The organism is Flagellimonas baculiformis (genome assembly GCF_033441575.1).
GTDB lineage: Bacteria > Bacteroidota > Bacteroidia > Flavobacteriales > Flavobacteriaceae > Flagellimonas > Flagellimonas baculiformis.
Genome location: NZ_JAUZVW010000008.1, coordinates 57,672 through 115,342 on the forward strand (window position 1 = coordinate 57,672; position 57,671 = coordinate 115,342).

Sequence of the window (57,671 nt, forward strand, 5' to 3'; positions counted from 1 at the left end):
AGAAAAACCTCTTTGGTCTATGGAAAGGATTGGCCTATTCGGATGGAGCCAAATTGAGTCTGTACAAGGTTTGGAACAAGTCAGTGACCATACGAGACCTTAAATTGAATGAGGACGACTTTACCGATATGGCGATGACTCTGGCACTTTTTGAGCATGAGGATGCCGATAGGATATTGGATAGGGCAAGGGCGCAACTATCCAACCCCGACAAGTTGAAACGCTTTGATTTTTTAAGACCAGCACTCTCCGCTGACGAATCGCAACGGGATGCTTTCTTTGTGTCCTTGAGTGATGCAAAGAATCGTGAAAAGGAATCGTGGGTACTTACGGCCTGTGGTTATATCCATCACCCATTGCGACAGGGTTCTGCCATCAAGCATGTGCCTCTGGCCTTGGATTTGCTCGAGGAAATCCAGAAAACAGGAGATATTTTTTTCCCCAAGGGATGGCTCGGCAATACGGTGGGTCAATACGAATCCCCGGAAGCATATTCGATGGTGGAACGTTATTTGGAAGAAAACCCGGACCTGAATGCTTCATTGAAAGGAAAATTGCTGCAGGCCACGGATGACCTTTACCGCTTTGTGAAAATGGAAACCAAGGATTAAGGAGCCATACTTTTGGTTACCAATCCTTGATTTACCATTGCATCCGTTGTAGGCGCACGGCATTCAATACGGCCAGAAGGGCCACACCCACATCCGCAAACACGGCCTGCCACATGGTGGCCAAACCTCCAGCTCCCAAAATGAGCACGAATGCCTTCACCCCGAATGCCAATCCGATGTTTTGCCAGACAACATGGCGGGTGGAACGGGCAATATTGATGGCTTTTGCAATCTTACTGGGTTGGTCGTTTTGGATAATCACATCAGCGGTCTCAATGGCAACATCGGACCCCAACCCTCCCATGGCAATGCCCACGTCGCTGGTGGCCAACACCGGCGCATCATTGATACCATCTCCTACAAAGGCTACGGTAATATTGGGTTTCTTTTTCAACTGTTCCACTTCATTCAGCTTTTCTTCGGGCAATAAACTTCCTTTTGCCCAATCCAGTGCCAGTGTTTTTCCTATCTGTTGGGTAATCGCATCTTTGTCGCCCGAAAGCATGCCGATTTGCTCTATTCCAGCTTTTCGCATCTGTTCCACTGCTATTTGTGCATCTTCCTTCAACTCATCGGCAATGGTGACATATCCTGTAAATTCATTGTCGATTGACAGTATCATCAAGGAATCAACCAAAGCATCAATATTTTTGGGCGTGCTGATCCCATGGGAAAACATCAATGCTTTGTTCCCCACCAATATTTCTTTCCCGTTGATGGACCCTTTCAATCCTTTTCCTGCTACTTCCCTCACATTAGTGGCTTTGAATTGCTCGGCATCGCCTTTGTAATCTTTTATGGCAATGGCAATGGGATGGGTGGATTGTGCTTCCATTGCCATCAAATGGCCCATGAACTCCTTTTTGCCTACTACGGTCGGCTCAATTTCCTTGATCTTAAAGACACCTTTGGTCATGGTTCCCGTTTTGTCCATGACCACCGTATTGACCTTGGTCATGGTGTCCAAAAAAGAAGCCCCTTTAAAAAGAATGCCGTTTCGGGAGGCTGCACCCAATCCCCCAAAATATCCAAGAGGAATGGAAATCACCAAGGCGCAAGGACAGGATACCACCAAGAAGATGAGTGCACGGTACAGCCAATCTCGAAACACATAATCCTCAAGAAAGAGATAGGGCAGCAAAGTAAGTGCGATGGCAAGGAACACTACGATTGGGGTATAGACCCGGGCAAATTTTCTGATGAACAGCTCTGTTTTGGATTTTCTGGCAGTGGCATTTTGGACCATGTCCAGTATCCGTGAAATGGAACTGTCCTTGAATTCCTTGGTAGTCTCCACCTCAATAACGTTATCCAAATTGATGCTCCCGGCATATACATTTTCGTCCTTGCGGATGGTTTCGGGCCTGCTTTCCCCTGTAATGGCCGAGGAATTGATGGAGGCCCTATCGGACAATAATTTACCATCCAGCGGAATTTTTTCACCGGCCCTGATCTGTATGCGCTCCCCAATTGCTACGGACTCGGGATTTAGGGACACAAAAGTGCCATCACGAAAAACCAATGCCTTTTTGGGGCGGGCATCCAGTAGCGCTTTGATGTTGCCCCTTGCCCGTTCCACTGCCGCATGCTGAAAAAGCTCGCCCACGGTATAGAAAAGCATGACAGCCACTCCTTCCGGATATTCCCCGATGGCAAAAGCACCGAGTGTGGCTATGGACATCAGGAAGAATTCCGAGAAAACATCGCCATTTTTCGCATTTTCCCAGCCCTTTTTCAGAATGGGAAAACCAATGGGGAGGTAGGCAACGCCATACCATGTCACGCGCAGCCACTCTGGTATTCCAAAAAAAATGAACTGGTCATGGACAATCCCAATAATGAGCAACACAAAACTGAACAGGGGCCATTTGTACGGGTTCCATTTTCTTTCACTTGGGGTATTGTCACAACAGCTTCCATGTTGGTCATGGGGCTTCTGTTGTAAATCATTAGAAGAGTGATTTTCTTTTTCCATGCATGCAATTTGTAAAAAATGGACATGCAACGGAAGTGCATTTACACCAAAGTACATTTATCGCACACCCCCTTCAACACGAGATTGGCGTCTTCGGCAACAAAACCCTCGGGAAGATTTATGTGAGGTATCTTGTGCTCGGTAAGGCATACGGTCTCATTGCATTGGTTGCAATGAAAATGCAGGTGCAGGTCCTGCTCAAGTTCACAATTGCAACCAGGTTCGCACAGCGCATACTTTTGGGTCCCGGTTCCATCATCAATTTGGTGGGCAATGCCTTTGTCCTCAAAGGTTTTTAATGTTCTGTACAATGTGGTTCGTTCCACTTTTGAAAAGGCCGATTCAATATCGGTCAATGATATGGCCACTTCTTTCTGTGCCAGGTGCTTATAGATGAGGATGCGCATTGCCGTGGGCCGTATTCCCTTACTTTCCAGTATTTTTTCGATCTCTTTCATTTTTGTCCTGTTTTGCTTCTTGGATCGGTCGGTTATACCTTATGCGCATGAAAAGAGCAAATAGTGGGCTGTTAACAACTTTTATTGAAGGATGATGTCACTATCTATGTTCAATTTTTGGTGCAGTGCCTTGGCGACATTAAGGGTAATTTCTCGCTTTCCATTGAGGTAATCACTGATTCTAGAGGCACTGGTGTTTAACAGTGTAGCCAGGTCTTTTCTTTTCAGGCCCATTTCGAACATACGAAGCTCAATCATTTCCTGTAAAGTGGGCAATCCCATTGGAAAATGGATTTCTTCATATTGTTCGATGATATCGCTGACCTCGATAAGTTCTTTTGACAAAGGAGAACCTTCAGGAGTATTATCATTGACCTTCTTTAGCAATTCTTCCAAGCGAAGATTGGCATCTATATATTGTTTGTGTGATATGGTACTCATGTTATTATAATTTATCGATATCCTTTAATCTACTATAATCTTTGTGATTGCCGACCCATCTTATATAGACCCTTTTTATATTGAAAAGAACAATGGCAACTATCCTATAATGGTTTCCTTTAATGTTGAAAACATACCTGTTGTTTCCAACATTATCTACTGAATTGAACATGTTCTTCACATCGGCAAAACTTTCCCATTCGGCCCTTTTGGTTCTTTTATACCAATCCTGCAAGGCTACTTTGGCATTTGTTTCTTTGGAGAAATAGTCTCTTAACTTTTTGAACGAAATGATATGCACTTAATGAATGTGTGATTATAGTAATCCAAAGATACATTAAAATTCCATAAATTGTAATTTTTTTACATATAGTGTGAAATATGAAGTTGATTGCAAAAGGCTCAATGACCCCTATCCATATTTAGGCGTAGTTGTCAGTCACGACTAGAGAATCCAGCCTTCTTGATGAAGTTTTAGAAGGATAAGCAGTTCCTTTCAAGTTTCAAGTGAAGTCAAAAGTTGGAAAAGGAAAAGATAAAATCAAATGGAGAAGGTGTTCGCAATAAACTGATAATCATAAATATATAAAATGTTGGAAGAACTGATTTACTTACCGATACAGAAATTGGAAAAGATATTGCCCAAAAGATCATCGGTGGTCACACTTCCTGTAATCTCACCCAGATGATAGAGTGCCTGTCGGATATCAATGGCCATCAAATCACTGGAAAGGTCCATGTCCAGGCCCTCCTTCACTTTTTGGATCTCTTCCAAAGCCTTGAGCAGGGCATCATAGTGCCTGCTATTGGAAACTATGGTGGTATCGCCACTCAATGCCCCCGAGTCCACTAACGATAAAAGCTGGTTTTCCAGTTCGGAAATGCCTTGTTTGTGCTTGGCGGAGAGAAAAAGCACATTGGGAACCATTTGCTTTATTTTTTCGATACCATCGGGACTTAATAAATCCATTTTATTGCAGATGGGCAACAATTTTTTGTTGGGGTACCGATTCCTGATCTGTTCCAGTTCGGAAGGGTCAAAATCCATCCCATCAAAAAGGTAAATGATGAGGCGGGCCTTTTCGATTTTATCGAAAGTACGTTCGATGCCAATTTTTTCGACCACGTCTTGGGTTTCCCTGATTCCTGCGGTATCGATGAACCTGAAATTGATGCCCTTGAGGCTGATATGGTCCTCAACGGTATCTCGGGTGGTTCCGGCAATTTCACTGACGATGGCCCTTTCTTCATTGAGCAATACGTTGAGCAATGTGGATTTTCCCACATTGGGTTGCCCGACGATGGCCACGGGGATGCCATGTTTGATCACATTGCCCAAAGCAAAGGAATCAATCAGTTTTTTAAGGACTTCGCTGATTTTGGTCAACAATTCATTGAACTGTGTCCTATCGGCGAACTCTACATCCTCTTGGGAAAAGTCGAGTTCCAATTCAATCAACGAAGCAAAGTTCAACAGTTCTTGTCGCAGCTGATGGATCTCATTGCTGAAACCTCCCCTCATTTGCTGCATGGCGATGTCATGGGCCGCTTCACTGTCACTGGCAATAAGGTCTGCCACAGCTTCGGCCTGGCTCAGATCCATCTTGCCATTCAGAAATGCACGCAGTGTAAACTCCCCAGCGGAAGCGGTGCGGCAACCATTTCGCAGCAAGAGTTGGATGATCTGTTGTTGGATAAAGGGAGACCCGTGGCAGGAAATTTCCACCACGTTTTCACCCGTATAGGAATGGGGTCCCTTAAAAATGGACACCAGTGCTTCGTCCAAAACCTTTTTTCCATCCACTATATGCCCCAAATGGATGGTATGGGTCTTCTGGTTTTTGAGTTTTTTTCCTTTGATGGATTGGAAAATGTTGTCCACCAAAGCCATGGCATCGGGTCCCGAGACCCGGATCACGGCAATGGCCCCAGTGCCCGAAGGAGTTGCCAAGGCCACTATGTTATCTGCGTATGACATGGGTACAAAAGTACGAATAAGTGGAAAGCTGTAACATTTTTGGGAATTTACATACTGATAAGTTGAATCATCAAAACAATCAAAAAATGGAAGTCATCAATCACACCACCGTTAGAAAGGACACCACTTTGTTGTCCGTTGCACATCTTACCCAGCTTTTGCACTACGTGACCGGCTTTGGAGGATTCATTGTTCCGCTCATCATTTGGCTGGCATCCAGAAAAAGTGTCGAGGGCATGGATGAACATGGAAAAGCGATCATCAACCTCCAATTGAGTTTGTTGCTTTACATCATATTGAGCATTCCGGCCATATTGTTGTTGGGACTGGGCATATTGGGACTTATTGCCGTAGGTATTATGGGATTTGTATTGCCGATAGTAAATGCTGTCAAAGCGGCCAATGGGGAATCACCTTCGTATTTTATGACGATAAAGTTTCTTTAAAAGAAAAAGCTGGGGAATTGTTCTCCAGCTTTTGTTTTTCATATTATAGAGGATACGCTGTTTATTTTGATGGAAATTCGTCAATTCGAGTGTTTTTTTGAATGTAAAAGCAAAAAAATATATCGAGAATCAGAATTTCATTGTCAAAAACTTTGTTCTCGATACTTTTCCCTTTGGGAAAAACTCGAACTGACATCCCCTCTTTTAATAAGAGTTTAATGATACTGTAAATCAACTATTGAGCATCACGGGCATTACAAGCATGGTCACATGCTCACCTTCATCCAATCCATCGATGGGGGTAAGGATGCCAGCTCGATTGGGCAAACTCATTTCCAAGGAAACATCATCCGAGGACAGGTTGTTGAGCATTTCCAACAAAAACCTGGAATTGAAGCCTATCTGCATATCATCGCCTTGGTAGGAACATGAGAGTCTTTCCTCGGCCTTGTTGCTGTAATCCACATCCTCAGCAGAAATATTGAGCTCTGCTCCGGCAATCTTTAAACGGATTTGGTGCGTGGTCTTGTTGGAGAAAATGGAAACCCTGCGCACCGAACTCAAGAACTGGTTTCTGGAAATGGTGAGCTTATTGGGGTTTTCCTTTGGAATTACTGCTTCGTAATTGGGGTATTTCCCATCGATCAACCTACAGATGAGTACCGTGTTGTCAAAAATGAATTTGGCATTGCTGTCGTTGTACTCTATGGTCACTTCGGATTCCGAACCGGCCAATATGCCCTTCAAAAGGTTCAATGGCTTCTTGGGCATGATGAACTCGGCCACTTGGGAAGCACTTACATCCTGACGTTGGTATTTCACCAATTTGTGCGCATCTGTGGCCACAAAGGTGAGATTCTCAGGGGAGAACTGGAAAAATACACCACTCATCACAGGACGAAGGTCATCGTTACCAGCGGCAAAAATGGTCTTGTTGATGGCCGTCGCCAAAATATCGCCCATCAGCGTAGTGGAGCTCGGATTGCCTACTTCCACTGCTTTTGGGAACTCGGCACCATCGGCATAGGCCAAGGCATATTTACCATGGTTGGAGCTGATTTCCACCGTATTGTTGTCCTCCACCACAAAGGTGAGGGGCTGCTCGGGAAAGGTTTTCAAGGTCTCCAGCAACAGGCGCGCAGGCACGGCAATGGCACCTTCGGCATCGGAATCCACTTCCAGCACAGAGCTTATGGTGGTTTCAAGGTCCGATGCGGATACGGTCAATTGGTTTTTCTTCAGGTCGAACAAAAAATTGTCGAGGATGGGCAGGGTATTGCTATTGTTGATAACTCCTCCCAAAACCTGCAATTGTTTCAATAAATATGTACTGGATACGATAAACTTCATCAAAGAAATTCTTTAGTATTGTTGGCCATCCGGTCGATATTTCCCTGAACAGGCCTTATAAAATAGATAAAAGCAAATATATCCCAAAAGGGATTAGTAAAGAAACAAAATTATTAACATTAAGCGCTGAATTTCCGCTTTCGGTAAAAGCTGAAGAACGTGCCAAAAATCAAGGTCAAAACCACTGGAACTCCAATGTTTATCAACTGCCATTTTGTTTTTTGGGACACAATTTTTTCAACATCCAACAAGGGAATGGACACTTTTCGGTTCCTAATGTTTATAAGTCCGGTGTCGTCCAAAAGATAGTTGGTGCTGTTCACCAAGAATTCCTTGTTGCCATAAAAGCTATTGGTCCATTTGTCATAACCCAGCTCCAAGGGTCTGCCGTTCCGCAATTGGTTTTTGATAAGATCACCGTCGGAAATCACCAGCATTTGGTTGGCCGGGCCATCATCCAAAGTGTTCTGGAGGTCCAAAGGCTTCACCCTGTTCTTGTACATGGAAGAAAAATTACCTTCGACCAAAACGGCCAAGGGAAGATTGCCATTGTTGTACAGCTCTTTATTGGGCGGACTGTTGAGGATGTCCAAACTGACCTGTCTGGGCACACCATCTGTTTTTGAAAGGGGAGAACTTCGTAACAGCACCGTTTTGCTGTAATCATTCTCCAATAGCTCGATGGTATTGGCAAACTGGAACCGAACCGCCTCAATATTGGTGTTGATGGGATGATCGTTCCTGGAAAAGACCATGGGATAATAATACCAGGGCAATGGGTTATACTGGGAATCATTGCCTTCGCCTGTCGCCAAAACAATCTGGGTGAAATAGAGGTCGTTGACCAGCACGGGATCTATCCTGATACCATAGGAAAAGAAAAGGTCCTTCAGGTTCAGCTCTCGGGGAAGTGCAAAAGCACTGCCTCCTCCTGCATAGATGCTGTCCATTTCCATGGCCACTTGATCCATCAACCAAATGGATTTACCGCCCTGCACCATAAATTGGTCCATCACAAATTTTTCTTCATCCGTAAATGCTTGGGTAGGCTTGGCGATAACCGCCAAATCAAAACCTTTAAGCTGGTCCAAAACCTTCTGCGGATTGCTGGCCACGGAATCCAAAGTAATGGCCCCAATATTGTAATAATCCCGAATCGTGGTCAGATAATCGGCCACTTCCACGTCCCTGAGTTCCCCGTTGCCCTTGATGACGGCAATACTTTTTTTCTCGGTGATGCTCAATTTGGTGAACGCATCGGCAAAGGCATATTCTAACTGCTGCACCGAATTGTTGATGCGATCCTCAGAAGTCGAACCCAATTTGTTCTTCAACAATGGCACTTTCACGGTCTGATCATTATAATTGACCATGGCCCAAGGAAAGACCAGTTCGTTGGAGACCTTTCCATTTTCTTCCACGGTAACATTGGCAGGTTGCAGGCCAAGCCCTTGAAGCTCTGCAATGGTCTGTTGTGCGCGTTCCTCATCTTCCAGTGGGTCCACCAAGTTGTATTTGATGTTCGCATTCTTTGAAGCGAAGGATTCCAGCAATTGGATGGTCTCTGTTTTCAGACGGGAAAATTCCGGTGGGATATTGCCGTCCAAAAGTATATCGATGATCACAGGCGAATCGAATTTTTGGGCCACATCCACTGCGGGTTGCGAAAGCGTGTAGCGTTTGTCCTCCGTAAGATCGAAACGGGCGTAGGCATAACGGGCCAAAATGTTCAGGACGACCACCGCAACAAGGGCCACAAGCGCTGAAATGAGCAATTTTTTCATCGGGGCAATTGTTTTAGACGTTGGAAGGTGAGATACAGGAACAAAGCGGTCAGTGATATAAAATAGACAAGGTCCCGGGTATCCATCACGCCCCGGGCAATACTGTCAAAATGGGATCTGGCGCCAAATCCCTGAACCATTTGTTGGGTCTCTCCATTGGCGAACAAAGAGGAAACGGCATCAAATCCATTGAAGATCAAAAAGCAGAGCAGGATGCCCACAATGAACGCAATGATCTGGTTATCGGACAGTGTGGAGGCAAAAATGCCGATGGAGGTATAGGCCGCAATCAAAAAAAGCAAGCCAAAATAGGATCCCAGCACTACTCCCAAGTCATAATTTCCTTCGATCACCCCAAGGTCGGAAATGGCAAAAACGTAAACCACCGTTGGAACGATGGCGATGATACAGAGGAGAAAAGCGCCCAAGAACTTGCCCGACACCAATTTTCCAATAGAAATGGGTTTGATGAGCAAGAGTTCCAAAGTGCCCATCTTGCGTTCTTCGGAAAAACTCTTCATGGTGATGGCAGGCACTAAAAAGACAAAGATCCATGGGGCCAGCAGGAAAAAATTGCCCAGATCGGCAAAGCCGTAATCAAAAATATTGTAATCGCCCTTGAACACCCATAGGAAAAGCCCATTGAGCAGAAGAAACGAACCCACGATCAAATAACCGATGGGCGATGTAAAAAAGGACCTGACCTCTCTCTTAAAAATTGCGAACATCAAGATGGGTTTGTTGATTGGACTTTGTTGACACTCCAGGCCTCGGCCCTGTCCGAGAACAGTTTTTTGGTATGCGCCCAGACTTCCTTGAAAAAATCGGAATTTCGATAGTTTTCCAGATCCCCTTCCTTTTCCCACAGGCTATAGGTGAAAAAAATGTTGGGGTTATCGATGTCCCGATACAAATCGACGCTGTTGCAGCCCTCAAATGCCAAGATCCTGTTTTTGGATTCATCAAAGATTTGCTCAAAACTAGGAATATTTTCGGGTTTAAAGGTGAGTTTGACGATGCGTATCAACATTTAAAGGAAATTTACGGTTACGGTGTCCCTGTAATTCAACCCAAGTAGGGAAGAGGCCCCACCCACCGAGTTCAGGTCGCTTTTAAAAATGGCCAGTTCCATATATCCCGCCGTATTGAAAAGTGCGAGGGCATCGCCCGGACCCTTGCGTTGACTTCTGTCCAGATCGTAGTTGATGATGCCGTTGTAGCTATGGTGTACCTCTTTTATTTTGGTGGTGCGTGCATTGATCTCAAAGCTCCGCCCGTTCCGATAGGCTTCAAAAAGACTCTTCTGGATGTTGGTGACCACGTTCCCATAATTGTCGATGTAGATGACATTTCCGGAAATGGTCCTTCCCTCATTCAGGATCCTTGGCTCAAATTCGCGCAGTTCCCGAAGCTCATCGAACGGTTTACCAACAACCTCCAGTTTTCCCCCACGGGCAATATGGCAGGCCACTTGGACAAAGACATTCAGCACGGGAAACGAACCGGGATTGGCATTGGGGAGGCGGATCTCCACTATTTTTTCAGGGGATATCTCCGAAGTGATCAATGACATGACCCCGTTGTTGGAACTCACAAAATAATGTCCGTCCACTTGCACTACAAGATGCTGGTTTTCAGGTGAAAGTTCAGAATCCACCCCAACAATATGCACGGTTCCCTTCGGGAAAGACGTATAGGCGTTCTTGAGGATATAGGCACATTCCTGGATATTGAAAGGGCTTATGTCATGCGAAATATCAACAATATGTACATCGGGAAGATTTGTCAATATGGTCCCTTTTACAGCACCGACAAAGTGATCCTTATGGCCGAAATCTGTAGTTAAGGTTATGATTGCCATGCCATACTGTTGATATGTTTTTCCGTCCTCAAATTGATTTTTGGTTAAGTTTGTGTGTAAAATTAATTAAAAAAGAACGAATACGATTCTTCAAAAACAACCGTAACACCTCACTTTTTTTGAACGAACTTATAATAGAACTTACGGATATCAGCCCACAGGATTTTTTTGGGCAGCAGAACGAGAACATAGAGCTCCTCAAAAAATATTTCCCCAAACTCAAGATCGTTGCCAGGGGCAACAAGATCAAGGTGTATGGCGATGAGGAACTCTTGGAGGAGTTCGATAAGCGATTCGATATGCTCACCAGCCAGTTTGCCAAGTACAACAAGTTGGACGAGAACATGATCGAGCGCGTACTCACCAGCAACGGGCAGGAAGAATATACATCATCCAGCAGCAGTGGCGATGTTTTGGTACATGGCGTCAGCGGCAGATTGATCAAGGCACAGACCGCCAACCAGCGAAGATTGGTGGATGCCTGCAAAAAGGATGACATGGTCTTTGCCATAGGCCCGGCAGGAACAGGAAAAACCTATACCGGTGTTGCCTTGGCGGTGAAAGCCCTGAAGGAAAAACAGGTCAGGCGTATCATCCTCACACGTCCAGCAGTGGAGGCAGGGGAGAACCTAGGGTTTCTTCCGGGGGATCTCAAGGAAAAACTGGATCCTTACATGCAGCCATTGTACGATGCGCTCAGGGACATGATCCCAACCGAAAAACTGGCCAAGTACATCGAGGACGGTACCATCCAGATCGCACCCATGGCCTTCATGCGCGGGCGAACCTTGGACAATGCCTTCGTGATCTTGGACGAGGCACAGAACACAACCCACGCCCAAATGAAGATGTTCCTGACCCGTATGGGCAAGAACGCCAAGTTTTTATTGACAGGTGACCCAGGACAGATAGACCTACCCAGAAGGGTGATTTCGGGACTGAAAGAGGCCCTCTTGATCCTGAAGAACATCGACGGCATCAGCATCATCTATTTGGACGAAAAAGACGTTATTCGGCATAAATTGGTCAAAAAGGTCATAGATGCCTACAAAAACATAGAGCACCAAAACCAATTTTGACATGGGGCAGAACACATTGATGTCCACGGATTTTAACTTTCCGGGACAAAAATCCGTATATAAAGGTAAGGTAAGGGAAGTCTACACACTGCAGAACGACCTGCTGGTCATGGTGGCCACCGATCGCCTATCGGCATTTGACGTGGTCATGCCCAAGGGAATCCCCTACAAAGGACAGATCTTGAACCAGATTGCCACCAAGATGATGAAGGACACGGAAGATATCGTGCCCAATTGGTTGTTGGCCACCCCAGATCCCAATGTGGCTGTGGGCAAGGCCTGCGAACCTTTTAAAGTGGAAATGGTAATCAGGGGATATCTTTCCGGACATGCGGCCAGGGAATACAAAGCAGGCAAAAGAATGCTCTGTGGCGTTCCCATGCCCGAAGGGATGAAGGAAAACGACAAGTTTCCGGAACCCATCATCACCCCGGCCACAAAGGCTGAAAAAGGCGATCATGACGAGGACATTTCCCGGGAAGACATTCTAAAACGTGGCATTGTTTCCCAAGCGGATTATGAGGTATTGGAAAAATATACCCGCGCCCTTTTCCAACGCGGAATCGAAATTGCCGCAAAGCGGGGATTGATCCTTGTGGACACCAAATATGAATTCGGAAAGACCAAGGAAGGGGAGATCGTGCTCATTGATGAGATCCACACTCCGGATTCCTCAAGGTATTTCTACACCGAAGGATATGAGCAGCGGCAGGCCAATGGCGAACCCCAAAAGCAACTTTCCAAGGAGTTTGTGCGGCAATGGCTCATCGCAAATAATTTTCAAGGATTGGAGGGGCAGACCGTTCCGGAGATGGATGACGCCTATATCGATTCTGTATCCGAAAGGTATATTGAATTGTATGAGAGCATCACAGGGGATACCTTTGTGAAAGCGGATGTTTCGAATATCTATGAACGCATTGGACAGAACATTTTCAATTATTTGAACAATTTTCGGTAAATACTTTGTATTCTTCTATTTTTTTGATGTCTTTTGTGTGGATGTTATATATTTCTCGCATCAACCTTGACAAATGGATAGCCAGCATCGAAAAAAATATTGGAAGGAAAACCTGAAATACCTTACCATTTTACTCTTCATATGGTTCGTGGTCTCCTACGGCTTCGGAATCCTTTTCGTGGATGAACTCAATACCATCCGCATGGGAGGTTTCAAGCTTGGTTTTTGGTTTGCCCAGCAGGGTTCCATCTACGTTTTCGTCATCCTCATCTTTGTCTATGTCCGCTTGATGAACAAATTGGACAAAAAATATAAGCTCGACGAATAATGGACATACAGACTTGGACGTTTCTCATCGTCGGCCTCACTTTCGCATTATATATAGGTATCGCCATTTGGACCCGGGCCAAATCCACCAAGGATTTTTACGTGGCCGGGGGAGGGGTTTCCCCATTGGCCAACGGATTGGCCACAGGTGCCGATTGGATGTCCGCAGCCTCCTTTTTGGGCATGGCCGGCATCATTGCCTTTTCGGGCTATGATGGTTCGGTGTACCTGATGGGCTGGACGGGTGGATATGTGCTTTTAGCCCTCTTATTGGCCCCCTATCTCCGCAAGTTCGGTAAGTTCACCGTTCCGGATTTTATCGGGGACCGTTACTACAGCAATGTGGCCCGAACGGTGGCCGTGATCGCTGCACTTTTTGTTTCCTTCACCTATGTTGCCGGACAGATGCGTGGCGTTGGGGTGGTTTTTTCCCGTTTTTTGGATGTGGAAGTGGACACCGGGGTCTATATTGGGATGGCCGTGGTGCTTTTCTATGCCTTTTTGGGCGGTATGAAAGGAATCACCTATACCCAAGTGGCACAATATTGCGTGCTCATCTTCGCCTTTATGGTCCCTGCAATTTTTATTTCGCTCATGGCGACAGGAAACCCGATTCCGCAGATTGGTTTTGGTTCCGCAGGAGAAGATGGGGTCTATCTTTTGGATAAATTGGATGGATTGATGACCGATTTGGGCTTTACGGCATATACCGACGGGACCAAATCCACCATGGATGTCTTCTTTATCACGGCTGCCCTGATGATGGGTACTGCGGGTTTGCCCCATGTAATCATACGCTTCTTTACTGTGCCCAAAGTTCGAGATGCCCGAAAATCGGCAGGTTACGCCCTGTTGTTCATAGCCATTTTATACACCACTGCCCCTGCCATAGCAGTCTTCGCCCGTACCAACCTAATGGAAACAGTACAGGATAAGCCCTATGAGGAAATCCCGCCCTGGTTCACCAAATGGGAGAGTACAGGCCTTATTGCATGGACCGACAAAAACGGGGATGGAAAGATCCAGTACCGACCCGGTTCCGCCATCGATGGTGGTCAGCCCCAGTTTGTGGAAAGTAGGGGCAGCTCGGGCCAACGCATGATCTCCAATGCAAGCACATCGCCCAATGAACTTTACGTGGACAGGGACATCACTGTTCTGGCCAATCCAGAAATTGCCAATCTGCCCAATTGGGTCATAGCCCTCGTGGCGGCAGGCGGTCTGGCAGCGGCTTTGTCCACGGCCGCAGGTCTTTTGTTGGTGATTTCCACTTCAATTTCCCACGATTTGATCAAAAAGCAGATAGCTCCCGATATTTCAGACAAGAAAGAATTATGGATAGCCCGTTTTTCGGCCATGCTGGCCGTGATCGTGGCTGGATATTTCGGCATCCATCCTCCCGGATTTGTGGCCTCCGTGGTGGCCCTTGCGTTTGGGCTGGCCGCTTCTTCCTTTTTTCCGGCCATTGTGATGGGTATTTTCAGCAAACGGATGAATCGGGAAGGAGCCATTTCAGGAATGGTGGCAGGACTCGCCATCACCTGTTACTACATTGCCCGTTTTAAGCTGGGTTGGATAGGAAATCCAGAAACGGCCACTGAAGCCAATTGGTGGTGGGGCATTTCCCCGGAAGGCTTTGGCACAGTGGGCATGTTGGTCAATTTCTTGATAGCCATACTAGTATCGAGGTTTACCCCGGCCCCTCCGGAAGACGTCCAGGAAATTGTGGAGAACATCCGCATTCCCAGTGGGGCGGGAGAGGCAATCGAACATTAGAACTGGACAAGGATTGCCCTCTTTTTTCGTATTTTTAAGCACATAAAATTTAATAAGCAGCATGAGTAATTACCACATCAAACATTTGGAAGAATATTTTCAGGTCTATCGCAAATCCGTCAGAAATCCTGAAAGTTTTTGGGAAGAAGTAGCCGAGGAACATTTCCATTGGAGAAAGCGGTGGAACTCAGTTTTGGAGTGGGATTTTACAAAGCCAGAGATCAAATGGTTTGATGGGGCCGAGCTCAACATTACCGAAAATTGCATCGATCGCCATTTACGCATTCGGGGAGACAAGACCGCCATCATTTTTGAACCCAATGACCCCAAGGAGGCCGCCGAACATATCACCTATACCCAACTGCACGAGCGTGTGTGCAAGTTTGCGAACGTGCTGAAGGACCAAGGCGTGAAGAAAGGGGATAGGGTTGTGGTCTATTTGCCCATGATCCCCGAACTGGCCATATCCATATTGGCCTGTGCGCGTATCGGAGCGGTCCATTCCGTGGTTTTTGCCGGATTTTCATCAACGGCTTTGGCCACACGGATCAATGATTGTGGGGCCAAGATTGTGTTGACCTCGGATGGTTCCTACAGAGGGAACAAGACCATCGACCTAAAGGGCATTGTGGACGACGCCTTGGAGCAATGCCCGGACGTGGCTACGGTATTGGTGAAAAAGCGCACCGGGGAAAAAGTGAAAATGAAAGAAGGTCGTGACCAGTGGATAGAGCCGTTGTTGGACAGGGCCTATTCCGACTGTGTTCCTGAAATTGTGGACGCTGAGCATCCTTTGTTCATATTGTACACTTCTGGTTCAACGGGTCGCCCCAAAGGGATGGTCCATACTACTGGTGGATATATGGTGTACACGGCCTATACCTTCAAAAATGTGTTCCAGTATCGAGAAGAGGATGTGTATTGGTGTACGGCCGATATTGGTTGGATAACCGGGCACTCCTATATTGTGTATGGCCCATTGGCCAATGGTGCTACCACGGTCATGTTCGAAGGTGTTCCTTCCTATCCGGATCACGGAAGGTTCTGGGAAGTTGTTGAAAAGCATAAGGTGACCCAATTTTACACCGCCCCCACAGCAATCAGGGCCTTGGCCAAAAAAGACCTGGACTTTGTCACCAAATATGAGCTTTCCAGCCTTAAGGTGCTGGGAACTGTGGGAGAACCCATCAATGAGGAGGCATGGCACTGGTACAACGACCATGTGGGGAACAAGAAATGTCCCATTGTGGACACCTGGTGGCAAACGGAAACGGGAGGCATCCTGATTTCCCCCATTCCCTTTTCGACCCCCACAAAACCCACCTATGCCACTTTGCCCATGCCAGGGGTGCAACCTGCACTGATGGACGAAAACGGTAAGGAGATCAAAGGGAACCAAGTGGACGGCCGATTGTGCATTAAATTCCCTTGGCCTTCCATAGCACGTACCATTTGGGGAGACCATAAAAGATATAGGGACACGTACTTTGCTGCTTTCGAGGGCATGTATTTTACAGGTGATGGCGCTTTGAGGGATGAAGTGGGCTATTACCGTATCACCGGAAGGGTAGATGATGTGATCATCGTTTCCGGGCACAATTTGGGCACGGCACCGATTGAAGATGCCATCAACGAACACCCAGCGGTCGCGGAATCGGCCATTGTCGGTTTCCCGCATGACATCAAGGGCAATGCTTTGTATGGCTTCGTAATCTTGAAGGAGATCGGTGAAGGACGGAACCGGGAAAACCTTGAAAAGGAGATCAATCAACTCATCACGGAACATATTGGTCCAATCGCCAAATTGGACAAGATCCAATTCGTGGCCGGTCTGCCCAAGACCCGTAGCGGAAAGATCATGAGGCGTATCCTACGGAAAATAGCATCCAAGGACACTGATAACATGGGAGATACTTCAACTTTGTTGAACCCCGAAGTGGTTGATGATATTATAAAGGAAAGTAAATAGCTTAAAGACCCAATCTTGGAGGATCTTGTTTTTTAATGAGATCCTTTACGTTTCTTGGGGCCAACTTTTCCACGATGCGTACAAACGCGATTGCGGTAATAAGTGCGTCGCCAAGGGCAGTATGCCTGTCTTTTTTGGAAATGCTGAACTTTTCGGCCAGCTCGTCCAAAGCGTATTTTTCTTTCTTTTGGAGCACATTGGAGGTGAGCAGGGTCCGTTTATAGAGCAGCCCTGTGTCCAAGGTTTTGTTTTTCAGTTTGGGAAGTCCGTTTCTTTTCAATGCCGCATTGACCATGTTCACGTCGAACATCACATGGTGGCCGACCAGCACATGGTTTTTTATGTAGCCAAGAAACAGTTTTAAGGCTTCCAACTCGGAAATGCGCTCTCGTTTGCCCTTTCTAAGGATACCATGGATTTCCGCGCTTTCGGCATCGTAGTGTTCTTGCTGGATATAGACTTCAAAACTGTCCTTCACAGCTATGCTGCCGCATATCAATTTCACCGCACCGATGCACAACATCCTGTCCCTGTCCAAACGGAACCCCGTGGTCTCAGTGTCCCATACAATAAAGGTGTTATCCTGTACCTTCTCGGGGAGTTTTTGTCGAAAACCATCCTCATATTCCCACCAAAAAGGAGGAAGTTCCAGTTGTTTTTTTGAGGAGAAGGGCCACATCAGCGCAACAGGTTTTTGACTTGGAACCGTATTTCTATCAACGATTGGATCTCTTTGATGGTCTTGAATGTCCTTTTCAGTTTGATCTTTTCCTCTTTGTTCAGTTTGTCCAATGCGATGAACCTGCCCGAATCGTTGTGCAGCAAACCATGTTTGGTCCTGAACTTCAAAAGTGCTTTGCTGGCATAGGAGCAGGCGAGGTAAACTTCCTTGTTCTGCGGTTCCAGTTCTGCCAGTTTCTCATAACGCTCGGCGGTGTTGTTGATGGACTTTACGGAATGTGACAGGATAAGCACCCGAGCGGCATCCACCAAGGGCATCAATGCTCGTAGTTTTAGGTCGAAGAAATCCTTGTGGGCCCCATCCTGTTCCACCAAAAAATCCCTAAAAAAGCCTGACGGGGAAGGATTCTGTAGTGCACCACTGGCCAAATGGGTGAGGAACTGGGGGAATTTCTTTACGTTGTCAAAAATGTGCAACGAAAGCTGATCGGCCAATGCCTTTTCACCATAGGTGACATTGAAATCAAAAAAGATGGAGGACAACAGCACTTCTTCTGGGCCAGGGTTGCCCATCCAATGGGTGGTCACTTCTTTCCATTCGTCCAGACTATGGCACCACAATGGGTTGGAGGCCATCATCTCTGCTGGACAATATTCAAACCCGATGGTGTTCAGTTCCATGGATATGATGCTTCCGAGCTTTAGAAAATAGTCACGGGTGGCCTGAGACTCACTTTTAGGCACATTTTCATAGAGAATGGCATTGTCCTGATCGGTGTTAAGCAATTGCTCGCCCCTGCCTTGGCTGCCCAGGGTGAGCCAAGCAAACTTGACGGGAGGTTCCAATTCCATTTTTTTAATGGAGATGTCGATGACCTGCTTGATGGTGGCATCATTGAGCTCCGAGATGATCTTGGAGACCAGCCCAATCGGGATGTTTTCTTCCAAATATCCCTGCAACAAGCTCATGATGCTTTGCCGGATACTGCGCAATCGTTTGGAATCCCTGGCCCTTTTGATGGCCCGTAGCAGTACGGCAGGGTTGTTCCCCATGGCCACCATGACATCGTGTTTTGAAAGTATCCCGACTGCGGATGTGTCGGTTGTCCCATCTTCGGTGAGTACCAAATGACTGATGTTGCTTTTCATCATGGCCATTTGCGCCTGTGTCACCGTAAGTTCCTTCGGATAAGTGATCGCGGGGGTCGTCATGATAGATTTGGCACTGCCCGTGATGGGGAACAGTCCGGTTGCCACTTTTTCCCTTAGATCCTTATCGGTGATGATGCCTACGGGCAACCCATCCTTTACAACCAAAATACTGCTTACATTGTGCTTGCCCATGGTGTTGGCGATGGTCTTGATCTGGGTGCCTTCGGTACAGGTGATCAAATCCGAGGAATACCGCACCGGTTGTAGGTCCAACAATTTGGTCTCTTGGCCTTGGCTCGGTTCATTGCTGACCCCATATAACTTTCCCCGATGCTTTTGGGAGTAGGGATTTCGGGTGTTGGAAGCAAAGCTTTCGATCAAAAAATCACCGACCCGATGGTTCTGCAGGGCAAGCGGCTTAAATTCCTTGATGGGAATGGCATAGAGTATGGTCTCCTCATGTGCCTTGGCCTCAAGTTTATAGTTCTCATGGGCCAGCAAGGGGCGTAGCCCAAAAACATCACCTTCGTCACAAATGTCCAGAATCTGTGTGGAACCTTTTTTGGTGAGCGCCACGGCGCCTTTGTGGACCACATAAAAAAAATCGTGCGGGGCTTCTTTCTCCGAGAATACGATACTGTTACTTTCCTTGTGGAGAATGGTCACCTCATAGGAAAGGGCTTCGAGCTGCCCGCTTTCCAATGCACTGAACGGAGGGTAGTTTTTGAGAAAATCCGCGACACGTTCGGAAATGGTGTTTTTCATAGTACAAAAGTAAACCTTGGACTCGACTATGGGAAGTTACTTTGATCTGTTCACGACATTGTTTCTCTTCCGTAGCGAGATTTACTCACTTCCCATCGTTTGTCTTGTTGTAGGCCCGTATCATGAGTATGGACCAGATGGCCACCAGCACAATGACTGCAATGGAAAACCATAGAACGATATCATTTGCTGTCATTGTCCACAAGTTTTAAGTAAATCATGACGCCCAGAAGCGTTGGTGCCCAAAGCCCCACAAAAAGGCCATGTTCCGGACTTCCGTTAAGGAATAGATATTCTGCCACCAAGATGATCAGGGCGCATAGGATGAGCATGAGCAAATTGGCGGTTCCCAGCTTTTTGAAGTAGTTCATTCTAAGGTTGGTTTAAAGTCTTCAAGTTAGGAAAAAAAGCATCGCGAAGAAATAAAAAAGCCATTCAACTGAAGACCAGCTAAATGACTTTTTTGTAGCGAGAGGGAGACTTGAACTCCCGACCTCAGGGTTATGAATCCTGCGCTCTAACCACCTGAGCTACCTCGCCGTGATTCTGTTAAGCGGGTGCAAATATATAGTTTAATTTTTGCTGAATCAAAATTCGGGATTAATTTATTATTTGACATTTATTTTTTTATCTTCCCAAACTATATCAAATGTTGAAAAGGATTAATCAGGACATTATAATGAGCGATAAGGTTAAATTTGAAATTGAGTTTGTCATACAAGCATCCCCACAGTTGCTTTACCAATATATTTCCACTCCTTCGGGTCTTTCCGAATGGTATGCCGACAATGTGAATTCCCGTGGCGAAGTGTTCACCTTTATCTGGGACGGGGCCGAGGAAAAGGCCAAAATGTTGAAACGAAAAAGTGAGGAATTTGTGAAATTTTCCTGGGTGGAGAACGAGGATGGTTCCTTTTTTGAAATGAGGATCATTGTGGATGAGATCACCAAGGATGTTTCCCTCTTTATCACCGATTTTGCCGAAGACGATGAAGTGGACGAGGCCAAAATGCTCTGGGAAAACCAAATATCCGACCTGAAACAAGTTCTGGGTTCCAAATAGACCATTTCTCCGTGATACCGTATCTTTGGTCCCGATAAAACGGGACTTTTTTCATGTTCAATTACAACGGTAAGCTTTTTTCTGACGAGACCCATGTGCTCTCCCATACCAATAGGGGACTAAAATATGGCGATGCACTTTTTGAGACGCTCAGATGTGTCCACGGCACCCTCTTTTTTTGGGAGGAACACTATTTTAGGCTGATGGCCTCCATGCGTATCCTCAGAATGGAAATTCCGATGGAGTTCACCTTGGAGTTTTTGGAAGCGGAAATAAAGAAAACCATTGAGGGGAACCAACAGGGAAATGCCCCGGTGAGGGTGCGGCTGACGATTTTCAGGAACGGGGAAGGACTTTATGGCCCTGAGACCAACAACATTTCCTACCTCATTGAAACCAAAACCTTGGATTCCCCATTCTATTTGGTGAACGAAGGGGAGTATGAAGTGGAGATCTTCAAGGACTATTATGTGAACAAGGATATGCTGTCCAATTTGAAGACCACGAACAAACTGTTGCACGTGGTGGCCAGTGTCTATGCCAAGGAAAATGGTTATGCCAATTGTCTTTTGGTGAACACGGACAAGCAGGTGGTGGAAGGCATCAACGGGAATCTGTTTTTGGTGCAGGGCAATGTGGTAAAGACTCCACCCTTGGCAGATGGGTGCCTGGATGGCATCATCAGGAAAAAAATCATAGAGATTGTTTCAGCGGCCGAAAATCTGGAACTGGTGGAGGAATCCATTTCCCCATTTGAGCTGCAAAAATCGGATGAGATGTTCTTGACCAACAGCATTGTGGGCATTCAACCCATCAGCAGGTATCGAAAAAAGCAATTTGGGAACACCATCGGGAAAAGTTTGGTAGGCAAACTGAACGCCAGGGCACGAGTGTCCCAGACTAGTTGAGGGACGGGTTTTCCGGTGCGTTGGACCAAAGGAGGTAATCACCACCCAGTTCAACCATTTTTTCCTTCCAGAACGCTAGGGACGATTTTTCGAGAATACCACTTTGGTATTCATTCTGTAACACGATCCATGATTTTGAGGAAAGTTCTTGGTCCAATTGACTGGAACCCCATCCAGAATACCCCAAAAAGAAACGGATGTCCTGTTCCGTGATGGTCCCATTGTTGATGAGTTCCACGGTCTTTTCAAAGTTGCCGCCCCAAAAAATACCATCGGAAATTTCCACACTGTCGGCAATGAGTTGGGGCACTTTATGGATAAAGTAAAGATTGTCCTGCTCCACAGGTCCCCCGTTGAACACTTGAAAAGGTATGGTGATTTCAGAAATAAGATCACAGATGGTATAGTCCAAAGGCTTGTTCAGGATAAAGCCCACAGAGCCTTCTTGGTTATGCTCTGCCAGGAGCACCACGGACCTGTTAAAGGATACATCCCCGGTAAGCGAAGGTTCCGCGACTAGCAATTTCCCTTTTTTTGGTTTGTGGCCCACCATTTTCATAGGAGTCAAGCTTCTTATTTGTTGTATAATATACAACATTTATGAAAACTGCAAACCCCATAAACTAAAAAAGCACTCCCTTTTGGAAGTGCTTTCATATATTAAAACAATAATTGATTAGTTAACTGCACCGCTCAATTCAGCACCTGCTTTGAACTTTACAACGTTCTTGGCAGCAATCTTGATGGTCTTACCAGTCTGAGGGTTCCTACCTTCTCTGGCACTTCTTTTGGAAACTGACCAAGAACCAAAACCTACCAAGGAAACCCTGTTTCCTTTTTTAAGTGATCCCTCTACATTTCCCAAGAAAGATTCCAATGCCTTTTTTGCTGCTGCCTTAGTGATGCCAGCATCAGCTGCCATAGCATCGATTAATTCTGTTTTGTTCATAATGGAATTAAATTAATTGTTGTTAAAATAATTTTAATGCTAAACAAATTTATACGGATTTGGCAGTAACGCAAGCAAAACCAAGGGAAATAGGGGTTTTTGTTGATAACTTCAAACGTTTGTTGATAAAGTCGGAAAAAATTGACACTTTTTTGCCAGCCCAATCATAGCAAGGGATTAGCGAAGGTGGGCGTCCCCATCCAGATTCAATCCGTTCAAAACCTCAGTGACCTTCATCCGTCGCTTTCCAGAAAATTGAAGTTCCAACAGATGTAAGTAACCACCCTTAACGGCCACTTTCATGGATTTTTTGTCCGCAATCAACTTACCGACCTTAAGTCCATGTTGTGCGGGTTCCATTTGGGTCACATAAATTTTCAGGGGTTCTTCCATATCCTTATTGATAATGGTGGTCCATGCTCCGGGATAGGGGCTGAGTCCCCTGATAAGGTTATGGATACCTTCTAAAGATGCGTTCCAATCGATTTGGCAGGTTTCCTTGTGGATCTTGGGAGCTGGTTTTAGCTCGCCGCTTTCGTTCTGTTCACTTACGGTGGCAGTTCCAGCTGCAATCTGTTTGCAGGTTTCCACGACCAAATCCCCACCAATTTCCATCAATCGGTCGTGCAGGCTACCAACATTGTCCTCAGGATTGATTTTTTCCTTGGCCTGAAGGATGATGTTCCCAGTATCTATTTTTTCATCAATAAAAAAGGTAGTGACCCCCGTTTCCGTTTCCCCGTTGATGATGGCCCAGTTGATGGGTGCCGCTCCACGGTATTGGGGCAGGAGCGAGGCATGAAGGTTGAAGGTGCCATATTCCGGCATGTTCCAGACCGCTTTGGGCAACATCCTAAAGGCCACGACCACTTGCAGATTGGCGTTAAGGCCTTTGAGTTCTTCCAAAAAGCCCTCATCCTTCAAATTGATGGGCTGTAATACCTTCAATTGGTGCTGCACCGCGAATTCCTTGACCGCGGATTGCTGTAGTTTACGGCCACGTCCAGCGGCCCTGTCCGGTGCGGTGACCACGCCGACCACGTTCAGTCCGGCTTCCAATATGCGTGCAAGGCTGCCCACCGCAAAGTCGGGCGTGCCCATGAACACGATGCGGAGGTCCTTATTTTTTGATGCTGTACTCATTTCTTGTGTTTAACAGGACCTTTTCGTCCTCAAGCAACTGTTGCAAGGTCTTCAAAAGTGCTTTTTCGTCGGCACCTGTGGCCTTTTCCAACTGTCTTGAAGTGCTGGGTGCAATCTGCAATAGGGCCAACACCCGTTCTCCGAGGTTTGGCAGTGATCCTTTCTTTTCCTTTCTGGTGCAAATATCGCAAGTGCCACACTTTTCCTTGACCGTTTCTCCAAAATATTTCAAAAGATAAGTGCTCCGACATTCCTCCCTGTTGTCAATATACCCCAACATGGCCATCATATTGCTTTGCTTTACCCTGTTGAAATCCCTGATCTTTTTCGCAAAGGGATTTATGGTATGGTCGTCCTCCCTAGGCACCAAAAAGGTGATTTCGAGATCGCTGGTCGTGTTTTGGTAGTCCACCATACCATCTTCCGCAAGCTGATGCAGTATTTTTTTGAGGCCAGCCTCGCTCTCATTGGTTTTTTTGGAAAGCAGGTACAGGTCAATCTTGGTGTCATATTCCGTGATGCCGCCATAGGTCCGTAAAATGGTCTGGACCACAGGGGCCGTGGTGCGATTTTTCCCCAAATACTCGAAAATGGCCGCTTTTGGGGCAATGAACCTCAGGATATTCTTCTCATTGAAATTGTCGGAAAGCGAAAGCACCGAATTTTGGTCCAGGATACGGAACGCATGGAAAGTCATATTGGGGTTGAAACCATAACGGTTGCAAAATTCATTGAACTTGAAGGCCAAGGGTTCTGGGACCAATTCCCCGTAAGAAATCTGGAAATGGTTGTTCAGCTTGGAATACACTTTTTTTACAAAATCCACATCGGGCAGGGACGATAAAAATTGCTCCTTGGCCCGTTCCTTGTCCTCGTTGGAGGTGAGGATAATGGCTGTGGATGGTTTGCCGTCCCTTCCGGCTCTACCGGCCTCCTGAAAATAGCTTTCCAGACTGTCCGGCACCTGATAATGGATGACCAGGCGCACATCGGGTTTGTCCACGCCCATACCAAAGGCATTCGTGGCCACCATTACCCGAATTTCACCGCTTAACCAAAGGTTAAGTTTCTGCTCTTTTTCGGACTTGGTGATGCCACCATGAAAAAAAGCGGAGGTGAACCCTTGCTTGATCAAGAAGTTGGAGAGGGACACACACATTTTCCGTGACCGGACATAGACAATGGAGCTGCCCGGTATCTTGCCCATATATTTATTGAGTTGGTAGAGTTTGTCCTCTGTATGCTTTACTTTGAACGCAATGTTGGCCCTGGAAAAGGAATCTTTGAATACCTCGGCATTGTCCATTCTAAGGTTTTCCAAAATGTCTTCCACCACTTGTGGTGTGGCCGTTGCCGTCAAGGCCATCATGGGAATGCCGGGGGCCAGTTCCCTAAGGATGGTACAACCCAAATAGGCAGGCCTGAAATCATTTCCCCATTGCGAGATGCAGTGGGCCTCGTCTATGGCAATCAGGTTTACGTTCATCTCTTGGATACGTTCCTGCACGATGCTCTGCTGCAAGCGTTCTGGGGACAGGTAGAGGAACTTATAGTTGCCAAAAAGGCAATTGTCCAGAAGGTCGTTGAGTTCATCGGACGGGATGCCCCCTGTCAGTGCAATGGCTTTGATCCCTCTTTTTTTCAATTGGGCCACCTGGTCCTGGATCAGGGCCACCAAGGGTGACACCACGATGCAGATACCTTCCTGGGCCAATGCGGGTACCTGATAGCAGATGGATTTTCCCCCGCCCGTGGGCATCAGGGCCAAGACGTCACTTCCTGAAAGCACGGTATCGATAATGGCTTTTTGGGACCCCCGAAAACCATCATGACCCCAGAACTCTTTTAGAATGGCAGTGGTCTCCTTTTGCACTACATTTTTTTAAGGGCTTCCAAAATGAAGGAAATACGTTTGGGAACTATATCTTTGGGCACTTCAATAGGCTCGTAACCATACTGCGAATAGGTGTTCATCAGGGCATGGTGTATTTTTTCCGCCTCTTCATAGGTTTCCAGTCGCTCATTGTCCGACACATAGATTTCTTCCCATGGCGGTACGATAAAGACAGTATCATATCGATGGTCCTCAATGTATTTCACAAACTTTTCGTCGTAGGTCTGCCCAAAAAAATCCATATAAGCAAGGACATCGGGAATGCCCCGGTCAAAGAAACTGATGGGGGCATCTATCTTGAGCGATTCCTTAAAATGTGCCGTGCGACCTTCCAAAAGATCTTTGTTGAATTGCAGGGCATCATCAACAAAAACCAACGGGTTGGAAACGAAAACATTGGATTCTCCCCCTTGCTTTGCCTTGGAGGTCATGTCCCTTATGATTTCATGGAAGCAATGGAACCCCTTGTTTTCCAGTTCTTTGATGATGGATGTTTTCCCTGTTCCGGGAGCACCGGTAATGACAGTTTTGTTCTTGCCCAAACGCACTATTTTAGCTTTACAAAGTAATGAAATAGCCCGAAGGAAAAAAAATTGTCGGGTAAGCCATATATTTGTAAAAAATACAAGATGAAGAAGGAGAACACGGACGAGTTTTATGCGCGGCTCAAGGAGCAATTGCTGGAGAATACCAATTGGCCTTCCAACTACCTCTACAAATTCATAGTGCCCACGGACGACGAACGCATTGCACAGATCCAAGATATTTTTGATAACACGGGGGCCGTCATCGAGTCCAAAAAGTCCAAGAACGGTAACTATACCAGTCTTTCCATTACCGTGAACATGAAAGATCCGGACGAGGTGATCAAAAAATACAAGGAAGTGGCCGTCGTTGAGGGCGTTATTTCCCTGTAAGCATAAAGATTGCCATAATTTTACTATTTTGCGGACGTTATCGGATAGATACTTCGCCATAACATAACTTCATTAAATCCTTTGATTTGAACCTAGTAGAAAATTTAGAATACAACACCGAACGCCCAAAGCTTTTTATTCCGGAATACGGCCGTCATTTTCAAAAAATGGTGGACCATGCCGTTTCCATAGCGGATAGGGACGAACGGAACAAAGAGGCCAAGGCCATCATAAGCGTTATGGGTAATTTGCAGCCCCATTTGAGGGACGTGCCAGACTTCCAGCATAAATTGTGGGACCAATTGTTCATCATGTCCGACTTCAAATTGGATGTGGACTCCCCGTTCCCCATCACCTCCAAGGAAGTTTTGCAACAACGTCCAGAGCCGTTGGAATATCCGCAGAACCATCCCAAATACCGTTTTTATGGCAACAACATCAAGCGAATGATCGATGTGGCCGTAAAATGGGAAAAGGGGGACATGCGTTCAGGGCTGGAGTACGCCATTGCCAACCACATGAAGAAATGTTACCTGAACTGGAACAAGGACACCGTTGAGGATTCCGCCATCTTTGCGCACTTGAAAGAAATGAGCGACGGACAGATAGATTTGGCCAGAGATGGGGAGAACCTGACCGAGAGTGGACAGTTCCTCAAAAACCGTCCGGCCAAATCCAACAGGAACAACAACGGCGGAACAAAAAAGAGTCAGCGTAGCCGAAAGAAAAGATACTAAACTCCAAACGCTCCATGGGTACATTTCGAATAGAGGGTGGACACCAATTGAAAGGTGAAATTACGCCCCAAGGTGCAAAGAACGAGGCATTACAGATTCTTTGTGCCGTATTGCTTTCCGAAGAAAAAATTACCATAAACAACATTCCGGACATTGTAGATGTCAACAAATTGATAGCCCTTTTGGAAGATTTGGGCGTCAAGATCCAGAAGAAGGGGAAGGGCTCCTACACTTTCATGGCGGACGATATCAATTTGGAATACCTGCAATCAAGCCAGTTCAAGGAAGATGGGAGGGCCCTTCGGGGTTCCATCATGCTGGTGGGGCCGCTGTTGGCCAGATTTGGTAAGGGATACATTCCCAAACCCGGAGGTGACAAAATTGGAAGGCGCAGATTGGATACCCACTTCGAAGGCTTTATTAAGCTGGGAGCGAAGTTCCGATACAACAAGGAAGAATCTTTTTATGGGGTAGAAGCCGAAAAGCTCACAGGCACCCACATGTTATTGGATGAGGCCTCGGTAACGGGCACCGCCAACATTGTGATGGCCGCTGTGATGGCCGAGGGCACTACCACCATCTACAATGCCGCTTGCGAGCCCTATTTGCAGCAGTTGTGCAAAATGCTGAACCGCATGGGTGCCAAGATTTCAGGAATCGGTTCCAACCTCCTGACCATTGAGGGTGTGAAGGTTTTGGGCGGTACCGAGCACACCATGTTGCCTGATATGATCGAAATTGGGAGCTGGATAGGACTGGCAGCCATGACCCGTAGCGAGCTCACCATCAAAAATGTGAGTTGGGACGATTTGGGTCAGATTCCCTCGGTCTTTAGAAAATTGGGTATCACCATCGAGCGTAAGAATGATGACATCTTCATTCCAAAGCATGAAAAGGGCTATCAGATCCAGAATTTTATAGACGGTTCCATCTTGACCATTGCCGATGCGCCATGGCCAGGATTTACCCCGGACCTGTTGAGCATCATCCTCGTAGTGGCCACTCAGGCCAAAGGGGAAGTGCTCATCCATCAAAAGATGTTCGAGAGCCGACTTTTCTTTGTGGACAAGTTGATAGACATGGGGGCCAAGATCATTCTGTGCGATCCGCATCGTGCCACGGTCATCGGACACGATTTTAAATCGACCTTGAAGGCAACTACCATGACCTCACCCGATATCAGGGCAGGGGTTTCCTTGTTGATAGCGGCCCTTTCGGCCAAAGGGACATCCACTATCCATAATATCGAACAGATCGATCGTGGGTATGAGAACATCGATGAACGATTGCGCGCCATTGGTGCCCATATCGTGAGGGTATAGTGTAGGTCAAAACCTTATCAATCTTTCCCTGACATTTTGACAATTGGGGTATTAGGCCGAGGCTTTGTCCTCATGGCCTGTCTGTGTGTCTTTGGGAATGATAATGGTTACCCGGGTCCCGGTTTCTTTGCCATTACTGAGGTTCTCTATTTTGATCAACTCTTGATTGGAGAATTTCTTTAGCGCATTGATTCTCTTTTCTGTGATAGACATTCCCCTTGAAGTCCTTTTTTCCTTGCCCTCATTGGATTTTGGATTGAAACCCACGCCATTGTCCTCTATGGAGCATTCTACATGGTCATTTCTGTCCATGAAGTTGATTTTGAGTTGTTTTGGGCCTTCCTTCGATATGAGTCCATGAACTATGGCGTTTTCAATGTAGGGCTGCACCAGCAACATAGGGACCTCATTTTGATATAGGTCCAAATTTTCATCGATGTTAAAGCTATAGTTGAAGGAGTTGTCAAATCGCAAAGCTTCGAGCTCCACATAGATTTTTAGCAGTTCTATCTCTTCTTTTAGCACCAAACTGATATTAACGGAACTTTCCAGTACTTGCCGGAGCAGTTTTGAAAATTTGGACAGGTACTTGAGGGCATTCTCTTTGTCGTTCGAATTGATCAAATGCTTAATGGAGTTCAGGGAATTGAAAATGAAGTGTGGGTTCATTTGGGCACGGAGCATCCGTTTTTCAAGTTGGACGTTCATGGATTCTATAACTTCGTTTTGGTGGGAGATCAATTTGTTTTTGTCCATTAGGGCCGCATTGGACCTCTTTTTGCCCAAGAACAGAAAGTAGAGCAAGCTTGCTGAAAACAACAAAAGTGCGGCAATGATTGTCATATATACCAGCCTTTTGTTGTTCTGTGACACCTTTGTGTTGAGCAGGGCCATTTGCAGCTCTCCCTCCTTGATTTCCTTGTCTTTTAGGTACACATCGTGTTGTATCTGGAGATTTTGGATTTCCTTGATCTTGGTCTCATTGAGCAAACTGTCCCCATAGGCCATGGTCTGTTTTAAATGGTAAATGGCTTTGGGGAGTTGGTTTGCGGACTCGTGGATTTTATAAGCCAGTTCATGGGCTTCTTTTTTTCTCTCATATCCTCCAATATCTTCCAATGCTTGTAGATTTTTATAGGAATACTCAATTGCATCCTTGAGCTTATTTTGACGGAACATCAGATCTGAAAGGTTGTAGTAGGCCGTTGCGGCTTGTTGATTTATTGAAAGCTGTTGGGCCAACTCCAGGCATTTCATAAGATGCTCATAGGCCAATTCCCACTCTCCCAACTGTATATAACAGTGGCCTATGTTTGAATGACTCGTGCATAATTTGATATTTTCCTTCTGCTTTTCATAAAATATATGAATCTTAAGGAATTTTTCCAGAGCAGCCCTGTAATCCTTGTTTTCAATGTCTATGACGGCTAGATTGGCCATGGCTGAGTTTTGGATATTTTCCCGATTGGGACCTTTATGGACCTCTACTGCTTTTTCATAGCTTTCCACAGCTTTGTTCTCTTGATCCATTAAATCATACAATACTCCTAAATTGATATATAGCAAAGAGGTATTGATGTCCAATTGAAGGGAATCCACCAGTTTGAGTCCTTTGAGGTAATAGGATTGACTGGTAGGATAATCACCGATATTTTTATAGATTATTCCAAAGGAATTATAGATAAGAAAGATTTTACTGAAGTCTTTGTAGTTGATAGCCAATTCTTTACACCTATTCAGGTACTCCAAAGATTTTGCGTAACTCCCTGTCATCCCGTAGATGGCCCCTATGTTGAACAACCCATCTATCTCCCCCTTCTTAAATCCAATTTTTTTTGATTTCTCCACGGCATCTTCCAATATGTCAAAGGCTTTTTCCCTGTCATGGAATCTCATCAGGTAGCCCTGGTCTAGCATCAGTTTGATTTGTGTTGTATCTCGAGTGGTTTCAATCAAGGCTTGAAGACTATCTATTTCCTTGGATTGTCCGAGACAATAAAAGGTACAGCATAGCAATGCTGGAATGCAAAGAATGAATTGGAACGGTCTCATTGGTTTGGTGCGTGTTAAACCAATTTATTCTTTTTATTGGATATTTTGAGGTTCAGAATCTCATTTCTGCCAAGAAATCGACCACTTATAAGAATTGAATAGCGATATGTGTATTAATTTTCTGAAAAATAGTCATAAAAATCAACCTTTCTCCACCAATCTCCCATCTGGGTAAAGCGCAAAACGCCCCCTGTCCTTTTCATGGACATGGTCTGCATAAGGCCAAGGCCATCCTCCAAACTGGGTAAGTTTGTATTCTTCCATGGCTTGTTGGATTTCTTCATCAGTATTCATTACAAACGGCCCATACTTGGCAACCGGCTCTTCAATGGGTTTTCCTTGCAGTAGTATAAAATGTGCCTTTTTATCTCCAATTTGAATGTTCACATCCTGTGTGGGATCCAGTGCAATCCCAAACTTTGGATTGACCTTCCGTTCCCCGAAATAAATCTCAGAACCTTCATAAAAATAAAGGGTTCGAGTCAAGCCAGCACTGGCTTTGGGTAGGGTATATTCCGAACCGGCATCCACGTGGATGTTCCATACGGCCACATGGTTATCCGGATTGGCTGCCCATGAATCCGGTGCAGGTGCAGGGGCCGCGGTACCCTTATAAGTTCCAGCGATTACTTTTACTTGTGCATGTTCCTCACGGACAATAGGAATCTCCTCATGCCACAACATCTTAAAATGGGGATCTACAAATTTGCCGGATCGAGGTAGGTTCAACCAAATCTGGAACAGCTCCAAGGAATTGTCCCCATCGTCATTGAGCAAGGGGAACATTTCTGAATGCTGAACACCTCTTCCCGCTGTCATCCACTGTACATCACCCTCACCGAACCTACCGGCGGCACCCAAGGAATCGGAATGGTCGCAAAATCCTTTGTTCACAATGGTGATGGTCTCAAAACCGCGGTGGGGGTGGTACGGAAACCCAGGGATGCTCTGCCCGTGGTACATGCGCCACTTTTCACTGGGATTGAAGTCGTTGCCCAAGTTCCTTCCTTGCAGTAAGGATGGGTCAGGGCCCATTTCACCGTTCCCAGGAGGATATTGGTCAAAGTGATATACACTGAACAAAAATGGGTCCTGGGTCTGCCATGGTGTTCCCAGGGGAAAGGTTTGTATTATCGGTGTGTCCATAGGTAATGTTTTTGGGATCTTGGATACGAATCCGGTTCTAATTATTATAAGGATCCATTGAGATTATATGCATTATCATTTTAGGATAAGCATTTCCACCCATACTAAGGAATATCCAAGTCACCTAATTATTTCCCGGGAATAGGAGGTGGGCCATCGATCATGGCCTCGTACTTTTCGTCTCCTTTTCGGGTTTTATACTCTTCTTTTACTTTTTCCACCAATTTTGGGTCTTCAAAAAGGTCCAGCATGGTCATCCCCATGGCCTTGGCCGCATAGACCATTCCTTTGTGGCCAATGCTCATACCGCCGCAGGCCACTACGGCCCACGAATGCCATGGCGTGTCCTTTGGAGCTACTGTTACCCCCAAATTGATATTGGGCACGTTCCAGCTGACATCGCCAACATCTGTGGAACCTCCACCGGGCAGTTCCTCTGTCTCCCGTAGAGGCCTTATTTCAGCATCCATGCCCACCTCAGGTTTTCCTGTGGCCTTTTGGATGGCCTTGCCATAGGCAATTTCTTCTTCGGTATAGCTGATGGGTCCCAATAGTTCCAGATTACCTTGCATGATTTCACCACCCGAACGGTTCACCAAGGTTTCATAAATTCCGGAGACCAAGGATACTTTATAGTCCACATTGGCCATGATGGCGGCGCCTTCTGCCATTTTTTTGACCTGTTCATAGGTGGGCAGCATCACTTTTCGCTTGGGATCTCTCACCCGCACCCAAATTTTGGCATAGTCGGGCACCACGTTCACCACTTGCCCACCATCTTGGATGTGGTAGTGGATACGAGAGGTGGGCTTTATATGTTCCCTGTAATAATTGATGCCGGTCGTGTAAAGTTCCAGGGCATCCGAAGCACTGCGACCGTTCCATGGGTCTGCCGAGGCATGGGCGGCCTGTCCATAAAATTCAACAATAAAATCCACCAATGAAAGTCCACTCTGCACATCTGCCTCGATTTCTGCGGAAGGGTGCCAGCTCACGTTCACATCCACGTCGTCCCACAGTCCTGCTTCCACCATCCAAATTTTTCCAAAGAACTTTTCCTCGGCAGGGGTCCCCAGAAATTTTACGGTTCCCTTGATGTTTCCCGCCTCAATCTGTTCTTTTATGGCAATGGCAGCACCAAGACTGGCCGCACCGAACATATTGTGTCCGCAGCCATGGCCGGGAGCACCTTCGATTCTGGGATCTTTGGTCGGAACAGTATTTTGGGAAAGCCCGGGCAGGGCATCAAATTCACCCAAGACACTGATCACCGGTTTTCCAGAGCCATATGTGGCAGTAAATGCGGTGGGTATATCTGCCACACCACGGGTCACTTTCAGGCCATTTTTTTCGGCATAATCGGCCAGCAGTTCTGCGGAAATGGATTCCTCAAAAGCCGTTTCGGCCAAGGCCCAAATGGAATCACTGATCTGTATGAGATTTTCCTTGTGCTTTTCGATGGAAGCTACGACCTCTTTTTTGTGTTTGGTCATTTTTTGGGCTGATAGGCTCCATGTGAAAAAGCCCAAAAGAAGCAATACTGGTATTTTTTTCATTACAAAAGGTTTGAGTTAGTTGGATATTTAGTTCAGCTCCGCAATACGTGCTGACACGGGTAATGGATACTAAAAATACTGAAAATGTATCAACCAACGGCCTCTTTGTACACTTTTAGGCATCGCTCCCGTGCCATTTTGTGGTCAACCATAGGAGAAGGGTAGGTAAGTTCTTGAAATACAGGCACCCATTTGTGGATGTATTTCAATTGTTTGTCAAATTTCTCCACTTGGGTAGTAGGATTGAATATCCGGAAATAGGGTGCGGCATCCACTCCGCTCCCTGCGGCCCATTGCCAGTTGCCCACATTGCTGGCCAGTTCATAATCCAGCAGTTTTTCGGCAAAATAGGCCTCCCCCCAACGCCAATCTATCAATAAGTGTTTGCAAAGAAAACTGGCCACCAACATGCGGACCCGGTTGTGCATGTAGCCTGTGGCATTCAGTTCCCGCATGCCGGCATCCACAAGTGGATAGCCTGTGTTGCCTGTTTTCCAACGTTCAAAATCATCTTCCTCGTTCCGCCACTTGATACGGTCGTATTTGGGCTTGAAAGCATGGTTCACTGTTTTTGGGAAATGCCATAAGATCTGCATGAAGAATTCGCGCCAGATCAGTTCATTTTGGAAGGTCTTGTCCTTTTCGGCGATGGCCTTTTGTACCATTTTCCGGATGGATACGGTACCGAACCGGAGGTGGGGGCCCAATCTGGATGTACCCTGCTGGATGCCCGGATAATCCCTGGTTTCCTTGTAGTGTTGGATCAGGTCTGAGGAAACCTTGTAATCCGGTACTTTGATCTCTGTGGGTTCAAAGCCGATGTCCTTGAGACTCAGGTTGGGGAAGGAGGAAGCCCTATAAAGGTTTTTGCCCAAAAGGGAATGGGTATCATAGTCCACTAAATGGATGGATGGTTTAAAGGTTTCCTTCCAGCGTTTCATGTATGGCGTGTACACCACATAAGGGTTTCCATCGTCCTTCACCACTTCGTTTTTCTCAAATATGACCTGATCTTTGAACGTTTGGAAAGCAATGTCTTTTTCAGCAAGAAATGCCTTCACCTTGGCATCACGCCCTAGAGCATAAGGCTCATAATCGTGGTTGGTGAAAACCTGTTGCACGGGATACTCTTCAGTCAATTTTTTGAAGATGGACAGCGGTTCGCCATGGTATATTGCTATGCCACTTTGATGGTTGTCCTGGAGCTGGTTGCGCAGTTTTTGGAGCTGCAGGTGTATGAAGGATACTCGGGGGTCTTTGCGCGGAAGGGTACCAAGGATTTCGGAATCAAAAATGAATATGGGCAGAACGGGCAGGTTACTTTGCAGCGCTTGATACAGGCCTACGTTGTCATCCAACCGCAGGTCCCGCCTGAACCAGAAAATGGAAATCCTTTCACTCATGAGTTTGTATTCAGTTTGGACATTCCCCCATCAACGGCGAACACTTGCCCTGTGATCCATGAATTGTCCGTATCCAACAAAAAAGAGGCCATTCGGGCCACATCCTTGGCCACTCCGACCCGTTTTAGAGGATGACGTTCCGCCATCATGGTCTTCTTTTTGTCATTGTTCAGCAGTCTTCCCGCCAATGGAGTGTCCACCAATGATGGTGCAATCACATTTACCCGTATCCTTGGAGCATATTCTGCGGCCAGTGCCAGTGCAAAACCCTCAATGGCTCCCTTGGCAGCGGCTACACTGGTGTGGAATGGCATGCCCGTTTCCACTGCAACTGTACTGAAAAACACCATACTGGAGTTTTCGGCCATTTTGGACATGATGGCTTTCACCACTTTTACCATGGAGAAAAAATTGATTTCCATATCCTCCCTGAACGTATCGATATCCATCATTTTCAATGGTTTTAGGCTAATGCTCCCCGGACAGAAGGCAAACCCGTGGAGTTCATCAGGAAGGGGCGTATTGGAAATATCCCCACTTAGGACATCGAAAGGGATATGCGTGATGCCATTGCCATCCAGTTCCCCAATTGTTCTTGAGGCCACAAAAACATGGTTTGCGGCAGATAGTTGCTTTGCCAATTCCAGTCCGATGCCGTAGGATCCTCCTATCAACAGTATATTCTTTTGCATTTCAAATCGTTTTGAATTCCAATGAATTTTTGGCTTGCGGAACTGCCCCAAAAACGCTGCATAGCTTTTGCTCGCGATACTTGAAAATTTTCATCAATTGTTTTTTCACCAAAAGGGAGTGGCCCCATGTTCCCAAGATGCCAAAGGGCAACTTATAGTCAATCACATCCTCCATTTCCACACCATGGTCGCTGGGCCGTAAAAAATGTTTGTGGTGCCAAAGGGCGTAGGGTCCAAAACGCTGTTCGTCCACAAAATAAGTGCCTTCCTGTACATGGGTGATTTCCGTGACCCAACGAGTTGTCATGAACGGGAACGGTTTTACAATGTACTGTATGATTTGCCCCGCATACATTTTTTTCTCTGCACCCGAAAGAATATGGAAGCCCATGTGGCTGGGGGTGATGACCTGAAGGTTCTTTGGATTGGATAGGAATTCCCAGGCTTCCCCCATGGAAATAGGAAGAAATTGTATGGAACGGAGCTGATATAGTTTCATCAAGCGCTTTTAGTCAAAGATACATTTTGTTTAATTAATAATTAAAAATATTAAACAAAATAATTTGACTCTTTCAAGTTTTAGGGTGCAAACACGTCCGTTTCTTTTAAGATTTTCTTAACAAATGGCGGATTTCTTTTGGTATAGCTTTGTTGCGCTAAACAATTTAAACACTATTCCTATGAAGAAAATTTCACTATTTCTTTTAGTTGCACTGTTGTCCATGTCTTTGGATGCACAAGTTCAGACACCCGCTCCCAGTCCTTTCTCAAAAATGGAGCAAAAAGTGGGTCTTACCGATGTGGTATTGGAATACTCCAGACCTTCCATGAGAGGGAGAAAGGTATTCGGGGATCTGGTTCCCTACGATGCCATCTGGAGAACAGGTGCCAACATGAACACGAAGATCACTTTTAGTGATGATGTTGTGGTGGAGGGCAAAGAACTCAAAGCGGGAACGTACGCCATCTACACCAAGCCGAACGAAGCTGTTTGGGAAGTCTTCTTTTACACCGATACCAACAATGGTGGACTGCCACAGGAGTGGGATGCTTCGAAAGTAGCGGCCACGGTGAAGGTAGAGGCTTATCCAATCTCCGAGTCCATTGAAACCTTTACCATTACTTTTGATGATCTGCATAATAACGGGGCCACTTTGGGCTTCCTATGGGAGAAAACCTATGCTGGAGTAAAATTTGTTGTTCCCACCGTGGACAAGGCCGTCAAGAGCATCCAAGAGACCATGTCCAAGCCTGATCTTTCTGCCAATGACTATTTCGCAGCAGCTTCTTACTACTACAGTGAGGGGATGAACATGGAGCAAGCGAAGGAGTGGGTGGACAAAGCTGTTTCCATGGGTAAAGGAAACGAGTTTTGGATGATGCGCACGCAATCTTTGATCTATGCCAAACTGGGAGACAAGAAAGGTGCCATTGAAGCCGCCAAAAAATCCTTGGCAGCTGCCCAAGAGGCTGGAAACCAAGATTATGTAAAAATGAACAAGGACTCCCTACAAGAGTGGGCCGGACTTTAGGATTTTTATGTGATGAAAAAGAAAAGGACCCACTTTTATAGTGGGTTTTTTTTATGCTTCTTCGGGAGAGTTTCCAAGGAAATTGTCAAAAATCTGGGTGATGAAGGACAAGAGGATGACCAGCACACAGCCAAAGGCATTCAGCCACAAATAGGACATCCAATCGAGATTGTAGCCTATGATCACGATGATTTGTGTGACTATAGCCGCCACGAACACGGCATTTCCTTTTACAAATTTGAAAAAGAAGGCCAAAAGGAAGATTCCCAACACATTACCGTAGAAAATAGAGCCAATGATGTTCACCAATTGGATAAGATTGTCAAAGAGGCTGGCCACATTGGCAATGGCAATGGCCAATATTCCCCAAAGCAATGTAAATCCCTTGGTGGCAAAAAGGTAGTGCTTTTCATCATGCTCCTTTTTGACGTTCCTTTTGTAGAGATCGAGGGCCGTTATCGTCCCCAATGCATTCAATTCGGAAGCAGTGGACGACATGGCGGCTGACAAGATTACGGCCAAGAGCAGGCCAATAAGGCCAACGGGCAGATTGTTCAGGATGAAATGGATGAACACATAATCCTTGTCGTTGGTCTCTACCGTGGTGTTCGCCTTTGCAATCAAGGCCTTGGCGGCATCCCTGCTGGCTTTTTCCTTTTCGTTGATCTTTATGATATTTTGCTCGGCCTGTTGGATGGCGTTGTATTCCTTGAGTTCCAAAGCGGCTGAAAAAGAATGTTGGGCCATTCTTTTCTCCATCTCCAGTTTTTTATGGTCCTCTTCCAGGGCCTGGTATTGGTCCGCATATTCAGACTCCATGACAGCTTCAGTGGCAGCGGGATTAAAATTGAGGGGAGAGGTGTTATATTGATAAAAAACGAACACCATGGCCCCGACCAAAAGGATGAAAAACTGCATGGGAATCTTAAAGATCCCGTTGAACACAAGCCCCAATTGACTTTCCCGTATCGATTTTCCTGAAAGATACCGTTGCACCTGGCTTTGGTCAGTGCCAAAATAGGCGAGGGCCAAGAAAAATCCTCCTGTGATACCGCTCCAAAACGTGTAGCGGTTGTTGGCATCAAAGGTAAAGTCCAGGATGTTGAGTTTGCCATTTGCCCCCGCAATTTTGAGTGCCTTTCCAAAGGAAACATCGGTGGGCAGGGCTCCAAGAATAAAGAAAAAAGCGAAGAACATCCCCAGCATGATGATGAACATTTGCTGTTTTTGGGTGACGCTCACTGCCTTTGTTCCCCCAGAAACCGTGTAAATGATCACCAAGATGCCAATGATCACGTTAAGGGTTCTCAAATCCCATCCCAGCACGGCCGAAAGGATAATGGAGGGCGCAAAAATGGTAATGCCTGCCGCAAGCCCCCTTTGTACCAAAAAAAGCAGGGCTGTTAGGGTACGTGTTTTCAGGTCGAACCGGCCTTCCAACATTTCGTAGGCGGTGAACACCTTGAGTTTTTTATAGATAGGGATAAAGACCAAACAGATGACGATCATGGCCAAGGGCAGTCCGAAATAGAACTGCACGAAGCCCATTCCGTCGTGGAATGCCTGTCCGGGTGTGGATAAAAAGGTGATGGCACTGGCCTGGGTGGCCATTACGGAAAGACCAATGGTCCACCATTTCACATCATTTCCACCCCCACGGACATAATCGTCCACATTTTTGCTCCCACGGGTTTTCCAAACCCCATATGCAACAATGAAGAGCAAGGTACTGCCAAGAATGATCCAATCTAGATAGGCCATTAAGGATTTCAGTTATTAAAAATCATGATAAAGTAAAAAATCAAAATATAGATGATGTTCAGGAGCAAGACAATGGTGTACTCCTTTTTCCATTCTATTTTTTCGAACATCCTATCCTTTGACATTACTTTCTTTTTTTACTTCATCCTTCCCCACTGAAAGCATGTTTGCAAACAGTTTGTAGGCCCCCGACACGCCAGCGGGCAATTCCCTGAAAAAGCTCAACCCGGTGTAAATATAATGACCTTTGCCATATGGCGCTACCAAGAGGCTCCCTTTTGATTGGGGTTCCCCTTCGTCTCCCATGGAAAGGACAGGGGTAAAGTCCTGGCTCCAACGGGTCGGGAAATACAGCCCTCTTTCCTGAATCCAACCCTCAAAATCTTTTTCAGAAATGGTATTCGGGAAGTTCACGAGCGAGTTTTTTGGCGCGACTATCTCCACTTGGGCATTTTCATCGGTGACGCGGTCGCTGGAAAGTGTCAGGTCATAAGGGGCAATGTTTTCAAATTGTGCGGCCCATCTGCCTGCTGTATTGTACTGCACGATCATGTTCCCCCCGTTTTTTACGTAATCGAACAGAATGGGTTGCTTGAATTTGAGCGACTCCACCACGTTATAGGCGCGAATACCGACAACGACGGCATCGTACTTGTCCAAAGAACCTTTTTCAATTTTATCTGGGTCGATGATGTGCACTTGATAGCCTATTTGTTCCAAACTTTCAGGAACCATGTCCCCAGCTCCCATGATGTATCCGATGTGCTCACCGGATTTTCTGATGTCCATGCGGACCACCTTGGCCTTGGAGGGCAACAAAATGGACTGCTTTGGGATATGGTCATAGTTGATTTCCACAAGTTCCTTGCCATACGTGTTGTTTCCAATGCTAACGATCGGGGAAATTTCCCCTTCGCTCTCTGTGTCAGGTGGCGTGACCATGAAGGTCACCAGTTGTTCCTGGCCCTTTTGCGGTATGGAAAAAGGAATGGTCGATGGGGTGACCGACCAACCCACTGGATGGTTCAATGCCACATTTCCACTGACATTGTTCTTTCCGGCCTTTACCTTCACATGGATGGCTTTGGTATTTTCGTCAGCAAAAATCAACACCTTTTCGTCAATTTTTGAAGTGGCTTCCGGCAGTACGGCGAACGGCTCGTACAATTCACCCTTGTCGGGCCTGGAGAAACGGTGGACCACGGGTTTTTCAAAAGCGATTTCCGTTCCGTTGAAATCTAGGATAAACTTCGCCTTGAAGGCACTGGCCGTTTCCGGTTGCCCTATCAATTTTTGGTCATTCACGGTGTAGGTGCCCAACGTACCGGGGTCATTCAACCAGTAGGGGCTGGAATATGGAGTATTTTCAGGCACTTCAAAACTGATGTCCAATTTCTGTTTTGCATTATCGGCCAACATTTTGTTCGGCGCTATTTTGGCATCGGCCCCCACAATCTGTATTTCTTTTAGAAAAATGTTCTGCGAACTCCTGTTCAACACCTCTATGTTCACTTTGGCCATGCTGCCAGGAGTAGTGGAGGAACCATCGGAACTTGCCTCAAGGTACAGACCTGCACAGGCCAGTATGATGGATTTCAGTTCTTCCGACTTCAACTGTTTCCAGTGCTCGTCCTTGATTTTTTGCAAAAGTTGATAAGCTTTGACCAGCTCTGGGATATGCTTTGAGGGATCCCTAAAATCAAAATTCTTTTCAACATTATAAAGAATATCTCCAACAGCTTCACCACCCTCTACACGGGACCAGGTGGTGTTGATACCATCAAATAAATCGTTCCCTTTGGGAATTTCCCCCTTGAGAAGTTCCAAATATTCCTCTGATGCACCTCGTTCGGTCAACCTGCCAAATCCTTGACAAAGGTGTTGGCTACGGGCCAGGGCGGCAATTTCGTTGTTGGACAGGCCAAGCTCCGGGTAATACACGCCAATGTCCACATGGAGCATGTTGGACTTGTCCGCCTTTTCAAATGCTTCACGGCTGCCGTATTGCCACCAGGATGTGTTGTAGAACGATTTTTTAGGCTGCCAAATGGATGTCAGCCCCAATTGTTCCGAGTAGGCATCGGGATTATTGGCAAGGTCAAAAGCTTCCATGCTCAAAATTGCCGAAGACGTGTGGTGGCCATGGGTGGAACCAGGCGTCCTATGGTCAAAACGGTTGATGATAATGTCTGGTTTAAGCGTACGGATGGCCCATACCACATCTCCCAGCACCTTTTCCTTGTCCCATATCTTGAGGGTCTCGTTCGGATGCTTGGAAAAGCCAAAGTCGATGGCGCGGGTAAACCGCTGTTCCCCGCCATCAACACCCCTAGCGGCCAGCAGTTCCTGCGTTCGGAGCACACCCAAAAGTTCCTGGAGTTCGGAGCCGATCAGGTTTTGCCCTCCATCCCCACGGGTCAAGGAAAGATAGATGGTCCTGGCCTTTTCATGATTGGACAGGTAGGAGATCAAACTGGTGTTCTCATCATCTGGATGGGCGGCAATATAAAGTGCAGTACCCAAAAAGTTCAACTTTTGCAGATCGTGATGGATCTCGGCAGAGGTAGGTTTGACAGGTTTTTGGGCAAAGGTTTTTGGAAAAGACAGAGTTATGGCTACAAAACAGGCCCAAAGGTATCGCATAGTTGGTTTTTTAGTGGCGTGGCCAAATATAGAAAGATTGTTATCAGTGTTTAGGCTATTTAGAAGAGTTTTAACAAGGCCCATACGTTACGTTTTAAGGGAATCACAACCCCAAACTATCCCTTAAAAATAGATCATTGTTTCCATGTTGGCCCCAATAAGCTGTTTTTAAGGTCTTGATTTTTGTGGCGGATGTGGTCAGCAGTTTGGCATTTGCCCCGAAACCATCTCTCGTCTCCTCGGTCCAACTTTCAATGGAATGGGGAAAATCAGCATTGAAATTGATGTGCAAGCTTCGCTCCAACTCTGGGTAGTTCAGGGAGTAGGTGGTGATTCCTTCTTTGGTGGACAGGGACGCCTCAGCTTCATATGCTTTCGGTTCCTTATGGTACAGGCGCAGGAATTCCAGGGAGGGGATTACTTTTAGTTGGCCCATGGGCAAACCTTCGGGGTTGACCCTGATCTTGGTCCAAATTTCATTTTCCAAGATAGCTTTGTCCATTTCCATCTTCTGATCCGCCTCATTTTCAAAATAGGAATGTGAGGTAAGTTCAAATCGGTCCCTATTGTTGATCTGCGAATAGACATGGCCACACCATTCCTGAACAGACAAACTGGTCTTTATGGCATGCTGGTTATCATGGACGGGGTAAAAAGTACTGCCCATGATGGAGTAGGGGTAGATGCCCGTTAAGAATTTCTTCGCCATGTTCAGTTTGAGTACAGAAATGTTCCCGGGATTTTGTCCATCGGCCTTCACTTGTTTTTCGGGCAAAAAGGGTTCGGTAACATAGATCAGCACCGCATGCCCATCCCGGAGTTCCCCATAGCGGGCCTGTTCCAAGGCATACGAAGTGATTTCGGCATCCCCTGCATACCAATACCGTTTGAATTCATTGGAAAGAGGTCTCTTGGGACCTACCTTTTCTGGTTCCACTTTTGCTGTGGAAGGGGGCATGCTGTTGTTGGCTTCCTTCTTTTCGGAACAAGAGAGGCCCAGAACAAACAGAAGCGCTGTGCCTACTATTTTTACAAACCGTTTTTCTTTCATGGGAATAGGTATTGGTTCCCTCAAAGTTAATCATAACTTAGGAGTGCATTTTGAGTGAAATTCGTCAATTCGAGTGATTTTTAGAGTGGATACGAAAAAAATTGTATCGAGAATCAGAATTTCAGTTACAAATAACCAGTTCTCGATACTTTTTCATAAGGAAAAAACTCGAACTGACATTTGTTGATGTTAAAAGATCGAAAACTTGGTTAAAGGCAATTTTGAAAACTTAGGAAACCATATCCATCAACGTCTTATATATCAGATGGGTAGGTAGCCCCACCACGTTGGTATAGGAGCCCTTGATTTTGGAAATACCCACCATCCCGATCCATTCCTGTATGCCATAGGCCCCAGCTTTGTCAAAAGGAAGGTATTTGTCCACATAATATTGGATCTCCTCCTCGGAGAGCTTCTTGAGCTTGACCTTGGTGATGGAACTCACTATTTTTTGGGAATCCTTTGTGGTAAAACAGACCGAAGTAATGACCTTGTGCCAGTCCCCAGACAGGGTGCGCAACATTTTGGCGGCCTCTTCCTTGTTTTCCGCCTTGGCCAAAGAAGCTCCCTTGTGCCAGACCACCGTGTCGGAGGTGATCACGATCTCATTTTGTTGGAGTTCTTCCTTAAAAGGTGTGGCCTTCAATCGGGCCAGATATTCGGATATTTTCTTTCCGCGCAGTCTTTTGGGATAGACTTCCTCCACCGACTTTGGTCGGACCTCAAAATCCAAGCCCAGTTCTTCCAGGAACTGTTTTCGTCGCGGCGAACCGGAACCCAGGATGAGTTTGTGATTTTTCAGGCTTTCCTGCAAAGGGTTTTTAATCATTTTTGGCGCTGAAATTATCGTTCCAGTCCCCTCGGACCTTCAATACTTGTTCAATGATGTCGCGCACACAGCCGTCTCCGCCATTTTTGTGGGAAACATAGTCGGAAATGGTCTTCACTTCTGGCACGGCATTTTGTGGGGAGGTGGCCAATGCCACCAGTTTCATGGGCGGAATATCCGGAAGGTCGTCCCCCATATAGACCACGGTCTGAGGGTCTATGTTATAAATGTCCAGGTATTCTTTCAGGGGCTCTTCCTTGTGGTGGGCGCCCATGTAAAAATCGGTCACGCCAAGACCTTTTAACCGCTCTTTGACGCCTTCATTGGTACCGCCGGTGATGATACAGACATTGTATCCCTTCTGTATGGCGGTCTTTAAGGCATATCCATCCTTGACGCTCATTTTTCGGAGCAACTGCCCATCGGAAGTGATCAGGACAGACCCGTCGGTGAACACCCCATCCACATCAAAGACGAAGGTGGTGATGTTGCTCAAAAGCTCTTTATAGTTTTTCTTCATAGACTTGTTTTATGGCTTCGCTCATCAAATTGTAGAGCGCAATATGTTTGTCGTTATCCAAAAGTTTCAAGTGGTCCTGCATGCTTTTTTGATCGTTCCTTCGGGCGGGTCCGGTTTGTGCCTCTTTGGGGGACATGGACTGGATTTTCTCCGCTGTTTCCACGATCAAGGGTTTCAACAGGTCGAACGGCAGCTCTTCCTTCCTGCAGATTTCTTCACCTATCCCATAGAGATAGTTGGTAAAATTGCTCACGAAAACAGCCGCAAGATGCAATTTTTTTCGCTGTTCCGAATCGACCTCGTGGACATTTGGGGATAGGGCATGGGCCAATGATCTCAACAGGGTCAATGATGCTCCTTCTTTGGCCTCGATGCAGATGGGCACTTTTCCAAAATCGATGTCCTTACCTTTGGTAAAGGTCTGTAATGGATAGAATACCCCTCGGTTTTCAGGTACCAAAGCATCCATTCCGACAGCTCCGGAAGTGTGCACCACCACCCCTTTTTTTCCATCCAGATGATGTGAAACTTCGGTTATGACATCATCTTTTACGGCTATGAGGTACACATCGGCATCCTTGATGGCAGCATAGTCTGAAGTAGTGGCAACATGAGCTGAAAAGGAGCGCAGGCTTTCGGGATTTCTACCCACGACCTGTACCACACGTGCTCCAGTGGATGCAGAAAAAGCCCTGAATAGGTGCATGGCAAGGTTCCCGGTTCCCAAAATGACGACACTGAGCATGTTCAAAATTACAAATTTAAGGGAGAAGCATCATACCAACAATTAACAATCCCATTTGATGTTTTATTGCCGATAAAAACGCCTAAGTTGTAAAAAGGCCGTATTTTTGCAAGCCGAAAGCAGACTGATTTTTCCATGATCAATATTCTTAAAAAGACCCTATTTTCCACAAGACTTATGGCCGTTCTTTTTTTGGTCTTTGCAGCGGCATTGGCCATGGGAACTTTTGTGGAAACCTGGTACAGTACCGAAACCGCACGAATTTTTATTTACAACACGACCTGGTTTGAGGTGATCATGGTCTTCTTTGTAATCAACTTCTTCGGAAACATATACAGATACAAGCTGCTCCAATGGAAAAAATGGCCCGTATTGGTACTCCACCTATCCTGGATTTTGATCATTCTTGGGGCATTCGTTACCCGATATATCAGTTATGAGGGAATGATGCCCATTCGCGAAGGGGCCACGGAGAACCAGTTCTATTCGGACAAGACTTATTTGACCGCCTACGTGGACGGTGAAATCAACGGGGAGACCAAGCGACGCATTTTGGAAGATGACATCCTTGTGACCCCGGAAGGAAAACGTACCAGTCTGCCGTGGAAATCCGATTTCAACGGACAACCGTTTACCATTTCGTATGTGGATTTTATTGATGGGGCCGAAAAAGGACTGATTCCCGATGCAAACGGACAGGAATACCTTCAGATCGTGGAAGCTGGCGATGGCCAACGTCACGAACACTATCTTGAAAACGGTAAGATTGCGAGCATACACAATGTCCTTTTTGCCTTGAACAACGATACCGAAGGAGCCATCAATATATACGTTACAGAAGAGGGTGATTACCAAATAAAGACTCCCTTCGAAGGGAATTTTATGCGGATGGCGGACCAATTTCAGGGTGAAGTGACCGCGGACAGCATCCAACCCTTGCAGTTACGATCGCTCTATTCCATGGCCGGGATGCAATTCGTGGTTCCCGAACCCATGGTCAAAGGAAAATATGGCATCGTGAAGATTCCTGATGGGGAGCCTACCGAAATGGCGCAAGATGCCCTGGTCGTTGCCATCTCCGCAAATGGGGAGACCCAGGAAGTGAAATTACTCGGAGGTAAGGGCACGACCAATTTTTCGGACAAGATACACGTAGGGGGACTGGACTTTTCGCTCAGTTACGGCTCCAAGGTCTATGAACTTCCTTTCTCCATTGAATTGAATGATTTTATTGCTGAAAAATATCCCGGGACCGAAACGGGTTATGCATCGTTCATGAGCAAGGTGACCGTACACGACGAGCGTCCATTCGATTATGACATTTATATGAACCACGTGTTGGACCACAAGGGATATCGGTTTTTTCAGGCCAATTTTGACCCTGATGAGAAAGGGACCGGACTTTCTGTGAACCACGATTTTTGGGGCACATGGATCACCTATATTGGTTATTTTCTGCTTTATATCGGTCTGATGGGTATCATGTTCTTTGGCAAGACCCGTTTTAGGGATTTACAGACCATGCTCAAAAAAATCAAGGAAAAGAAAGCTGCAATGACCACCATTGCACTGTTCCTTGCCATGGTGTCCGCAAGTGCCCAAGAAGATGCGCATGGACATTCCTCTACACCCACCCAGGCACAGATAGACTCTGTGATTCAAGCGACCACAGTGGCAAAGGGGCATGCCGAAAAGTTCGGGGCTTTGGTCATACAGGATGAGGGTGGCCGTATGAAGCCTATTAATACCTTCGCCTCCGAATTGCTGCGAAAACTGAGCGGAGATAACAAATACAAAAACCTTTCCGCCAACCAAGTGTTCCTCTCCATGATGTTGAACCCAGGGGTTTGGTACACTACGGATATTGTTGCTTTGGGCGATAAGGGAAACGATAGTATTCGTAAAGTTATCGGTGTTCCCGAAGGCACAAAGTTTGTCAAGGCTACGGACTTCTTTGATGCCAAAGGGGAGTACAAGCTAAGGCCCTTTTTGGAATTGGCTACATCCAAGGCCAATCCCAATAAATTTGAAAAGGATTTCAAGAAAGTTGGGGAGCGATTGAGTTTGCTCAACATGGCTTTGAGTGGAAGTATCGTGAAAATATTTCCCTTACTGGACGATGTAAACAACAAATGGATCTCTGCCGTGGAATATCGGGGAGGACAATATCAGGTACAGGATTCGTTGTATTCCAATTTTATCCGGAATGCCATGCCCTATTATCTGAATTCCTTACAGCAGTCCATTGCTTCCGGGGATTATTCCCAACCGGACCGGCTGCTGGAGGCCTTCAAGCAGAACCAACTCAACCATGGGGCAGAGGTGCTTCCGTCCGACCAAAAGGTCAAGACCGAGATCATCTACAACAAACTGGATATTTTCAATCGGTTGTACAAGTACTACGCCATTGTTGGTTTGTTGCTGTTCTTTGTGCTGATAGCCAAGATTTTCAAGGAACGCAAGATTCTTGAGGCCATTGCGTATGGATTGAAGGGGACCATCATCTTATTTTTTATATGGCATACCATAGGTCTGGTTCTACGCTGGTACATATCGGGCCATGCGCCTTGGAGCGATGCCTATGAAAGTATTCTTTATGTGGCATGGGCCACCATGGGTATAGGTTTGGCCTTGGGCAGAAAAAGTGAATTGACCATAGCCTCCAGTGCTTTTGTGACCTGTATGTTATTGTGGGTTGCCCATCAAAGTTGGGTGGACCCGGCCATTGCCAACCTGCAACCGGTGTTGGACAGCTACTGGTTGATGATTCACGTGGCGGTCATTGTGGGCAGTTATGGGCCGTTGACCGTCGGGATGATCTTGGGCGTGGTCGCCTTGTTGTTGATGGTGCTTACCACTAAAAAGAACAAAAAACGGATGGATATCAATATAAAGGAACTCAGCATTGTTAATGAACTTGCACTCACCGCAGGTTTGGTCATGCTCACCATTGGGAACTTTTTGGGTGGACAATGGGCCAATGAGAGTTGGGGCCGTTATTGGGGATGGGATCCCAAGGAAACATGGGCCTTGGTCTCCATCATGATCTATGCTTTTGTTTTGCACATGCGCTTGGTGCCGGGTCTTCGCGGTAAGTGGATCTATAATTTTGCAAGTATTGTGGCCTATGCCAGTATCATGATGACCTATTTTGGGGTCAATTTTTATCTTGTGGGCCTTCATAGCTATGCCAGCGGGGACCAAGTCATCACACCAACATTTGTGTGGTACACCGTTCTGGGGGTGTTTGTTCTGGGAGGAATCAGTTTTTGGCGTTACAAGGTGCACTACGCCAAAGAATAAGCGTTTGCCCGACCTGTTTTTTTACCATCCGTAAATGGGTGGAAAAAAAGATATTTTTGAAATTTCGTTCTCTTTTTGAAAAAAGTTGCATATTTGCTCCATCATGAAGTTATAAGAATTATGTACACCATGGATGTCACCTTTGGCCCTTCGCCAAAAAAGTAACCGAAGACTTTTCGGTCAGTTGACATTTTCCCTTTTTTCAAACATAATTCTTGACAACAATGACATCATCCAATAATACCCTTACATTCAAAAAATTCATACAATATTTCTGGATTGCCGTATCCGGAAAAGAAACAGAGTTCACTTCAGGAAGCATCCGAAAGGCCATTTTCATGCTTTCCATCCCCATGATCTTGGAAATGCTCATGGAATCCATTTTTGCTTTGGTCGATATCGCCTATGTGTCCAAAGTAAGCGTGAATGCCGTTGCGACCATAGGTCTGACAGAATCCGTGATCACATTGGTCTATGCACTTGCCATTGGCCTGAGTATGGCTGCGACCGCCGTTGTGGCCCGTCGCATTGGCGAAAAAGATGTGCAAGGCGCACGCATTGCGGCTGTGCAGGCCATCAGTTTGGGCATCTTGATCTCCATTGTCATTGGCGTGATAGGAATGCTCTATGCCAAGGAGATTTTGGCCCTTATGGGCGGCGAACCTGATTTGATCGCCGAAGGATATGGCTACACCCAGATCATGATAGGTGGTAACATAACAGTGGTACTGCTTTTCCTGATCAATGCCATTTTTAGGGGTGCGGGGAACGCATCCATTGCCATGTGGACCTTGGTACTTTCCAATGGACTCAATATCATTTTGGATCCTATGTTCATCTTCGGATTTGGACCCATTCCCGAGTTTGGGGTGATGGGGGCCGCCATTGCCACGAATATTGGTAGGGGAAGTGCCGTCATTTTCCAACTGGCCATTCTGTTCTTTGGTTGGGGCAAGATCAAACTGGCCCTTCAGGATTTGGTGCTCAACTTCAAGGTAATGGTCAATTTGATCAAAGTTTCCTTGGGAGGCATTGCGCAGTTTCTGATCGGCACATCGAGTTGGATTTTCTTGATGCGGATCATGTCCGAGTTCGGTAGTGAAGTGCTCGCAGGCTATACCATCGCCATCCGTGTGATGATGTTCACCTTGATGCCCTCATGGGGAATGAGCAATGCAGCGGCCACTTTGGTAGGGCAGAACCTTGGGGCCAAACAACCGGACAGGGCCGAGACATCGGTATGGAAAACAGGGAAGTACAATGCCATTTTTATGGGTACGGTTTCCTTGATCTACCTCATTTTTGCCAAAAGTATCGTTTCGTGGTTCAACACCACACCAGCCGTGGTCCAAAATGGGGCGTTATGTCTTCAGGTCATCGCCTTGGGCTATGTGTTCTATGCCTATGGGATGGTGGTCAGCCAAGCGTTCAATGGGGCAGGGGATACACGTACCCCGACCAAGATCAACCTGGTTTCATTTTGGTTCTTCCAATTGCCCTTGGCCTATATATCGGCCCTAGTTCTTGGCTGGGGAGCCATGGGGGTTTTTGTGGCCATCACATTTGCAGAAGTCCTATTGGCCATCATTGCCATGGTGTGGTTCAAAAAAGGAAAATGGAAGCAGGTCCAAGTATGATGGGTTTCGTATCTTTAGCCTAAAGATTTTATCATCATGAACAAAGCAAAAAAAGGCATCAACACGGTGTGCACCCATGAGGGGGAACTTGTGGACAGCCAGTTCAAAGGGGCCGTTTCCCCTTTATATATGAGCACTTCCTATGAGTTCGAGGATGTGGATGTAAAACGGTATCCGAGATACTTCAACACCCCCAATCAAGAAGCGTTGTGCAAAAAACTGGCAGCTTTGGAACATGCCGAGGCCGCATTGATATTCGGTAGTGGTATGGCCGCCATAAGCACGGCCTTGATGACTTTCCTTAAAGCAGGGGACCATATCGTTTTGCAACAGACCATATACGGCGGTACGTATCACTTTGCCGTGACACAGTTTGAAAAATTTGGGATTGAATATTCGTTCACCGACGGATGGTCGGTAGCGGATTTTGAGAAAGAGATCAAACCAAACACCAAAGTGATTTACATTGAAACGCCATCCAACCCTTTACTGACAATCACGGATATTGCTGGAGTGGCCCAATTGGCCAAAAAGCACGATATTCTTTCGATGATAGACAACACTTTTGCCAGTCCCATCAACCAAACTCCCATTGATTTTGGGATTGATGTGGTGTTGCACAGTGCCACAAAATATATGGGAGGCCATTCCGACATCTGTGCGGGTGTGGTCGCTGCTTCCAAAGAACATATGGACAAAGTCTTCCAGACCGCCATTTGTTTTGGGGGAAGTCTGAGTGATTATACAGTATGGCTGCTGGAACGTAGCATTAAGACCATGGCCATACGGGTGAAGGCCCAAAATGACAACGCCATGCAGATGGCCCTGTACCTGAAAGGCAACAAGGATGTGGAAAACGTCTATTACCCAGGTTTGGAAGACCATCCGGATCATGCGTTGGCCAAGGCGCAGATGCATGGATTTGGCGGGATGCTCTCTTTTGAAATGGATTCGGGCATAGATGTATCCTTGTTTTTCAAACAGTTGAAGCTCATCAAACCATCAATGAGCCTTGCTGGGATTGAAAGTACCTTGGTCTCCCCGGTGATGACATCGCATGCGCTCATGAGCCCGGAGGACAGGGAAAAGCAAGGCATTAAAGATTCCCTGATCCGCCTGTCGTTGGGTATTGAGGAAATAGAAGATTTAACAGCAGACATTGAGCAGGCCATCGCCAAGGTAAAATCAATGACTGTGACCGCATAACGCATATGAAATTAGACATTTTAGTATTTGGGGCACATCCTGATGATGCCGAACTCGGCGCAGGCGCCACCATGGCCAAGGAAGTTTCCAAAGGAAAAAAAGTGGGGGTCGTTGACTTGACCCGCGGTGAACTTGGAACACGGGGCACAGCGGAAATCAGAGATCAAGAAGCCGCCAAAGCAGCAAAAATATTAGGCCTAGTCGTTCGGGAGAACATGGAATTTGCTGATGGATTTTTCACCAATGACCGGGAACACCAGTTAGAGTTGATCAAGGTCATCCGAAAATACCGACCGGAAATTGTGCTGTGCAATGCGGTGGACGATAGGCACATCGATCATGCAAGGGGAAGCAAATTGGTAAGCGACGCCTGTTTTTTGAGCGGTCTCGTAAAAATTGACACCAAGATGGACGGTGATGACCAATGGCAGGCACCATGGCGACCCAAGGTAGTCTACCATTACATCCAATGGAAAAATTTGGAACCAGATTTTGTGGTGGATGTCTCTGGGTTTATCGAAAAAAAGACAGAAGCCATCATGGCGTACAGCTCACAGTTTTATGATCCGAATAGTAAAGAACCCGAAACTCCGATCAGCAGCAAAAATTTCACCGATAGTGTGATTTATCGCGCTAGGGATTTGGGTAGAATAGTCGGTGTGGAGTACGCAGAGGGCTTTACCGTGGAGCGGTATGTTGCCGTGGACAACCTAGGTGACCTTATCTGATCAACTGGCTTTCTGGTACCTTTTTTCGGCCTTTGGTAGGGTAAAATAAAAGGTGGTTCCCTTGCGAAGCGTACTTTCCACCCAAATGGAGCCTTTGTTTTTCAGCACCATTTCCTTGCAAAGGGACAATCCAAGACCGGTTCCCTTCTCGTTATTGGTACCATAGGTGGTAATGTTGGTGGAGTCCTCAAAAACTTTTCGCTGCATTTCCTTGTTCATCCCGATTCCGGTATCGCGTATCGAAATTTGCCAAGAAGTCGGTTTCTCTTCTGCCTCAATGGTAATCAGACCGTCATTGGGCGTAAACTTGATGGCATTGCTGAGCAGGTTTCGGATGACAATGTCGATTTGGTTCTGATCGGCCCAAATTTGCGGATTGTCAGGAAGTTGGTTGATGATTTTGATGGACTTGCTCTTGGCCAGCTCGGACAATAATTGCATGTTGTTCACCACTATTTTTTCCAAAGAGATTCGTTTGGGTCGGGTCACAGCGCCGTTCAACTGGTTTTGCCCCCAGGACAATAGGTTGTTGAGGGTAAACGAGATATTTTCCACATCGCTCTTCAGTTTTGGGATAAACGAAATGAATTCATCCTTCCCAATTTCCCCTTCCATGAACAACTTGAGCAATTCCTGCAAAGCCCCAATAGGTCCCCGAAGATCGTGCCCGATGATGGAAAACAGTTTGGTCTTGGTCCTGTTGATCTCGTTCAGTTCCGACTCACGTTCGGTCACTGCTATGGATTTTTCCTTAAGCTCCTTGTTCAGTTTTTTCTGGATTTTTTCACTACGCCTTACCACCAAGATGATGATGCTCAGGATGAGCAGCACGATCACTGAAAAGTAAATGTAGTTCCTTTGCTTGGCCAATGCGACTTGGTTGGACTCGATGAGTTCCTTTTTTTCCTGCTCATATTGCAGTTTGGTTTCCAAGAGGGACAAACTCTGTTTGTTCTTGTCCCTGAACAAGGAATCCGAAAGTGACTTGAAAGTTTCCAAATACACCAACGCGGCCGTGTTGTCACCCTTCTTCTTATGAAGTTTGTATAAAGTTTCCGAACAATCTATCTGTCCTTGCAGCGATTTGATTTTTTTGGACAGCTCCAGTCCTTCTTGGGCATGCACCAGTGAAAGACTGTCCTTTTCCAGACCAAGGTACACTTTGGACATGCCATTCATCAGTTGGATCTTTATCCGGTCATCCTCGATTTGGTGCTTGAAAAGCATATTGCTCTGATCGAACCAATAGAGGGCCCATTGGTATTTTTGCTGTTCCAGGTAAATATTTCCCTTTACCTCGTAGGCATAGGCAAGCCAGTCGTATATCTTGTTCTTTTCAAAAGTGATGATGCTCCTGTTGATGTTGAACATGGCATGCTTGAAATCTTTGGCATCCATATATAGGGAAGCCATGTTGCTCTGGGTTTCCGCATCAATGACCTCGTCCCCCAATTTTCTGTTGATCTTTTGAACGGTATCATAGAACATCAGGGCATTTTTAAAGTCCTTCTGGTCTGCATAGAGTCCGGCTATGTTCTCGTTCAATATGGAGAGCATTTTTTGATCATCGATTTTTTTGGCAAGATCTATACCTTTGAGGTTCAGGTTGAGTGCGTCCGCATAGTTGCCCTCAAAACTATAGTTTTGTGCCAAGGTATTGATGATGGAAATTTCACAGGGGATGTCGTTATTTTTTTGGGCCAATTGAAGCGCCTCTTCAAATAAAGGCATGGATTTTTTTCTGTCGCCCTTGTCGTAATAGTAGTTGCCCAATGCATCCAACCCTTTTATCTTACCATAGCCATAATCAATGGCTTCACTGTATTTGAGGGCCCTTTCTGCGATGGAATACAGACTGTCATTGTCCAGATATCTATAGGAAAAAGCAAGTCGGATGAGTAGGTTGATGTGGGTCGTGTCCTTGGGATTGAACCTATTGGTGGACTCCAAACGTTGCAGTTTGAATGCCAAACTATCCTTTTTGCTGGTTTGACCCAAAAGGGTCGAGACAGAAAGAAAAAAGCAGGCACATACTGCTACCTTGGAGAGCAAGTTTTTGTAGTTAGGTATGGAGGCTTTTTTGGACAGCAAAGACAATATCTATTAAAGTGCTAAAATAAATTTGTACCTGTTTTTGGGAAATTAAATGTTGTGAAACGTCAAAATAAGTGTGTTTGGTCTAAAAAAACGTGTATTTTATCGATAGATTGTACTAAACTTCAAAAAACAGGGGCCCAGACCTTTAGGTGGCACAACGAACAGAAAGAATACCACTTCTGATTTTTTGTGAATGTAATGCTTAAAATATTTTGGTTGGATCAATACAAAAAAGTATTTTTGCATCCGCTTTAAATGGTGGTTGTAGCTCAGTTGGTTAGAGCGCTGGATTGTGGTTCCAGAGGTCGCCGGTTCGAGCCCGGTCTTCCACCCTTTATCACTTAAAAGAGTCCCGGAACTTGATTGTTCCGGGATTTTTTGTTTTTGGAAGTAATCGAGGGTGAGACGCCTGTGCCGCGCCTAGCCGGGGTAAGTCCAGTCTTCCACCCAAGCATTGACAGGTCCCAAGCCGTAAGGTTTGGGATTTTTTGTTAACAAAAAGGCCCTTATAAAATAAGGGCCTTTTACTTTTTGTCGCGGTTAGATCTTATTCCTCTGTGGCCGGTGCCTTGTCCACCACCAATCTTTGGTCCTTGTTGGCTATCTCCCACGCAGTGTAGAAAATAAGACGGGTACGGTTTTCCAAAAGATCGTAGTTGATCTTGTCCGGTGTGTCGCCAGGACGGTGGTAGTCCGCATGCGTACCGTTGAAGTAGAAGATGATCGGAATATTGTTCTTGGCAAAATTGTAATGATCGCTCCTATAGTAGAATCGGTTCGGATCGTTCTCATCGTTGTAGGTGTAGTCGAACTCAATATTGGTATATTTCTTGTTCACTTCTTCGGAAAGATTGTGGAGTTCGGTACTCAATTTATCCGACCCAATAAGGTACAGATAATTCCTGGCACCCTTGTAATTGGGGTCGATACGTCCAATCATGTCAATGTTCAAGTCCACAACCGTCTGGTCCAATGGGAAAATAGGATCCACGTCGGTATAGTATCGAGAGCCCAAAAGTCCTTTTTCCTCACCGGTCACGTGCAGGAACACAATAGATCGTTTGGGTCCGTTCCCCGCATCGGCCGCCTTTTTGAACGCTTGGGCAATTTCCAATAGCGCCACACTTCCCGAACCGTCGTCATCTGCCCCATTGTTGATCTGTCCATCTGCAGTAATCCCAATATGATCCAAGTGAGAAGAGATCACCACATATTCCTCGGGTTTTTCGGTACCCTTCAATACGGCGACCACGTTTTCAGAACTCACCTTATCGTTTGCACTGCTAATATTGAGCGCGATGCTTGTTGGGATGGTCTTGGCGGCATCTTCATTTTCAATGTCATTGTAGATGGCCTTTGCTGATTTTTCGTCAAGAATGATAAGAATAGTTTCAGCATGGTCTGCAGCCAATTGCATCCTTCCACTGTTGTTGGTCTTCATGAAACCAAAGTAACCTTTGTACCTTGGATAATTTTGTGAGTCATAATATAGAACTCCTTTGGCCCCTTTGCTCTGCGCCAGTTCGGCCTTTTTACCCATTCCTTCGGACATGTTGCTCCAAACGGATTTTTCGGCACTTCCTGAAATGATATAGTTTCCATCGCCATCAACAGGCTCTCCGGCCTTGATAAGGACCAACTTTCCGGTTACGTCCACGTCTTTGTAATCCGAATAGTCACCTTCCTCAATACCATATCCTACATACACCACATTTTCATAGTTGCCCTCGGCAGACGAAAAGGAGACCACATTTTCTCCCAGTTCAAAAACGGTATTGTTGATGGAGATGCTTCCTTCAGGCACATTGGATACTTCCAAAGGCACTTCTTGAAAATAATCCCCATCTGCCTTGGCTGCGGGAATGCCCAACGATTCGTAGTGGGCCTTGAGGTATTCCACGGCTTTTTTCTGTCCGGGCTGTCCGGTTTCCCTTCCTTCAAATTCATCGGAAGCGTAGGTGTAAAGGTGTTCTTTGAGGTCGTCCTGGGTGATGGTTTCCGCATAAGGAACCGGGTCGGCCACTTTTGCGACCTTTTCAGGCTCCGAAACCGCTTTTTGCGAGGAATTGCAGGCAAATACCAGCCCCAGGGCAAGAATGGATAATTTTTTCATTTGTTCGTTATTTTTCAAAATCTTCCAAAAGTAGTCAAAAGATCGCTAATGGAATGTGTATCTGGATTGAAGGGATTTGTATTTGAAAAAAATGACGTTTAAGGCTACATCATGGCTATACGATCAAGTTTAAAGTTTCAGGTTTCAATCTGCAAATTTTAAATAACTCAATAACAAATAACAGAATAACCCGATCACTTACTCTGGACTTCGAGCTTCGAACATCAAACAACTCGCTCGTGGTAGGTATGTGCCTCTTTTTACAAGAGTTGCACGAATTCGCACGAAAAAGTTCAAGGATTCAAACCTGAATCTTGAAACCATAAACACCAAATTCCAATGACTCACTAACCGAATGACCCATGTCTTGCCTCTCACGTCTTATATCTTGAATAATTTACAATAAAAGTTTGAAAAGAGTTCATTAACTTTTACGTGCCCATTATGTATCTTGGCACCCAAATTATCAACTTCATATATCGTAAACCACGGAATATGGGCAGTAGTAAAAGTGTTATTGTCGTAGGAGGCGGAATTGTTGGGCTTTCCACGGCATATTTTTTACAGAAAGAAGGTCACCAAGTGACCGTTTTGGACAAATCGGAAATTGATTCTGGAGCATCCTTTGTGAATGCGGGGTACCTCACGCCGAGCCACATTATCCCATTGGCCTCGCCAGGCATGATCACGAAGGGATTGAAATATATGTTCAATTCGTCCAGCCCATTTTATATGAAACCCCGGTTGGATGTGGAGTTCATCAAATGGGCCTGGTACTTTAAAAAATCATCCACCAAGCCCAAGGTGGAAAAGGCCATGCCCGTCATCAGGGACATCAACCTGTTGAGCAGGGAACTGTATGAAGACATGAAGGCTTCCGGTGACCTGGGTGATTTTTTGATAGGGGACAAGGGACTGCTGATGGTATATCAGACCGAACAGGCGAGGGACCACGAAATGGAGGTGATGGAGAAGGCGGTGGAAATGGGCCTTGAGGGCAGGAGCCTGAGCAAGGAAGAACTCAAACAAATAGAGCCCAACGTGGATTTTAATGCCGAAGGTGCCATTTTGTATGAATGCGATAGACATACCACTCCTCCATTGATCATGAAAAAGTTGTTGGAACATTTGACCCAAAGCGGAGTGACCATCAAAAAAGGGGAGGGTGTACAGGATATTTCGGTATCAGACCGTAAAATCACCAAGGTGGTGACCGACCGGTCCAGCTACGAAGCAGATGAAGTGGTATTGGCGGCAGGATCTTGGACCTCGCAATTGTCAAAGAAATTGGGGCTTCCATTGCCATTACAGGGAGGCAAGGGATACAGGATCAATGTGGAATCCCCGACCGGTATCACCATGCCCGCCATCTTGATGGAGGCAAAAATGGCCGTTACGCCAATGGAAGGCTTTACCCGTTTTGCGGGGACCATGGAGTTTTCCGGGATCAACCATATCATCAGAAAGGAAAGGGTGGAAGCCATTGCCAGAGGAGCGGAGCGTTACTACAAAGGACTCCAAATATCCGAAGAGGACAAGAGCAATGCCCAGTGCGGTCTGCGCCCCGTGACCCCGGATGGCCTACCGTATATTGGACGGCCGACCAAGTTCGATAACCTGACCATAGCCACAGGACACGCCATGATGGGATGGAGTTTGGGGCCGGCAACGGGCAAACTGATTACCGAGCTGATTTCGGACCAGAAACTGTCCATGGACATCGCTCCTTTTGATCCTGACCGTAAATTTTAGGGAAACCCGCATTTTCTTTAGGTTAATTTGGGCATAGTATGCACCATAAATTTTTTAATTGCCTTAATTCGAAGTAATTTTGTAGTATGATCAAACACTACACCACCACCCTTATTTCTATTTTCTATGCTTTTGGCCTTCAATCCCAAGAAGTCCAGATATTTACCGTGGAAGATTTTGACCTTCAAGGAAAGGTCAAGTCGTGTTTGGTCATTACCGATTATGGCAGGGAACTGTTCGAGTTCAACAAAAATGGCATTTTGACCAAGACCGTTACCCAGTACAACGATACGGACCAGGACATCACCTATTACAAGTACAAAGAAGGTGAATTGTTGGAAAAACGTATGGAAAGTTA

The 57,671-nt window shown here is 46.1% G+C and carries 51 protein-coding genes and 2 tRNA genes (2 of these 53 cut by a window edge); 20 read left to right on the forward strand and 33 right to left on the reverse strand.

Annotated features, from left to right (window positions below; all coding sequences use genetic code 11):
- Nucleotides 1-611: the end of a M1 family metallopeptidase gene (locus SD450_RS12320; protein ID WP_318344757.1), read on the forward strand. It extends 1,954 nt beyond the left edge of the window; 611 of the gene's 2,565 nt are visible here — the last part of the coding sequence; the start codon falls outside the window, past its left edge; the stop codon is at nt 609-611.
- Between the two features lie 31 nt (nt 612-642).
- On the opposite strand, the gene SD450_RS12325 is transcribed toward SD450_RS12320, so the two are convergent.
- From SD450_RS12325 to mnmE, 5 genes are all read right to left on the reverse strand, one after another.
- The gene (locus tag SD450_RS12325; RefSeq protein ID WP_318344758.1) at nt 643-2,586 is read right to left on the reverse strand and encodes a heavy metal translocating P-type ATPase; all 1,944 of its coding nucleotides are present in this window, start codon (nt 2,584-2,586) and stop codon (nt 643-645) included.
- A gap of 41 nt (nt 2,587-2,627) precedes the next feature.
- Complete coding sequence (locus tag SD450_RS12330) at nt 2,628-3,044, reverse strand: Fur family transcriptional regulator (protein ID WP_318344759.1); 417 nt, start codon at nt 3,042-3,044, stop codon at nt 2,628-2,630.
- Between the two features lie 81 nt (nt 3,045-3,125).
- The gene (locus tag SD450_RS12335) at nt 3,126-3,485 is read right to left on the reverse strand and encodes a helix-turn-helix domain-containing protein (RefSeq protein WP_318344760.1); all 360 of its coding nucleotides are present in this window, start codon (nt 3,483-3,485) and stop codon (nt 3,126-3,128) included.
- 4 nt (nt 3,486-3,489) lie between these two features.
- Nucleotides 3,490-3,786, reverse strand: a complete 297-nt coding sequence (locus SD450_RS12340) for a type II toxin-antitoxin system HigB family toxin (RefSeq protein ID WP_318344761.1) — start codon at nt 3,784-3,786, stop codon at nt 3,490-3,492.
- A 306-nt stretch (nt 3,787-4,092) separates the two neighbouring features.
- Nucleotides 4,093-5,463, reverse strand: a complete 1,371-nt coding sequence (gene mnmE, locus SD450_RS12345; protein ID WP_318344762.1) for a tRNA uridine-5-carboxymethylaminomethyl(34) synthesis GTPase MnmE — start codon at nt 5,461-5,463, stop codon at nt 4,093-4,095.
- 86 nt (nt 5,464-5,549) lie between these two features.
- Between mnmE and SD450_RS12350 the strand changes: the two genes are divergently transcribed.
- The gene (locus SD450_RS12350) at nt 5,550-5,909 is read left to right on the forward strand and encodes a DUF4870 domain-containing protein (protein WP_318344763.1); all 360 of its coding nucleotides are present in this window, start codon (nt 5,550-5,552) and stop codon (nt 5,907-5,909) included.
- 231 nt (nt 5,910-6,140) lie between these two features.
- On the opposite strand, the gene dnaN is transcribed toward SD450_RS12350, so the two are convergent.
- From dnaN to SD450_RS12375, 5 genes are all read right to left on the reverse strand, one after another.
- Nucleotides 6,141-7,259: a DNA polymerase III subunit beta gene (dnaN, locus tag SD450_RS12355; protein ID WP_318344764.1), complete on the reverse strand. Its 1,119-nt coding sequence runs from the start codon at nt 7,257-7,259 to the stop codon at nt 6,141-6,143.
- Between the two features lie 119 nt (nt 7,260-7,378).
- Nucleotides 7,379-9,043: a gliding motility-associated ABC transporter substrate-binding protein GldG gene (gldG, locus tag SD450_RS12360; protein WP_318344765.1), complete on the reverse strand. Its 1,665-nt coding sequence runs from the start codon at nt 9,041-9,043 to the stop codon at nt 7,379-7,381.
- A complete protein-coding gene (gldF, locus tag SD450_RS12365; RefSeq protein WP_318344766.1) occupies nt 9,040-9,771 on the reverse strand; it encodes a gliding motility-associated ABC transporter permease subunit GldF in 732 nt (243 codons plus the stop codon). The genes gldG and gldF overlap by 4 nt, the downstream gene beginning before the upstream one ends.
- The gene (locus SD450_RS12370) at nt 9,771-10,073 is read right to left on the reverse strand and encodes a putative quinol monooxygenase (protein ID WP_108424702.1); all 303 of its coding nucleotides are present in this window, start codon (nt 10,071-10,073) and stop codon (nt 9,771-9,773) included. The genes gldF and SD450_RS12370 overlap by 1 nt, the downstream gene beginning before the upstream one ends.
- The gene (locus tag SD450_RS12375) at nt 10,074-10,904 is read right to left on the reverse strand and encodes an SAM hydrolase/SAM-dependent halogenase family protein (RefSeq protein ID WP_318344767.1); all 831 of its coding nucleotides are present in this window, start codon (nt 10,902-10,904) and stop codon (nt 10,074-10,076) included.
- Between the two features lie 119 nt (nt 10,905-11,023).
- Between SD450_RS12375 and SD450_RS12380 the strand changes: the two genes are divergently transcribed.
- The 5 genes from SD450_RS12380 to acs all read left to right on the forward strand — a co-directional run bounded on the left by SD450_RS12380 (nt 11,024) and on the right by acs (nt 17,016).
- Nucleotides 11,024-11,983, forward strand: coding sequence for a PhoH family protein (locus tag SD450_RS12380; protein WP_072879408.1), 960 nt, complete (start codon nt 11,024-11,026; stop codon nt 11,981-11,983).
- Between the two features lies 1 nt (nt 11,984).
- Nucleotides 11,985-12,944: a phosphoribosylaminoimidazolesuccinocarboxamide synthase gene (locus SD450_RS12385; protein WP_318344768.1), complete on the forward strand. Its 960-nt coding sequence runs from the start codon at nt 11,985-11,987 to the stop codon at nt 12,942-12,944.
- Between the two features lie 73 nt (nt 12,945-13,017).
- Nucleotides 13,018-13,272 carry a DUF4212 domain-containing protein gene (locus SD450_RS12390; RefSeq protein WP_318344769.1) on the forward strand — a complete coding sequence of 85 codons (255 nt, stop codon included), beginning with the start codon at nt 13,018-13,020 and terminating at the stop codon, nt 13,270-13,272.
- Nucleotides 13,272-15,047 carry a sodium:solute symporter family protein gene (locus tag SD450_RS12395; protein ID WP_318344770.1) on the forward strand — a complete coding sequence of 592 codons (1,776 nt, stop codon included), beginning with the start codon at nt 13,272-13,274 and terminating at the stop codon, nt 15,045-15,047. Before SD450_RS12390 ends, SD450_RS12395 begins: the two co-directional genes overlap by 1 nt.
- 61 nt (nt 15,048-15,108) lie before the next feature.
- Nucleotides 15,109-17,016, forward strand: a complete 1,908-nt coding sequence (acs, locus tag SD450_RS12400; RefSeq protein WP_318344771.1) for an acetate--CoA ligase — start codon at nt 15,109-15,111, stop codon at nt 17,014-17,016.
- Between the two features lies 1 nt (nt 17,017).
- On the opposite strand, the gene SD450_RS12405 is transcribed toward acs, so the two are convergent.
- From SD450_RS12405 to SD450_RS12420, 4 genes are all read right to left on the reverse strand, one after another.
- A complete protein-coding gene (locus tag SD450_RS12405) occupies nt 17,018-17,695 on the reverse strand; it encodes a 3'-5' exonuclease (RefSeq protein WP_318344772.1) in 678 nt (225 codons plus the stop codon).
- Nucleotides 17,695-19,614, reverse strand: coding sequence for a DUF294 nucleotidyltransferase-like domain-containing protein (locus tag SD450_RS12410; RefSeq protein ID WP_318344773.1), 1,920 nt, complete (start codon nt 19,612-19,614; stop codon nt 17,695-17,697). Before SD450_RS12410 ends, SD450_RS12405 begins: the two co-directional genes overlap by 1 nt.
- Nucleotides 19,615-19,796: 182 nt before the next feature.
- Complete coding sequence (locus tag SD450_RS12415; RefSeq protein WP_318344774.1) at nt 19,797-19,985, reverse strand: hypothetical protein; 189 nt, start codon at nt 19,983-19,985, stop codon at nt 19,797-19,799.
- A 95-nt stretch (nt 19,986-20,080) separates the two neighbouring features.
- A tRNA-Met gene (locus SD450_RS12420) sits at nt 20,081-20,154 on the reverse strand.
- A gap of 139 nt (nt 20,155-20,293) precedes the next feature.
- Here SD450_RS12420 and SD450_RS12425 point away from each other — a divergent pair.
- Both SD450_RS12425 and SD450_RS12430 read left to right on the forward strand, forming a co-directional pair.
- Complete coding sequence (locus tag SD450_RS12425; RefSeq protein WP_151888707.1) at nt 20,294-20,677, forward strand: START-like domain-containing protein; 384 nt, start codon at nt 20,294-20,296, stop codon at nt 20,675-20,677.
- Between the two features lie 53 nt (nt 20,678-20,730).
- Nucleotides 20,731-21,585 carry an aminotransferase class IV gene (locus tag SD450_RS12430; protein ID WP_318344775.1) on the forward strand — a complete coding sequence of 285 codons (855 nt, stop codon included), beginning with the start codon at nt 20,731-20,733 and terminating at the stop codon, nt 21,583-21,585.
- Here SD450_RS12430 and SD450_RS12435 read toward each other — a convergent pair.
- The 5 genes from SD450_RS12435 to SD450_RS12455 form a co-directional block, all read right to left on the reverse strand.
- Complete coding sequence (locus tag SD450_RS12435) at nt 21,578-22,138, reverse strand: YqgE/AlgH family protein (protein WP_318344883.1); 561 nt, start codon at nt 22,136-22,138, stop codon at nt 21,578-21,580. The two genes, SD450_RS12430 and SD450_RS12435, sit on opposite strands and share 8 nt — an antisense overlap.
- A gap of 123 nt (nt 22,139-22,261) precedes the next feature.
- Entirely contained in the window at nt 22,262-22,534 is a 273-nt protein-coding gene (locus tag SD450_RS12440) for an HU family DNA-binding protein (protein WP_072879184.1), read from the reverse strand.
- A 177-nt stretch (nt 22,535-22,711) separates the two neighbouring features.
- The gene (fmt, locus tag SD450_RS12445) at nt 22,712-23,677 is read right to left on the reverse strand and encodes a methionyl-tRNA formyltransferase (protein WP_318344776.1); all 966 of its coding nucleotides are present in this window, start codon (nt 23,675-23,677) and stop codon (nt 22,712-22,714) included.
- Nucleotides 23,655-25,550: a RecQ family ATP-dependent DNA helicase gene (locus SD450_RS12450; RefSeq protein WP_318344777.1), complete on the reverse strand. Its 1,896-nt coding sequence runs from the start codon at nt 25,548-25,550 to the stop codon at nt 23,655-23,657. The genes fmt and SD450_RS12450 overlap by 23 nt, the downstream gene beginning before the upstream one ends.
- Complete coding sequence (locus tag SD450_RS12455) at nt 25,550-26,113, reverse strand: ATP-binding protein (protein WP_318344778.1); 564 nt, start codon at nt 26,111-26,113, stop codon at nt 25,550-25,552. The genes SD450_RS12450 and SD450_RS12455 overlap by 1 nt, the downstream gene beginning before the upstream one ends.
- Before the next feature lie 87 nt (nt 26,114-26,200).
- On the opposite strand from SD450_RS12455, the gene SD450_RS12460 reads away from it, so the two are divergent.
- From SD450_RS12460 to murA, 3 genes are all read left to right on the forward strand, one after another.
- Nucleotides 26,201-26,488: a DUF493 family protein gene (locus SD450_RS12460; protein WP_318344779.1), complete on the forward strand. Its 288-nt coding sequence runs from the start codon at nt 26,201-26,203 to the stop codon at nt 26,486-26,488.
- Between the two features lie 86 nt (nt 26,489-26,574).
- On the forward strand, nt 26,575-27,225 hold the full coding sequence (locus SD450_RS12465) for a DUF4290 domain-containing protein (RefSeq protein ID WP_318344780.1): 651 nt from the start codon (nt 26,575-26,577) through the stop codon (nt 27,223-27,225).
- A gap of 14 nt (nt 27,226-27,239) precedes the next feature.
- Entirely contained in the window at nt 27,240-28,547 is a 1,308-nt protein-coding gene (gene murA, locus SD450_RS12470; protein ID WP_318344781.1) for a UDP-N-acetylglucosamine 1-carboxyvinyltransferase, read from the forward strand.
- A gap of 51 nt (nt 28,548-28,598) precedes the next feature.
- On the opposite strand, the gene SD450_RS12475 is transcribed toward murA, so the two are convergent.
- The 6 genes from SD450_RS12475 to SD450_RS12500 all read right to left on the reverse strand — a co-directional run bounded on the left by SD450_RS12475 (nt 28,599) and on the right by SD450_RS12500 (nt 35,895).
- The gene (locus tag SD450_RS12475) at nt 28,599-30,464 is read right to left on the reverse strand and encodes a tetratricopeptide repeat-containing sensor histidine kinase (RefSeq protein WP_318344782.1); all 1,866 of its coding nucleotides are present in this window, start codon (nt 30,462-30,464) and stop codon (nt 28,599-28,601) included.
- A 276-nt stretch (nt 30,465-30,740) separates the two neighbouring features.
- Nucleotides 30,741-31,745: a pirin family protein gene (locus tag SD450_RS12480; protein WP_318344783.1), complete on the reverse strand. Its 1,005-nt coding sequence runs from the start codon at nt 31,743-31,745 to the stop codon at nt 30,741-30,743.
- Nucleotides 31,746-31,873: 128 nt separating this feature from the next.
- Entirely contained in the window at nt 31,874-33,301 is a 1,428-nt protein-coding gene (locus SD450_RS12485) for an amidohydrolase (protein ID WP_318344784.1), read from the reverse strand.
- An 89-nt stretch (nt 33,302-33,390) separates the two neighbouring features.
- On the reverse strand, nt 33,391-34,704 hold the full coding sequence (locus SD450_RS12490; protein WP_318344785.1) for a cryptochrome/photolyase family protein: 1,314 nt from the start codon (nt 34,702-34,704) through the stop codon (nt 33,391-33,393).
- Entirely contained in the window at nt 34,701-35,396 is a 696-nt protein-coding gene (locus SD450_RS12495) for an SDR family NAD(P)-dependent oxidoreductase (protein ID WP_318344786.1), read from the reverse strand. The genes SD450_RS12490 and SD450_RS12495 overlap by 4 nt, the downstream gene beginning before the upstream one ends.
- A gap of 1 nt (nt 35,397) precedes the next feature.
- Complete coding sequence (locus SD450_RS12500; protein ID WP_318344787.1) at nt 35,398-35,895, reverse strand: SRPBCC family protein; 498 nt, start codon at nt 35,893-35,895, stop codon at nt 35,398-35,400.
- Between the two features lie 181 nt (nt 35,896-36,076).
- Here SD450_RS12500 and SD450_RS12505 point away from each other — a divergent pair, with 181 nt between their 5' ends.
- Nucleotides 36,077-36,928 (forward strand): DUF2911 domain-containing protein, encoded by an 852-nt coding sequence (locus tag SD450_RS12505; RefSeq protein ID WP_318344788.1) that lies wholly within the window; start codon nt 36,077-36,079, stop codon nt 36,926-36,928.
- A gap of 51 nt (nt 36,929-36,979) precedes the next feature.
- Here SD450_RS12505 and SD450_RS12510 read toward each other — a convergent pair whose 3' ends face one another.
- From SD450_RS12510 to SD450_RS12535, 6 genes are all read right to left on the reverse strand, one after another.
- The gene (locus tag SD450_RS12510; RefSeq protein WP_318344789.1) at nt 36,980-38,689 is read right to left on the reverse strand and encodes a sodium:solute symporter; all 1,710 of its coding nucleotides are present in this window, start codon (nt 38,687-38,689) and stop codon (nt 36,980-36,982) included.
- Nucleotides 38,690-38,800: 111 nt separating this feature from the next.
- Complete coding sequence (locus SD450_RS12515; RefSeq protein WP_318344790.1) at nt 38,801-41,332, reverse strand: PIG-L family deacetylase; 2,532 nt, start codon at nt 41,330-41,332, stop codon at nt 38,801-38,803.
- Between the two features lie 103 nt (nt 41,333-41,435).
- Complete coding sequence (locus tag SD450_RS12520) at nt 41,436-42,383, reverse strand: septum formation inhibitor Maf (RefSeq protein ID WP_318344791.1); 948 nt, start codon at nt 42,381-42,383, stop codon at nt 41,436-41,438.
- 229 nt (nt 42,384-42,612) lie between these two features.
- Nucleotides 42,613-43,212 (reverse strand): Maf family nucleotide pyrophosphatase, encoded by a 600-nt coding sequence (locus SD450_RS12525; protein ID WP_318344792.1) that lies wholly within the window; start codon nt 43,210-43,212, stop codon nt 42,613-42,615.
- Nucleotides 43,205-43,732 (reverse strand): KdsC family phosphatase, encoded by a 528-nt coding sequence (locus SD450_RS12530; protein ID WP_318344793.1) that lies wholly within the window; start codon nt 43,730-43,732, stop codon nt 43,205-43,207. Before SD450_RS12530 ends, SD450_RS12525 begins: the two co-directional genes overlap by 8 nt.
- The gene (locus tag SD450_RS12535) at nt 43,716-44,477 is read right to left on the reverse strand and encodes a Rossmann-like and DUF2520 domain-containing protein (RefSeq protein WP_318344884.1); all 762 of its coding nucleotides are present in this window, start codon (nt 44,475-44,477) and stop codon (nt 43,716-43,718) included. The genes SD450_RS12530 and SD450_RS12535 overlap by 17 nt, the downstream gene beginning before the upstream one ends.
- 135 nt (nt 44,478-44,612) lie before the next feature.
- Between SD450_RS12535 and ccsA the strand changes: the two genes are divergently transcribed.
- The 4 genes from ccsA (at nt 44,613) to bshB1 (ending at nt 51,351) form a co-directional block, all read left to right on the forward strand.
- Nucleotides 44,613-47,780 carry a cytochrome c biogenesis protein gene (ccsA, locus tag SD450_RS12540; protein WP_318344794.1) on the forward strand — a complete coding sequence of 1,056 codons (3,168 nt, stop codon included), beginning with the start codon at nt 44,613-44,615 and terminating at the stop codon, nt 47,778-47,780.
- 224 nt (nt 47,781-48,004) lie between these two features.
- Nucleotides 48,005-49,417: an MATE family efflux transporter gene (locus tag SD450_RS12545; protein WP_318344795.1), complete on the forward strand. Its 1,413-nt coding sequence runs from the start codon at nt 48,005-48,007 to the stop codon at nt 49,415-49,417.
- Between the two features lie 36 nt (nt 49,418-49,453).
- Nucleotides 49,454-50,623: a trans-sulfuration enzyme family protein gene (locus SD450_RS12550; protein WP_318344796.1), complete on the forward strand. Its 1,170-nt coding sequence runs from the start codon at nt 49,454-49,456 to the stop codon at nt 50,621-50,623.
- 5 nt (nt 50,624-50,628) lie between these two features.
- Nucleotides 50,629-51,351, forward strand: a complete 723-nt coding sequence (gene bshB1, locus SD450_RS12555; RefSeq protein WP_318344797.1) for a bacillithiol biosynthesis deacetylase BshB1 — start codon at nt 50,629-50,631, stop codon at nt 51,349-51,351.
- On the opposite strand, the gene SD450_RS12560 is transcribed toward bshB1, so the two are convergent.
- Entirely contained in the window at nt 51,352-53,322 is a 1,971-nt protein-coding gene (locus SD450_RS12560) for a tetratricopeptide repeat-containing sensor histidine kinase (protein WP_318344798.1), read from the reverse strand.
- Nucleotides 53,323-53,705: 383 nt separating this feature from the next.
- Between SD450_RS12560 and SD450_RS12565 the strand changes: the two genes are divergently transcribed.
- Nucleotides 53,706-53,781 (forward strand) — tRNA-His (locus tag SD450_RS12565).
- 214 nt (nt 53,782-53,995) lie between these two features.
- On the opposite strand, the gene SD450_RS12570 is transcribed toward SD450_RS12565, so the two are convergent.
- Nucleotides 53,996-55,561, reverse strand: a complete 1,566-nt coding sequence (locus tag SD450_RS12570) for a M28 family peptidase (RefSeq protein ID WP_318344799.1) — start codon at nt 55,559-55,561, stop codon at nt 53,996-53,998.
- Nucleotides 55,562-56,056: 495 nt separating this feature from the next.
- Here SD450_RS12570 and SD450_RS12575 point away from each other — a divergent pair, with 495 nt between their 5' ends.
- Complete coding sequence (locus tag SD450_RS12575; RefSeq protein WP_318344800.1) at nt 56,057-57,313, forward strand: NAD(P)/FAD-dependent oxidoreductase; 1,257 nt, start codon at nt 56,057-56,059, stop codon at nt 57,311-57,313.
- Nucleotides 57,314-57,399: 86 nt separating this feature from the next.
- On the forward strand, nt 57,400-57,671 hold the start of the coding sequence (locus tag SD450_RS12580; protein WP_318344801.1) for a hypothetical protein. 652 nt of this gene lie beyond the right edge of the window; only the first 272 of its 924 coding nucleotides appear in the window; it begins with the start codon at nt 57,400-57,402; its stop codon lies off the right edge, out of view.

What these genes read in the sequence shown, in the direction of transcription:
- SD450_RS12395 (WP_318344770.1), top strand. Translation starts at nt 13,272, where the DNA reads ATGGACATACAGACTTGGACGTTTCTCATCGTCGGCCTCACTTTCGCA.
- SD450_RS12425 (WP_151888707.1), top strand. Translation starts at nt 20,294, where the DNA reads ATGAGCGATAAGGTTAAATTTGAAATTGAGTTTGTCATACAAGCATCC.
- SD450_RS12530 (WP_318344793.1), bottom strand. Translation starts at nt 43,732, where the DNA reads ATGAAGAAAAACTATAAAGAGCTTTTGAGCAACATCACCACCTTCGTC.
- SD450_RS12435 (WP_318344883.1), bottom strand. Translation starts at nt 22,138, where the DNA reads ATGGTGGGCCACAAACCAAAAAAAGGGAAATTGCTAGTCGCGGAACCT.
- SD450_RS12410 (WP_318344773.1), bottom strand. Translation starts at nt 19,614, where the DNA reads ATGAAAAACACCATTTCCGAACGTGTCGCGGATTTTCTCAAAAACTAC.
- SD450_RS12390 (WP_318344769.1), top strand. Translation starts at nt 13,018, where the DNA reads ATGGATAGCCAGCATCGAAAAAAATATTGGAAGGAAAACCTGAAATAC.
- SD450_RS12525 (WP_318344792.1), bottom strand. Translation starts at nt 43,212, where the DNA reads ATGATTAAAAACCCTTTGCAGGAAAGCCTGAAAAATCACAAACTCATC.
- SD450_RS12490 (WP_318344785.1), bottom strand. Translation starts at nt 34,704, where the DNA reads ATGAGTGAAAGGATTTCCATTTTCTGGTTCAGGCGGGACCTGCGGTTG.
- SD450_RS12460 (WP_318344779.1), top strand. Translation starts at nt 26,201, where the DNA reads ATGAAGAAGGAGAACACGGACGAGTTTTATGCGCGGCTCAAGGAGCAA.
- SD450_RS12385 (WP_318344768.1), top strand. Translation starts at nt 11,985, where the DNA reads ATGGGGCAGAACACATTGATGTCCACGGATTTTAACTTTCCGGGACAA.
- dnaN (WP_318344764.1), bottom strand. Translation starts at nt 7,259, where the DNA reads ATGAAGTTTATCGTATCCAGTACATATTTATTGAAACAATTGCAGGTT.
- SD450_RS12510 (WP_318344789.1), bottom strand. Translation starts at nt 38,689, where the DNA reads ATGGCCTATCTAGATTGGATCATTCTTGGCAGTACCTTGCTCTTCATT.
- SD450_RS12415 (WP_318344774.1), bottom strand. Translation starts at nt 19,985, where the DNA reads ATGAACTACTTCAAAAAGCTGGGAACCGCCAATTTGCTCATGCTCATC.
- SD450_RS12375 (WP_318344767.1), bottom strand. Translation starts at nt 10,904, where the DNA reads ATGGCAATCATAACCTTAACTACAGATTTCGGCCATAAGGATCACTTT.
- acs (WP_318344771.1), top strand. Translation starts at nt 15,109, where the DNA reads ATGAGTAATTACCACATCAAACATTTGGAAGAATATTTTCAGGTCTAT.
- SD450_RS12485 (WP_318344784.1), bottom strand. Translation starts at nt 33,301, where the DNA reads ATGAAAAAAATACCAGTATTGCTTCTTTTGGGCTTTTTCACATGGAGC.
- SD450_RS12480 (WP_318344783.1), bottom strand. Translation starts at nt 31,745, where the DNA reads ATGGACACACCGATAATACAAACCTTTCCCCTGGGAACACCATGGCAG.
- fmt (WP_318344776.1), bottom strand. Translation starts at nt 23,677, where the DNA reads ATGAGTACAGCATCAAAAAATAAGGACCTCCGCATCGTGTTCATGGGC.
- SD450_RS12335 (WP_318344760.1), bottom strand. Translation starts at nt 3,485, where the DNA reads ATGAGTACCATATCACACAAACAATATATAGATGCCAATCTTCGCTTG.
- SD450_RS12575 (WP_318344800.1), top strand. Translation starts at nt 56,057, where the DNA reads ATGGGCAGTAGTAAAAGTGTTATTGTCGTAGGAGGCGGAATTGTTGGG.
- murA (WP_318344781.1), top strand. Translation starts at nt 27,240, where the DNA reads ATGGGTACATTTCGAATAGAGGGTGGACACCAATTGAAAGGTGAAATT.
- SD450_RS12570 (WP_318344799.1), bottom strand. Translation starts at nt 55,561, where the DNA reads ATGAAAAAATTATCCATTCTTGCCCTGGGGCTGGTATTTGCCTGCAAT.
- mnmE (WP_318344762.1), bottom strand. Translation starts at nt 5,463, where the DNA reads ATGTCATACGCAGATAACATAGTGGCCTTGGCAACTCCTTCGGGCACT.
- SD450_RS12430 (WP_318344775.1), top strand. Translation starts at nt 20,731, where the DNA reads ATGTTCAATTACAACGGTAAGCTTTTTTCTGACGAGACCCATGTGCTC.
- ccsA (WP_318344794.1), top strand. Translation starts at nt 44,613, where the DNA reads ATGATCAATATTCTTAAAAAGACCCTATTTTCCACAAGACTTATGGCC.
- SD450_RS12350 (WP_318344763.1), top strand. Translation starts at nt 5,550, where the DNA reads ATGGAAGTCATCAATCACACCACCGTTAGAAAGGACACCACTTTGTTG.
- SD450_RS12550 (WP_318344796.1), top strand. Translation starts at nt 49,454, where the DNA reads ATGAACAAAGCAAAAAAAGGCATCAACACGGTGTGCACCCATGAGGGG.
- SD450_RS12370 (WP_108424702.1), bottom strand. Translation starts at nt 10,073, where the DNA reads ATGTTGATACGCATCGTCAAACTCACCTTTAAACCCGAAAATATTCCT.
- SD450_RS12325 (WP_318344758.1), bottom strand. Translation starts at nt 2,586, where the DNA reads ATGGAAAAAGAAAATCACTCTTCTAATGATTTACAACAGAAGCCCCAT.
- gldG (WP_318344765.1), bottom strand. Translation starts at nt 9,043, where the DNA reads ATGAAAAAATTGCTCATTTCAGCGCTTGTGGCCCTTGTTGCGGTGGTC.
- SD450_RS12330 (WP_318344759.1), bottom strand. Translation starts at nt 3,044, where the DNA reads ATGAAAGAGATCGAAAAAATACTGGAAAGTAAGGGAATACGGCCCACG.
- SD450_RS12500 (WP_318344787.1), bottom strand. Translation starts at nt 35,895, where the DNA reads ATGAAACTATATCAGCTCCGTTCCATACAATTTCTTCCTATTTCCATG.
- SD450_RS12520 (WP_318344791.1), bottom strand. Translation starts at nt 42,383, where the DNA reads ATGAAAGAAAAACGGTTTGTAAAAATAGTAGGCACAGCGCTTCTGTTT.
- SD450_RS12495 (WP_318344786.1), bottom strand. Translation starts at nt 35,396, where the DNA reads ATGCAAAAGAATATACTGTTGATAGGAGGATCCTACGGCATCGGACTG.
- gldF (WP_318344766.1), bottom strand. Translation starts at nt 9,771, where the DNA reads ATGTTCGCAATTTTTAAGAGAGAGGTCAGGTCCTTTTTTACATCGCCC.
- SD450_RS12505 (WP_318344788.1), top strand. Translation starts at nt 36,077, where the DNA reads ATGAAGAAAATTTCACTATTTCTTTTAGTTGCACTGTTGTCCATGTCT.
- SD450_RS12405 (WP_318344772.1), bottom strand. Translation starts at nt 17,695, where the DNA reads ATGTGGCCCTTCTCCTCAAAAAAACAACTGGAACTTCCTCCTTTTTGG.
- SD450_RS12535 (WP_318344884.1), bottom strand. Translation starts at nt 44,477, where the DNA reads ATGCTCAGTGTCGTCATTTTGGGAACCGGGAACCTTGCCATGCACCTA.
- SD450_RS12515 (WP_318344790.1), bottom strand. Translation starts at nt 41,332, where the DNA reads ATGCGATACCTTTGGGCCTGTTTTGTAGCCATAACTCTGTCTTTTCCA.
- SD450_RS12440 (WP_072879184.1), bottom strand. Translation starts at nt 22,534, where the DNA reads ATGAACAAAACAGAATTAATCGATGCTATGGCAGCTGATGCTGGCATC.
- SD450_RS12545 (WP_318344795.1), top strand. Translation starts at nt 48,005, where the DNA reads ATGACATCATCCAATAATACCCTTACATTCAAAAAATTCATACAATAT.
- bshB1 (WP_318344797.1), top strand. Translation starts at nt 50,629, where the DNA reads ATGAAATTAGACATTTTAGTATTTGGGGCACATCCTGATGATGCCGAA.
- SD450_RS12475 (WP_318344782.1), bottom strand. Translation starts at nt 30,464, where the DNA reads ATGCTAGACCAGGGCTACCTGATGAGATTCCATGACAGGGAAAAAGCC.